Source organism: Hydrogenophaga flava NBRC 102514 (assembly GCF_001571145.1).
Lineage (GTDB): Bacteria > Pseudomonadota > Gammaproteobacteria > Burkholderiales > Burkholderiaceae_C > Hydrogenophaga > Hydrogenophaga flava.
Genome location: NZ_BCTF01000004.1, coordinates 1 through 55954, shown reverse-complemented (window position 1 = coordinate 55954; position 55954 = coordinate 1). Strand labels below are relative to the sequence as shown.

49 protein-coding genes (1 of these 49 cut by a window edge) are annotated in these 55954 nt (G+C 68.1%); 15 read left to right on the top strand and 34 right to left on the bottom strand.

Going from position 1 to position 55954, the window contains the following annotated elements:
• The 3 genes in view from HFL01S_RS05105 to ureC are tightly spaced (at most 20 nt apart) and all read right to left on the bottom strand, a layout consistent with a single transcriptional unit that may run on beyond the window.
• Positions 1-313 carry the start of an urease accessory protein UreF gene (locus HFL01S_RS05105; RefSeq protein WP_157538767.1) on the bottom strand. 455 nt of this gene lie to the left of the window's left edge, so 313 of the gene's 768 nt are visible here — the first part of the coding sequence; the start codon lies at positions 311-313; its stop codon lies off the left edge, out of view.
• Positions 243-830: an urease accessory protein UreE gene (gene ureE / locus HFL01S_RS05100; RefSeq protein WP_066255627.1), complete on the bottom strand. Its 588-nt coding sequence runs from the start codon at positions 828-830 to the stop codon at positions 243-245. The genes HFL01S_RS05105 and ureE overlap by 71 nt, the downstream gene beginning before the upstream one ends.
• A gap of 20 nt (positions 831-850) precedes the next feature.
• Positions 851-2569, bottom strand: coding sequence for an urease subunit alpha (gene ureC, locus HFL01S_RS05095; protein ID WP_066255624.1), 1719 nt, complete (start codon positions 2567-2569; stop codon positions 851-853).
• Between the two features lie 258 nt (positions 2570-2827).
• Here ureC and HFL01S_RS24575 point away from each other — a divergent pair, with 258 nt between their 5' ends.
• The gene (locus tag HFL01S_RS24575; RefSeq protein WP_084383099.1) at positions 2828-4525 is read left to right on the top strand and encodes a hypothetical protein; all 1698 of its coding nucleotides are present in this window, start codon (positions 2828-2830) and stop codon (positions 4523-4525) included.
• A gap of 3 nt (positions 4526-4528) precedes the next feature.
• On the opposite strand, the gene HFL01S_RS05085 is transcribed toward HFL01S_RS24575, so the two are convergent.
• The 3 genes from HFL01S_RS05085 to HFL01S_RS05075 all read right to left on the bottom strand — a co-directional run bounded on the left by HFL01S_RS05085 (position 4529) and on the right by HFL01S_RS05075 (position 5862).
• Complete coding sequence (locus HFL01S_RS05085; RefSeq protein ID WP_066255622.1) at positions 4529-4837, bottom strand: urease subunit beta; 309 nt, start codon at positions 4835-4837, stop codon at positions 4529-4531.
• The gene (locus tag HFL01S_RS05080) at positions 4834-5439 is read right to left on the bottom strand and encodes a HupE/UreJ family protein (protein WP_245644739.1); all 606 of its coding nucleotides are present in this window, start codon (positions 5437-5439) and stop codon (positions 4834-4836) included. The genes HFL01S_RS05085 and HFL01S_RS05080 overlap by 4 nt, the downstream gene beginning before the upstream one ends.
• Positions 5440-5559: 120 nt before the next feature.
• Positions 5560-5862 carry an urease subunit gamma gene (locus tag HFL01S_RS05075; protein ID WP_066255620.1) on the bottom strand — a complete coding sequence of 101 codons (303 nt, stop codon included), beginning with the start codon at positions 5860-5862 and terminating at the stop codon, positions 5560-5562.
• A 168-nt stretch (positions 5863-6030) separates the two neighbouring features.
• Here HFL01S_RS05075 and HFL01S_RS05070 point away from each other — a divergent pair, with 168 nt between their 5' ends.
• The 3 genes from HFL01S_RS05070 (at position 6031) to HFL01S_RS05060 (ending at position 12258) form a co-directional block, all read left to right on the top strand.
• On the top strand, positions 6031-9432 hold the full coding sequence (locus HFL01S_RS05070) for a hybrid sensor histidine kinase/response regulator (protein ID WP_084383113.1): 3402 nt from the start codon (positions 6031-6033) through the stop codon (positions 9430-9432).
• The gene (locus HFL01S_RS05065; protein ID WP_066255614.1) at positions 9429-10475 is read left to right on the top strand and encodes a response regulator; all 1047 of its coding nucleotides are present in this window, start codon (positions 9429-9431) and stop codon (positions 10473-10475) included. The genes HFL01S_RS05070 and HFL01S_RS05065 overlap by 4 nt, the downstream gene beginning before the upstream one ends.
• A 91-nt stretch (positions 10476-10566) precedes the next feature.
• On the top strand, positions 10567-12258 hold the full coding sequence (locus HFL01S_RS05060) for a hypothetical protein (protein WP_157538766.1): 1692 nt from the start codon (positions 10567-10569) through the stop codon (positions 12256-12258).
• A 12-nt stretch (positions 12259-12270) separates the two neighbouring features.
• Here HFL01S_RS05060 and HFL01S_RS05055 read toward each other — a convergent pair whose 3' ends face one another.
• From HFL01S_RS05055 to HFL01S_RS04980, 16 genes are all read right to left on the bottom strand, one after another.
• Complete coding sequence (locus tag HFL01S_RS05055) at positions 12271-13350, bottom strand: aldose epimerase family protein (protein ID WP_157538765.1); 1080 nt, start codon at positions 13348-13350, stop codon at positions 12271-12273.
• 13 nt (positions 13351-13363) lie between these two features.
• Positions 13364-14500, bottom strand: a complete 1137-nt coding sequence (locus tag HFL01S_RS05050; RefSeq protein ID WP_066255608.1) for an L-talarate/galactarate dehydratase — start codon at positions 14498-14500, stop codon at positions 13364-13366.
• Positions 14501-14519: 19 nt separating this feature from the next.
• The gene (locus tag HFL01S_RS05045; protein ID WP_066255605.1) at positions 14520-15488 is read right to left on the bottom strand and encodes a Bug family tripartite tricarboxylate transporter substrate binding protein; all 969 of its coding nucleotides are present in this window, start codon (positions 15486-15488) and stop codon (positions 14520-14522) included.
• A 59-nt stretch (positions 15489-15547) separates the two neighbouring features.
• Positions 15548-17095 carry a galactarate dehydratase gene (gene garD / locus HFL01S_RS05040; protein WP_066255603.1) on the bottom strand — a complete coding sequence of 516 codons (1548 nt, stop codon included), beginning with the start codon at positions 17093-17095 and terminating at the stop codon, positions 15548-15550.
• Positions 17096-17127: 32 nt separating this feature from the next.
• Positions 17128-18081: a 2-hydroxyacid dehydrogenase gene (locus HFL01S_RS05035; protein WP_066255601.1), complete on the bottom strand. Its 954-nt coding sequence runs from the start codon at positions 18079-18081 to the stop codon at positions 17128-17130.
• A 29-nt stretch (positions 18082-18110) separates the two neighbouring features.
• Entirely contained in the window at positions 18111-19223 is a 1113-nt protein-coding gene (locus HFL01S_RS05030) for an SMP-30/gluconolactonase/LRE family protein (protein WP_066255598.1), read from the bottom strand.
• Positions 19224-19261: 38 nt separating this feature from the next.
• Positions 19262-20587 carry a glucarate dehydratase gene (gene gudD, locus HFL01S_RS05025; protein WP_066255596.1) on the bottom strand — a complete coding sequence of 442 codons (1326 nt, stop codon included), beginning with the start codon at positions 20585-20587 and terminating at the stop codon, positions 19262-19264.
• Between the two features lie 7 nt (positions 20588-20594).
• Positions 20595-21554: a Bug family tripartite tricarboxylate transporter substrate binding protein gene (locus HFL01S_RS05020; protein WP_066255593.1), complete on the bottom strand. Its 960-nt coding sequence runs from the start codon at positions 21552-21554 to the stop codon at positions 20595-20597.
• Between the two features lie 18 nt (positions 21555-21572).
• Entirely contained in the window at positions 21573-22550 is a 978-nt protein-coding gene (locus HFL01S_RS05015; protein WP_066255590.1) for a Bug family tripartite tricarboxylate transporter substrate binding protein, read from the bottom strand.
• A 40-nt stretch (positions 22551-22590) separates the two neighbouring features.
• Positions 22591-23508 (bottom strand): 5-dehydro-4-deoxyglucarate dehydratase, encoded by a 918-nt coding sequence (gene kdgD, locus HFL01S_RS05010; RefSeq protein WP_066255587.1) that lies wholly within the window; start codon positions 23506-23508, stop codon positions 22591-22593.
• A 143-nt stretch (positions 23509-23651) separates the two neighbouring features.
• Positions 23652-24944: a glucarate dehydratase family protein gene (locus HFL01S_RS05005; protein WP_066255585.1), complete on the bottom strand. Its 1293-nt coding sequence runs from the start codon at positions 24942-24944 to the stop codon at positions 23652-23654.
• A gap of 10 nt (positions 24945-24954) precedes the next feature.
• Positions 24955-26235 (bottom strand): TRAP transporter large permease, encoded by a 1281-nt coding sequence (locus HFL01S_RS05000; protein WP_066255582.1) that lies wholly within the window; start codon positions 26233-26235, stop codon positions 24955-24957.
• The gene (locus tag HFL01S_RS04995) at positions 26235-26777 is read right to left on the bottom strand and encodes a TRAP transporter small permease (protein WP_066255579.1); all 543 of its coding nucleotides are present in this window, start codon (positions 26775-26777) and stop codon (positions 26235-26237) included. The genes HFL01S_RS05000 and HFL01S_RS04995 overlap by 1 nt, the downstream gene beginning before the upstream one ends.
• A 133-nt stretch (positions 26778-26910) precedes the next feature.
• On the bottom strand, positions 26911-27885 hold the full coding sequence (locus HFL01S_RS04990; protein ID WP_066255576.1) for a TRAP transporter substrate-binding protein: 975 nt from the start codon (positions 27883-27885) through the stop codon (positions 26911-26913).
• Between the two features lie 62 nt (positions 27886-27947).
• Positions 27948-28850, bottom strand: coding sequence for an SMP-30/gluconolactonase/LRE family protein (locus HFL01S_RS04985; RefSeq protein WP_066255573.1), 903 nt, complete (start codon positions 28848-28850; stop codon positions 27948-27950).
• 8 nt (positions 28851-28858) lie between these two features.
• A complete protein-coding gene (locus HFL01S_RS04980) occupies positions 28859-29677 on the bottom strand; it encodes an NAD-dependent epimerase/dehydratase family protein (RefSeq protein ID WP_066255569.1) in 819 nt (272 codons plus the stop codon).
• A gap of 144 nt (positions 29678-29821) precedes the next feature.
• On the opposite strand from HFL01S_RS04980, the gene HFL01S_RS04975 reads away from it, so the two are divergent.
• From HFL01S_RS04975 to HFL01S_RS04965, 3 genes are read left to right on the top strand one after another with little or no spacing between them, the layout of a single operon-like run.
• Positions 29822-30589 (top strand): FadR/GntR family transcriptional regulator, encoded by a 768-nt coding sequence (locus HFL01S_RS04975; protein ID WP_066255566.1) that lies wholly within the window; start codon positions 29822-29824, stop codon positions 30587-30589.
• Positions 30590-30591: 2 nt separating this feature from the next.
• The gene (locus HFL01S_RS04970; RefSeq protein ID WP_066255564.1) at positions 30592-32064 is read left to right on the top strand and encodes an aldehyde dehydrogenase (NADP(+)); all 1473 of its coding nucleotides are present in this window, start codon (positions 30592-30594) and stop codon (positions 32062-32064) included.
• Positions 32058-33023, top strand: coding sequence for a DMT family transporter (locus HFL01S_RS04965; RefSeq protein ID WP_245644738.1), 966 nt, complete (start codon positions 32058-32060; stop codon positions 33021-33023). Before HFL01S_RS04970 ends, HFL01S_RS04965 begins: the two co-directional genes overlap by 7 nt.
• On the opposite strand, the gene HFL01S_RS04960 is transcribed toward HFL01S_RS04965, so the two are convergent.
• A complete protein-coding gene (locus HFL01S_RS04960; RefSeq protein ID WP_066255561.1) occupies positions 32990-33931 on the bottom strand; it encodes a LysR family transcriptional regulator in 942 nt (313 codons plus the stop codon). The two genes, HFL01S_RS04965 and HFL01S_RS04960, sit on opposite strands and share 34 nt — an antisense overlap.
• 100 nt (positions 33932-34031) lie before the next feature.
• Here HFL01S_RS04960 and HFL01S_RS04955 point away from each other — a divergent pair, with 100 nt between their 5' ends.
• The 8 genes from HFL01S_RS04955 (at position 34032) to urtE (ending at position 42069) form a co-directional block, all read left to right on the top strand.
• Positions 34032-35027, top strand: coding sequence for a Bug family tripartite tricarboxylate transporter substrate binding protein (locus HFL01S_RS04955; RefSeq protein ID WP_066255558.1), 996 nt, complete (start codon positions 34032-34034; stop codon positions 35025-35027).
• 17 nt (positions 35028-35044) lie between these two features.
• Complete coding sequence (locus HFL01S_RS04950) at positions 35045-35941, top strand: alpha/beta fold hydrolase (RefSeq protein ID WP_066255556.1); 897 nt, start codon at positions 35045-35047, stop codon at positions 35939-35941.
• Positions 35898-36356, top strand: coding sequence for a DUF3237 domain-containing protein (locus HFL01S_RS04945; RefSeq protein WP_066255553.1), 459 nt, complete (start codon positions 35898-35900; stop codon positions 36354-36356). Before HFL01S_RS04950 ends, HFL01S_RS04945 begins: the two co-directional genes overlap by 44 nt.
• A gap of 143 nt (positions 36357-36499) precedes the next feature.
• Positions 36500-37777 (top strand): urea ABC transporter substrate-binding protein, encoded by a 1278-nt coding sequence (urtA, locus tag HFL01S_RS04940; RefSeq protein WP_066255550.1) that lies wholly within the window; start codon positions 36500-36502, stop codon positions 37775-37777.
• Positions 37778-37789: 12 nt separating this feature from the next.
• Positions 37790-39379: an urea ABC transporter permease subunit UrtB gene (urtB, locus tag HFL01S_RS04935; RefSeq protein WP_066255547.1), complete on the top strand. Its 1590-nt coding sequence runs from the start codon at positions 37790-37792 to the stop codon at positions 39377-39379.
• Positions 39376-40488, top strand: coding sequence for an urea ABC transporter permease subunit UrtC (gene urtC / locus HFL01S_RS04930; RefSeq protein WP_066255544.1), 1113 nt, complete (start codon positions 39376-39378; stop codon positions 40486-40488). Before urtB ends, urtC begins: the two co-directional genes overlap by 4 nt.
• A complete protein-coding gene (urtD, locus tag HFL01S_RS04925) occupies positions 40485-41360 on the top strand; it encodes an urea ABC transporter ATP-binding protein UrtD (protein ID WP_066255541.1) in 876 nt (291 codons plus the stop codon). The genes urtC and urtD overlap by 4 nt, the downstream gene beginning before the upstream one ends.
• Before the next feature lie 10 nt (positions 41361-41370).
• A complete protein-coding gene (gene urtE / locus HFL01S_RS04920; protein WP_066255538.1) occupies positions 41371-42069 on the top strand; it encodes an urea ABC transporter ATP-binding subunit UrtE in 699 nt (232 codons plus the stop codon).
• A gap of 24 nt (positions 42070-42093) precedes the next feature.
• On the opposite strand, the gene HFL01S_RS04915 is transcribed toward urtE, so the two are convergent.
• From HFL01S_RS04915 to HFL01S_RS04865, 11 genes are all read right to left on the bottom strand, one after another.
• Positions 42094-43785, bottom strand: a complete 1692-nt coding sequence (locus tag HFL01S_RS04915) for a response regulator (RefSeq protein ID WP_066255537.1) — start codon at positions 43783-43785, stop codon at positions 42094-42096.
• 113 nt (positions 43786-43898) lie between these two features.
• Positions 43899-44729 carry an urease accessory protein UreD gene (locus HFL01S_RS04910; RefSeq protein ID WP_066255534.1) on the bottom strand — a complete coding sequence of 277 codons (831 nt, stop codon included), beginning with the start codon at positions 44727-44729 and terminating at the stop codon, positions 43899-43901.
• A gap of 24 nt (positions 44730-44753) precedes the next feature.
• Positions 44754-45230, bottom strand: coding sequence for a nucleoside deaminase (locus HFL01S_RS04905; RefSeq protein WP_066255530.1), 477 nt, complete (start codon positions 45228-45230; stop codon positions 44754-44756).
• Positions 45230-45994, bottom strand: a complete 765-nt coding sequence (locus HFL01S_RS04900) for an ABC transporter permease (protein ID WP_066255526.1) — start codon at positions 45992-45994, stop codon at positions 45230-45232. The genes HFL01S_RS04905 and HFL01S_RS04900 overlap by 1 nt, the downstream gene beginning before the upstream one ends.
• A gap of 10 nt (positions 45995-46004) precedes the next feature.
• A complete protein-coding gene (locus tag HFL01S_RS04895) occupies positions 46005-46841 on the bottom strand; it encodes an ABC transporter ATP-binding protein (RefSeq protein ID WP_066255523.1) in 837 nt (278 codons plus the stop codon).
• Positions 46841-47872, bottom strand: coding sequence for an ABC transporter substrate-binding protein (locus HFL01S_RS04890; protein WP_066255520.1), 1032 nt, complete (start codon positions 47870-47872; stop codon positions 46841-46843). Before HFL01S_RS04890 ends, HFL01S_RS04895 begins: the two co-directional genes overlap by 1 nt.
• 254 nt (positions 47873-48126) lie before the next feature.
• Positions 48127-49614 carry a nucleobase:cation symporter-2 family protein gene (locus HFL01S_RS04885; RefSeq protein ID WP_066255518.1) on the bottom strand — a complete coding sequence of 496 codons (1488 nt, stop codon included), beginning with the start codon at positions 49612-49614 and terminating at the stop codon, positions 48127-48129.
• Between the two features lie 169 nt (positions 49615-49783).
• Positions 49784-52084 carry an NADP-dependent malic enzyme gene (locus HFL01S_RS04880; protein ID WP_066255516.1) on the bottom strand — a complete coding sequence of 767 codons (2301 nt, stop codon included), beginning with the start codon at positions 52082-52084 and terminating at the stop codon, positions 49784-49786.
• 67 nt (positions 52085-52151) lie between these two features.
• Positions 52152-53405: a M20 family metallopeptidase gene (locus tag HFL01S_RS04875; protein WP_066255513.1), complete on the bottom strand. Its 1254-nt coding sequence runs from the start codon at positions 53403-53405 to the stop codon at positions 52152-52154.
• An 8-nt stretch (positions 53406-53413) separates the two neighbouring features.
• Positions 53414-55189 carry a 2-oxo-4-hydroxy-4-carboxy-5-ureidoimidazoline decarboxylase gene (gene uraD, locus HFL01S_RS04870; protein ID WP_066255511.1) on the bottom strand — a complete coding sequence of 592 codons (1776 nt, stop codon included), beginning with the start codon at positions 55187-55189 and terminating at the stop codon, positions 53414-53416.
• 16 nt (positions 55190-55205) lie between these two features.
• Positions 55206-55954, bottom strand: a 749-nt coding sequence (locus HFL01S_RS04865) for a polysaccharide deacetylase family protein (RefSeq protein ID WP_066255507.1), incomplete at its 5' end; no start/stop codon positions are given.

Below are 55954 nucleotides of genomic sequence, written 5' to 3'. Positions count from 1 at the left end.
TTCGGGCCAGATCATCCGCGCGCCAGGCGGGAATGGCCTGTGCCACCACCGCCAGGTCGCTGCGAGCGAGCGAGAGCTGCAGCTGGTCGGTGAGCCAGCCGGCGGCGCTGGCCTCGTCGTGCACCAGCCCGGCGTCCACCGCCGCTTCCAGTCCTTCGGAATAAGAGAAGCCGCCAACCGGCAGGGCCGGCGAGGCGAGCCAGAGCGTGTGCAGCAGGCCCGCCGCCACGCTGGCCGGTGCGTCAGCCGTGGTCGTGGGCATGCGCGGGGTGGTGGCCGTGACCATGGTCGTGTCCATGGTGATCGTGGCCATGGCTGTGGCCGTGGTCACCGCCCTGGTGGTGGCCGTGTCCATGGCCCGCTGCGTAGGCGCCGCCCTCGGGCTCGAAAGACTCGCGCACCTCGGCCACGTTCAGGTGCATGGCGCGCAGCATGTCGGCCAGCACATGGTCGGGTTCGATCTTCAGGTGGTCGGGCCGCAGCTCGATGGGCACGTGGCGGTTGCCCAGGTGGTAGGCCGCGCGCATCAGGTCAAAGGCAGAGTCGTGGTCATGGCCGTGGTGGTGGTCGGTGCAGGCGGTGATGCGCAGCACCGGTTGCGGTGCGGCCACCACTCGCAGCAGCGAACCGTCCTGCGTGATCAGCACGTCACCCCCGCGCACCACGGTGCCGCGCGGCAGGAACACGCCGACACGGCGACCGTCCGACGACTCGGCGTCGAAGCGGCTTTTCTGGCGCACATCCCAGTCCAGCGTGACGGTGGCGGCGCGGCGCACCAGCACCGGTGCCAGCCCCTTGCCCTGGGGGACGAGTTTGGAGACTTGAAGCATGGAACTTCCCTGTTTTGCTATCAAAACAGGAAGTATCGCTGCGCCATCGGAAGTTTGCTGGCGGGCTCGCAGGTCAGCAGGACGCCGTCGGCGCGCACGGTGTAGCGCTGCGGGTCGATCTCCATCACCGGCAGGTAGCTGTTGTGCACCATGCTCGCCTTGGTCACGCCACGGCAGTGCTGCACCGCCACGGTGGTCTTGGCCAGACCGTAGCGCTGGGCGACGCCCGCTGCCTGCGCGGCCTGCGACACGAAGCTCAGGCTGCCTCTGGCGAGCGCGCTGCCCAGGGCGCCGAACTGCGGGCGGTAGTGCACCGGCTGCGGTGTGGGGATGGAGGCGTTCGGGTCGCCCATGGCGGCCAGGGCGATGCTGCCGCCCTTGAGCACCAGCGCCGGCTTGACGCCGAAGAAGGCCGGCTTCCAGATCACCAGATCGGCCCACTTGCCGACTTCGAGCGAGCCGACGATGTGCGAGATGCCGTGCGCGATGGCGGGGTTGATCGTGTACTTGGCGATGTAGCGCCTGACACGGAAGTTGTCGTTGCGGCTGCTGTCTTCCGGCAACGAGCCGCGCTGCGACTTCATCTTGTCAGCCGTCTGCCAGGTGCGGATCACCACCTCGCCCACGCGCCCCATGGCCTGGCTGTCGCTGCTCATGATGCTGATCGCGCCCAGGTCGTGCAGGATGTCCTCGGCCGCAATCGTCTCGCGGCGGATGCGGCTTTCGGCAAAGGCCAGGTCCTCGGGAATTGACGCGTCCAGGTGGTGGCAGACCATCAGCATGTCGACGTGTTCGTCGAGCGTGTTGACGGTGTAGGGCATGGTCGGGTTGGTGGACGAGGGCAGGAAGTTGGCCTCGCCGACCACGCGGATGATGTCGGGCGCGTGGCCGCCGCCCGCGCCTTCGGTGTGGAAGGCGCACAGCGTGCGGCCCTTGGTGGCCGCGATGGTGTCTTCCACAAAGCCCGACTCGTTGAGCGTGTCGGAGTGGATCGCGACCTGCGTATCGGTTTCTTCGGCCACGTCCAGGCAGTTGCTGATGGCGCTGGGCGTCGTGCCCCAGTCTTCGTGCAGCTTGAGGCCGATCACGCCGGCGTCGATCTGCTCGCGCAGCGGGGCCGGCCGGCTGGCGTTGCCCTTGCCCAGGAAGCCGATGTTCATCGGCAGGCCGTCGGCCGCCTGCAGCATGCGTTCGATGTGCCAGGGGCCGGGCGTGCAGGTGGTGGCGAAGGTGCCGGTGGCCGGGCCGGTGCCGCCGCCGAGCATGGTGGTCACGCCCGAGGCCAGGGCCTCGTCCACCTGCTGCGGGCAGATGAAGTGGATGTGGCTGTCGATGCCACCGGCGGTGACGATGTTCCCCTCGCAGCTGATGATCTCGGTGCCGGCACCGATGACGATGTCCACACCGGGTTGCGTGTCCGGGTTGCCGGCTTTGCCGATGGCGACGATGCGGCCGTCCTTGAGGCCGATGTCGGCCTTGACGATGCCCCAGTGGTCGACGATGAGGGCATTGGTCAGCACCGTGTCCACCGCGCCCTCGGCGCGCGTGCGTTGCGATTGCGCCATGCCGTCGCGGATGGTCTTGCCACCGCCGAATTTCACTTCTTCTCCGTAGCCGCCCGCGGCCAGGGTGAAGTCCTTCTCGACCTCGATGATCAGGCCGGTGTCGGCCAGGCGCACGCGGTCGCCGACGGTGGGGCCGAACATGTCGGCATAGGCGCGTTTGGGAATGCTGGCCATGGAATTACCTGGATGCTGTCCGGGCACGGGCTTGAACGGAGGACCGGCATGCGGTAACCGAAGTTCACAACCGTATCTTTTTCGTGCGAGCCGTGCCGGCGGTTGATGTTCCAATGTTTGGGTTTTGGGCCTGCAGTCTTGAGCATGAACCGTGCCAGTGCGGTGGAGGCGTGAGGGGGCAGACGGATGTGGTGGCAGTCAGCAAGCGAGCGTGAGATGGCATTGAGAAACGGTGAGCGGTCCGGGGTTGCGAGGTCGATGGCCTGTGGTTGGGCTGTGGCGGCGCTGTTGCTGGCGATGGGTGTGACCGGTTGCGGAGGCAGCCAGGCCACCGACGAGGGATCAGGGTTGTCCGAGGCCTCCAGGGGCGCCGATGCGGAGGACGCCCCTGGGACCGATCCCTGGCTCAAGTCCGCGGAGTTGAATGCGGCCGAGGTGCAGCAACCGGATGCGGTTGTCGCAGATGCCGCGGGCCCCTTGACGAACATCGTCGCCAAAGCCGTGACGCCGGTGAACGTGTACCGCTTCTACAACCGCAACAGCGGTGCCCACTTCTACACGGCCAGTGCCACCGAGCGGGACCGGGTGATCGCCACCGTGCCCAACCTCGTGTACGAGGGCCAGGCCTTCCAGGCCAGCGGCACCGCTGACGCCGCCCTGAGTCCGGTGTACCGGTTCTTCAATGGCCAGACCGGTGTTCACTTCTACACCATCAGCCAGTCTGAGCGCGACCACATCATCGCCACCCTGCCCCAGTTCACCTACGAGGGCGTGGCCTACCACGCCCGGACGGCGGCGGGCACAGGCTTCCGGCCGCTCTACCGCTTCTACGTCGCCAACCGTGGCTTTCACTTTTTCACGACCAGCTCGTCGGAGGCCGGCCAGGTGATCGCCTCCCTGCCGCAATACCGGTACGAAGGCGTTGCCTACTACGTGGTGGGGCAGGCCGATGCCCAGCCACCTGCGGGCGTGGGCTACCAAGGCAACCCGGTGCCCGTGCCGCCGGACGGCGCGGCGGTGGACACCAGCCAGCCCGATCGCGTGATCGGCAGCGGCACCCCTGCAAGCTGCACCGGGCAGGCGGTGGTGGACGCGGTGGCCCTGGGCGGCAAGATCCGGTTCAACTGCGGGCCGAACCTGGTCACCATCACGCTGCCGAGCACGGCCAAGGTGTTCAACAACCGGCCCGACGTCACGCTCGACGGCGGCGGTCTGGTGACGCTCAGCGGCGGCGACAGCGTGCGCATCCTCTACCAGAACACCTGCGACCCGGCCCAGGTCTGGACCACCTCGCACTGCAACAACCAGGAGACGCCGCGGCTGACGGTGCAGAACATCGGCTTCACGCAGGGCAACTCCACCGGCCAGCTCACCGACGGGGGCGGCGGTGGGGCCATCTTCGTGCGCGGGGGGCAGTTCAAGATCGTCAACAGCGTCTTCACCCGCAACCGCTGCGAGACGACCGGCCCCGACATGGGCGGCGGCGCCGTGCGGGTGCTCAGCATCTACCAGAACCGGCCGGTCTATGTGGTCGGCAGCACCTTCGGCGGGGGGCTGGGCCTGGGCAACAGCTGCTCGAACGGCGGGGCGCTCAGCAGCATCGGCGTGTCCTACAGCGTCTACAACAGCCTGCTCACGCACAACTCGGCGGTGGGCAACGGCGCCAATCCGGCCCGGGCCGGCACCCCCGGCGGCGGCAGTGGCGGCGCCATCTACAACGACGGCAACAGCTTCACGCTGTCGGTCTACGGCAGCATGGTCAGCGACAACTACGGTACCGAGGGCGGCAGCGCGGTGTTCTATGTGAGCAACGACCGCAGCGGCCTCATGACGCTGTCCAACTCGGTGTTCGTGCGCAACCCGGCCACACGTTTCGGCACCGCCGGGCTGCCGGGTTTCTTTGTGCTGGCCGCGCCCGGCCAGCCGGTGGTGACGAGCACCACCATTTCGCACTGAGGCTCAGACCAGCGGACCCTGGATCAGGCCGCGGAAGCCGTACACGACACGGTCGCCCGCGAAATCCACCAGCTCCACCGTGCGCTGCTGGCCCGGCTCGAAGCGCACCGCGGTGCCGCTGGCGATGTTCAGGCGCTTGCCCTGCGCGGCGGCGCGGTCGAAGGACAGGGCCGCATTGGTCTCGGCAAAGTGGTAGTGCGAACCGACCTGCACCGGGCGGTTGGCGGTGTTTTGCACCACCAGGGTCAGCGTGGCGCGGCCGGGGTTGAGGGCGTGTTCGCCCTCGTCGATCAGGTATTCGCCGGGGGTCATGGCGCGGTGCTCAGAGTTGGGCAAACAGGTACAGGCCGGCGCCGCCGAGCGCTGCGCCCAGGCCCCCCCAGGGCCACGCCCCGGCGTTCGCTGAACAGGCGCCGGACAGCCAGACCCACGCCCACGCCACCGATGTGCAGGGCGGCGGTGGTGAGCAGGAAGCCCGAGGCGTAGCCGGCGAAGCCGGTGGCGGGCGTCTCCGAGCCGTGGGCGATGCCGTGCAGCGCGGACGCCATGGCGATCAGCCCCAGGCCCACGGCCGGCGGCAGGGGCCGGGTGGCGATGGCCAGCATCAGCCCGAACAGCACCACCGACAGCGCGACACCCTGTTCCAGATAGGGCAGGGTCAGGCCCATGGTGCCGGCCAAGGCGCTGAGTACCAGCGCCAGCAGGAAGGTCGCGGGGCCTTGCCAGGCCTTGCCCGCCGGCAGGGCCGAGACCGACCACACGCCCACGGCCACCATGGCCAACAGGTGGTCCAGGCCGAAGGGGTGGGCCAGGCCTTCCATCAGGCTGCTGGTGCCGTGGCCGGTGTGGGCCTGGGCGGCGAGGGCGGTGGTGGCCAGTGCGGCGGATAAAAGGGTCTTGACGATTCGTTTCATGGGAACCTCTGCAAGTGCGTTGGAGCGAAATGTCTGATTCAAGGGCGCCGCGGAACCGGCTTTGCCGGGCCGCCAGCGCCGCCCCCTGGGGGGTGACGCGCGCAGCGCGGCGCGGGGGGGTCAACTGATCGGAGTGTGAACGGTGACCAGCTTCGTGCCGTCCGGGAAGGTGGCTTCGACCTGGATGTCGGGAATCATCTCGGGCACGCCCTCCATCACGTCGTCGCGCGTGAGCACGGTGCGGCCTTCGCTCATCAACTGGGCGACGGTCTTGCCGTCGCGGGCCCCTTCCATCACGGCGGCGCTGATCAGGGCCACGGCTTCCGGGTAGTTCAGCTTGAGGCCCCGCGCCTTGCGCCGCTCGGCCAGCAGGGCGGCGGTGAAGATCAGCAGCTTGTCTTTTTCTCTCGGGGTCAGTTCCATGGCGGGTCTCGGATGATCTGAAAGAGGGTTGAGCAAAACCCGTGCCCTGGTGGCTGGTGGCATGAAAGCTGCGAAATCCTGCAGGTGAACGTCCAGCCTGATCCAGCCCCACCCCAGCGCATCATCAAGGTGCGCCGCGACTACAACAGCTGGGTCGGCCGCGAGACCATGGAGGACTACGCGCTGCGCTTTACGCCGCAGCGCTTCCGCCAGTGGAGCGAATGGCGGGTGGCGAACACGGCGTTCGGCGCGGCCTCGTTCCTGATCCTCGAAGCGGTGGGCGCCACCCTGCTGGTGCAGTACGGCTTTGTCAACGCCTTCTGGGCCATCCTCGCCACCGGGCTGATCATCTTCCTGGCCGGCCTGCCGATCAGCGTCTATGCCGCGCGCTACGGCGTCGACATGGACCTGCTCACCCGCGGTGCCGGCTTCGGCTACATCGGCTCGACCATCACCTCGCTGATCTACGCCAGTTTCACCTTCATCTTCTTTGCGCTGGAGGCGGCGGTGATGGCCTACGCGCTGGACCTGGCGCTGGACATCCCGCCCGCCTGGGGCTACCTGATCTGCGCCCTGGTGGTGATTCCGCTGGTGACCTACGGCGTGTCCATCATCAGCCGCTTCCAGGTCTGGACCCAGCCGCTGTGGCTGGTGATGATGGTCGTGCCCTTCGTGGCGGTCTGGGCGCTCGATCCGGGTGCGTTTTCCAATGTGGTGCATTACGGGGGCGAAACTGGTGCAGGCCGGGTGTTTGACTGGCACCTGTTTGGTGCGGCGCTGACGGTGGGCATCGCGCTCATCACGCAGATGGGCGAGCAGGCCGACTACCTGCGTTTCATGCCCGCGCGGCAGCCGGGCAAGCCCCTGCGCTGGTGGGCCGGCGTGCTGGCCGGCGGGCCGGGCTGGGTGCTGCTGGGTGTGCTCAAGATGCTGGGCGGCGCGCTCCTGGCCTACCTGGCGATCAGTCATATGGTGCCCACCGACCGCGCGGTCGACCCGAACCAGATGTACCTCGCGGCCTACGAGTACGTGTTCCCGAACTACGGCTGGGCGGTGGCGGCGACGGCGCTGTTCGTCGTGGTCTCGCAACTCAAGATCAACGTCACCAACGCCTACGCCGGCTCGCTGGCCTGGAGCAACTTCTTCTCGCGCCTGACCCACAGCCACCCCGGCCGCGTGGTCTGGGTGGTGTTCAACACGCTGATCGCTTTCATGCTGATGGAGATGGAGGTGTTCCGCGCGCTGGGCGAGGTGCTTGGGCTCTACAGCAACATCGCCATCGCCTGGATCATGGCGGTGGTGGCCGACCTGGTGATCAACAAGCCGCTGGGCTGGAGCCCCAAAGGCATCGAGTTCAAGCGCGCGCACCTCTACGACATCAACCCGGTGGGCGTGGGCGCCATGGGACTGGCCTCGGTGCTGTCGATCGCGGCGCACATGGGCCTGATGGGCGCGGGCGCGCAGGCCTTCTCGGCCGTGATCGCGATGGTGACGGCGCTGGTGACGGCGCCGCTGATCGCGTGGGCGACCAAGGGACGCTACTACCTAGCGCGAAAAGAAGACACCGGCACCTACCAACGCCTGTCCGTTCAGCGGTGTTCGATTTGTGAACGCGACTACGAAGGCCCCGACATGGCCCACTGTCCCGCCTACCAGGGCCCCATCTGCTCGCTCTGCTGCACACTGGACGCGCGCTGCGGCGACCTGTGCAAGCCGCACGCGCGGCTGTCGGTGCAGTGGCAGTCGGCGCTGCGCACGGTGCTGCCGCAGCGCGTCTGGCCTTATCTGGAAGCTGGTCTCGCGCACTACCTGCTGCTGATGCTGGTGATCGCGCCGGTGCTGGCGGCCGTGCTCGGGCTGCTGTACCGCCAGCAGGTCGAGGGACTGGACCAGGGCATCGCCGCGGTGGGCGATGTGGGCTTGCTCGACGCCGCGCTGCGCTCGGGTTTCCTGCGGGTCTACGCGGTGCTGCTGCTGATCGCGGCCACGGTGGCCTGGTGGCTGGTGCTGGCGCACAAGAGCCGCGAGGTCGCGCAGGAGGAATCCAACCGCCAGACGCGGCTGCTGATGCAGGAGATCGAATCGCACCGCCGCACCGATGAGCAGCTACAGCGTGCGCGCGAGGTCGCCGATCAGGCCAACCAGGCCAAGAGCCGCTACATCAGCACCATCAGCCACGAGCTGCGCACGCCGCTCAACAGCATCCTCGGCTACGCCCAGCTGCTGCAGGAAGACCGCGAGCTGGCGCCGCACCGCGCGCAGGCGATCCGCGTGATCCACCGCGGCGGCGAGCACCTGCTCTCGCTGATCGAGGGCACGCTGGACATCGCGCGCATCGAGTCGGGCAAGCTGCAGCTGGACGTGAAGCCCATGGCCTTCGCCGACACGGTGCGCGAGGTGGCCAGCATGTTCGAGCTGCAGGCGGCGGCCAAGGGCCTGCGCTTCGTGTTCGAGCCGGGGCCCCGTCTGCCCGAGGCGGTGCGCGCCGACGAGAAGCGGCTGCGCCAGATCCTCATCAACCTGCTGGGCAACGCGGTGAAGTTCACGCGCGCGGGCGAGGTGCGGCTGAAGGTGTCCCATGCGCGCGAGATGGCGGTGTTCGAGGTCAGCGACACCGGGCCGGGCATGACCACCGCCGAGCTGGACCGCGTGTTCGAGCCCTTCGCGCGCGGGCAGCAGGCCGAGGGCGGCTCGGCGGCGGCGGGCGGCGGCACCGGTCTGGGCCTGACGATTGCCAAGATGCTGACCGACCTGATGGGCGGCGAGATGACGGTGCGCAGTGCGCCGGGCCAGGGCACGGTGTTCAGCGTGCGCCTGTTCCTGCCGGCGCTGCACGGCGCGGCCACGCGCCCGGCCGCGGTGGCGGCGCCTGTGACCGGTTACGAGGGCCCGCGCCGGCGCGTGCTGGTGGTGGACAACGAAGAGAGCGACCGCGAGCTGATCGCGCGCTGGCTGCAGCCGCTGGGCTTCGAGGTGCTGATGGCCACCAGCGGCCACGACGCGCTGGCCCTGCTCGACGGCGTGGCGCCGGGCAGCGAACGCGCGCCGCACGCGGTCTTCATGGACCTGGCCATGCCCGGCATCGACGGCTGGGAGACGCTGCGCCGGTTGCGCGCCGCGGGCTGGTCGTCGGTACCGATGGCCGTGGTCTCGGCCAACGCGTTCGACAAGGGGCTGCAGGCCGACGCCGCCGACGGCCGCCCCGCCGACCAGGCCTTCTTCGTCAAGCCGGTGCGGCGCGACGACCTCACCGGCTGGCTGCAGCAGCAGCTGGGCCTGCGCTGGGTGCACGCGCCGGTGGCGGCCGAGGCCCCGCCCACCGTGACCACGCCCGCCGCTGTGGCGCCGCCACCCGCCGCACACGACTTCTCGCCGCTGCTGGAGCTGGTGCGCCTGGGCTACGCCAAGGGCGTGATGCGCTGGCTCGACCACTGGGTGGCCGACCACCCCGAGCAGGCGGCGTTTGCCGATACGCTGCGCGCCCTGGCGCGCGAGTTCCGCTTTGAGGCCATCGAACAGCGCCTGCTGCCGCTGGGCGCGGGCCAGGCTTCTTCCGACCGCACCGCATGATCCGCTCGCCCGACCACCCCTCCCCCGACGCCCCGCTGGCCGCCGAACCCGGTGCGGTGGTGCTGATCGTCGACGACGTGCCCGACAACGTCGCGCCGCTGCACGACGCGCTGGACGACGCCGGCTACACCGTGCTGGTGGCGCTGGACGGCGAGGCCGCGATCCGCCGTGCGCGCCAGGCCCTGCCCGACGTGGTGCTGCTGGACGCGGTGATGCCCGGTCTCGACGGCTTCGAGGTGGCGCGCTGCCTCAAGGCCGACCCGGCGACGGCGCACATCCCCATCCTGTTCATGACGGGACTGACCGAGACCGAGCACCTGGTGGCCGCACTGGAGGCGGGCGGTGTGGACTATGTCACCAAGCCGATCAAGCCGCGCGAGGTGATGGCGCGCATGGGCGTGCACCTGCGCCAGTCGCGCCAGAGCCGCCAGGGCGCGCTCGAACGCAGCCAGGCGCGCAACGCGCTCGACGCCTTCGGCTACGCCACCATCACCGTGCGCGCGCGCGACGGCCGCCTGATGTGGCAGACGCCGCTGGCGCGCGACCTGCTGCAGCGCTACTTCGGCACCGAGTCGCCGGTCACACCCGCGCCGGTGCTGGAGTGGCTCGATCGCCTGTTGCGCCTGCTGCCCGAGTTCGCTGCGCCGCCCGCGCCGGGCCAGCCACTGCGCGAGCCGCCGCGCCTGACCATCGACCAGGGGCCGCGCCGCCTGAGCTTCCGCCTGCACCAGCAGATCGGCGACGAGGACGAAGCCCAGGGCGAACCGGGCGACTGGCTGATCGTGATGCAGGAAACCTCGGACGCCGCCGTGCTCGAAGCCCTGGCCCAGGCCTTCGGCCTCACCGCGCGCGAGGCCGAGGTGCTGTACTGGGTGGTCAAGGGCAAGATCAACCGCGACATCGGCGACATCCTCGGGTCGAGCCCGGCGACGGCGAAGAAGCACCTGGAGCGCATCCACGCCAAGCTGGGCGTGGAGACGCGCACCGCGGCGGCGGCGATGGCGATCAACCGGGTGCCGTTGCTCCAGCCGCGTGGAGGGTAAGCCTGAGGTCAAGAACACCGGCGAACTATCATCGCCCGCAGTTGAACAGGAGGCGTCTACACCTGGCGAGCTCCGACTTCGGGAGCCGCACTTGTCCTCACTGCCAGAAAACGCCTTTCTTCCTCCGAACTTGAAAGACTCGCCAGAGCGGTTCGGCTGGATGGCGCGCCGCAACAGCCTGTTTGCCCAAGCCACGGATGCAGAAAAAAGGGTGCTAGTAAATCTGGCTGAATGGCACGGCAGGCAGCGTTTTGAGCTGCTCAGGAAGCCCAACGTGTTTTCCCAAAGCGCCCTGCTGCTGTGGAACCGTAAGTACTTTGGCTGGATGTACGAGCAGAAGCACGGAGTCCCTGCACCTCAACCCGGTTTGAACATTCTCGCCATGGGGAGGGTGGCAAAGCTACTAGCGTGGGGCGATACGCGTCTGGCTGCGTGGCAACGAACCCGTTTTTTAAGGCGGCTCCACCGGCTTTTGGATGCTCAGCAGCAAGCCGATGTGATGCTGGGCGTTTTGTATTTCTTCCGGTCGTTGCGGATATCCATCGAGCCAGATAACAAAGGTGCGTTTGAAAAAGATCAATTCGACTTAATGGCGGTTTGCCTGAAAAGTCGCGGGACACCTGCGCAACACTTGCTCGAGAGGTTGTTGGCACTCATTCTTCTGGAAAAGGCGACAGGCCACTCACACCAATTGCACCCCTGCTTCAACGATCTCAAGGGGCATGTCTGGCCCCTTTTGTTGCGGTGCGCAGAGGACGATGTTGAGCAAGCAGCAAAGGTGATCGATGAATACTGGACGCGAGGTCCCAATCGTCATGAGAAGGCGTTGTCCAGCGTCTACAAGAGCGATCCGGAGTCAACGTTTCGGCTGGCATTGAAGTTGAAGGAGAAGCGCAAGCTGTTTGCAGAAGAGATGTTGCGCGAATCGATTGACGCAGCCGACCGGTCTATCCAGGATGCACCTCACGAAGCGCGCGGGGCGCTCCGGACCTTCTTGGACGGTGCATGCCAGCATTTGTCCGAATGGGTTCTTCGCGAGGGCGTGGACGAGGACATGCCGAGCGCTTTTTCGTCCTTGGAGATCCTGCTTCGTTGTGGCAATCCCAGCGATGCCTACTGGCAGGAGGTGTTGACCGCATATCGGAATCTGCTGCTTGGGCCCGGTGGTGCAGCCGTCCATGACCGGTGCTCAGCGCTGACACATCTTGCGTACTACGCCGAGCGCGGCAGTCCGCTTCGCACCGAAGCGATTGGGTTGTTCCGCGACTGTGTGAACGATCGGCTCAAAGACCATGTTCCACAGGCATGGTGGATGGGATCAACACTGGATTTTTCTTTTTCCCTGAGGATTCTGGTTCCAGGTCCTTATTGGGACGGTAATCGTCGTTTTGTCTGCGAGCCTGACCTTGAGTTGCTCGGGGTTCTGGAGGAATGTCTGGATCTACACCGGCAGCGCCTGTTGTCGGAGATACCGGCTGCAGATGTTCCCATGCTGGTCGGGTATGCGGCAAGTCTGAGCTTTGCTCCTATGGTGGAGAAGTACCACGCCGAACTTTTGAAGGTGTTCAACACTTATGCGCAGTCTTTTCCCGTTGAGGCGGGAAAGGCGCTCAAGGAACTGATTCAGTACTTGGGCTACACGCCGGATGAAAGCAACCGCGATAAGAGACAACTTTGCCAAACCACGTTTGATGCGCTGATCGTTCAGCTTGAGTGCATATCGCCTGCTGATGCGGTTGTTGCCCGGAGCGGGATTGGCTGGAGGCCGGGCTTGGGCATTTGAGCGCGGTTCTGCTCAGAGCGGCTTCGTTGTGGAGCTGTCGGCTTCTGTTCCGAAGCGGTACTCGGTGCGCGCCAGGTAAGGCTGGCCCACCGCCACGCGCATGAGCGGGAACGACGGGCAGTTCACCGCGTTGGGGTACTGCTGCGGCTCCAGGCACAGGCCCGCGCGCGGGCGGTGCACCACGCCGCTTTTGCCGATGTCCGGTGTGGCGCCGGTGCCCAGTGCGCCTGCGGTGTAGACCTGCATCACGGGTTCGGTGGTCCACACGTCGAGCGTGCGGCCCGAGGCCGGGCTGTGGGCCTGGGCCACGCATCGCAGACCGCCGTTCGGTGATCCGGCGAGTTCATAGGCGTGGTCGATGTCGGGCAGGTTGCCCAGCCTCCGCGGCTGGCGCAGGTCCAGCGGATGGCCGTTTAGTGGCGTGCGTTCGCCGGTGGCCACGTTGTCGGCGTCCGCGGCGAGCAGCCGGTCGGCGAACACCTGCAGGTGGTGGTCGTCGATGAGGCGCTCGCCTGGCCCGTCGAGGTTGAAGAAGATGTGCGGCGTGAAGCTGGCGGGCGAGTCCGGGCTGGCGTTGCAGACCGCCACTGCCTCGTGCTCCACCACCAGGGTGGGGCCGTCGATGAGGCGGTAGTTCAGCGTGAGGTCGAGGATGCCCGGGTGTCCGTCGACCGAGGGTTCGAAACGCAGGCGCAGCGTGAGCGCGTCGGGCGTGTCCTGGTGGGCCGAGAACACGCGGTGGCGCGATCCGCGCGGGCCGCCGTGGATGCTGTGCGGGCCGGCGTTCGGCTCCAGCGCATAGGCCGTGCCGTCCAGCGTGTAGCGCGCCTGTGCGATGCGGCCGGCGACGCGGCCGATGAAAGCGCCCATGGACGGGGCGCCGGCCTGCAGCGCGGCCAGGCTGTCGTAGCCCAGCGCCACATCGCCCAGTGCGCCGTCGCGGTCGGGGACCAGGATCTGCAGCACCTTGGCACCCAGGTTGCAGACGGCCACTTCCATGCCACTGGCATGGCGCAGGCGGAACAGGGCGACCGGCTCGCCGCCGACTTCGCCGAAAAAACGTTGCGGGTTCAGAGGGGTGTGCGCTGCCATCGTGGCAGTGTAGTCAGAGCCGCTGACCAACCTCGGCCGACGCACGTGTCCACGCCCGCGCCTGCTCGCTCAGCGACAGGCCCAGGCCCGGCCACGTGGGCACGAGCATGCGGCCGTTCGCGATCTCGATGCGCTCGTTGAACAGCGGCTCCAGCCACTCGAAGTGCTCGACCCAGGGCTCGGTCGGGTAGGCCGCGGCCAGGTGCACGTGCAGCTCCATCGCGAAGTGCGGCGCCAGCATCAGGCCGGCGTGCTGCGCCAGGCCGGCCACCTTCAGGAAGGGCGTGATGCCGCCCACGCGCGGGCCATCGGGCATCAGGTAGTCGGCCGCGCGGTGGCGGATCAGGTCCCAGTGCTCGCCGGCGCTGGTCAGCATCTCGCCGGTGGCAATCGGGGTGTCGAACTGCTGCGCCAGCGCCGCGTGGCCCTCGTGGTCGTAGGCGTCCAGCGGCTCCTCGATCCAGACCAGGTTGAAGCCTTCGAGCGCGCGGCACATGCGCTGCGCGGTGGGCCGGTCCCACTGCTGGTTGGCGTCCACCATCAGCGGCACGCCGTCGCCCAGGTGCTCGCGCACGGCCTGCACGCGCTGCATGTCGATGCGGCCGTCGGGCTGGCCGACCTTGAGCTTGATGCCGCCGATGCCGCGCGCCACCGAGGCCGCGGCGTTCACCTTCAGCTGGTCGATGGGCGTGTGCAGGAAGCCGCCCGAGGTGTTGTAGCAGCGCACCGACTCGCGGTGCGCGCCCAGCAGCTTGGCCAGCGACAGGTTCGCGCGCCGGGCTTTTGTGTCCCACAGCGCCACGTCGAAGGCGCCGATGGCCTGGGTGGACAGGCCGCTGCGCCCCACCGACGCGCCGGCCCAGCACAGCTTGTCCCACAGGCGCGCGATGTCGTTCGGGTCTTCGCCGATCAGGTTCGGCGCGATCTCCTGCGCGTGCGCGAACTGGCCCGGCCCACCGGCCCGCTTGCTGTAGCTCAGGCCCAGGCCCTCGTGGCCTTGCGCCGTCTGCAGCTCGACGAACAGCATCGCGATTTCGGTCATCGGCTTCTGCCGCCCGGTCAGCACCTTGGCGTCGCTGATCGGTGTGGCCAGGGGCAGATAACAGGAGGAGATGCGCATCCAGACGATGCGGTCGGCGGTGGTGCTCATGCGGCCTTCGGCTCCGTGCTCACTGCGGCTTGATGCCGGCGGTCTTGATCACCTTGACCCAGCGCTGCAGTTCGCTGGCGACAAAGTCCGAATAGGGCTTGGAGCCTTGCACCGGCACCACGAAGCCGTTGCCCTCCAGCTTCTGCTTGATCGCGGGCGAGGACATCACTTCCTTGAACGCGGCTTCGAGCCTGGCCACGATGGGCGCGGGCGTGCCCTTGGCCACCGACATGCCTGACCAGGACAGCGCCTCGAAGCCGGGGTAGCCGGATTCGGCGACGGTGGGCACGTCGGGGTAGAGGCTGTTGCGCTGCAGGCTGGAGACCGCCAGCGGGCGCAGCTTGCCGGCCTTGATGTGGGGCAGGGCCACGTCCTGGTTGATGAACATCATCGGGATCTCGTTGCCCAGCAGCGCCGTCATCATGGGGCCGCCGCCGCGGTAGGGGATGCCGGTCATGAAGATGCCCGCGGTCTGCTTGAACAGCTCCATCGCCATGTGGCCCGAGGCCGCGTGGGTGTAGCCGTAGTCCAGCTTGCCGGGGTTGGCCTTGGCGGCCTTCACCAGGTCGGCCAGGGTCTTGTAGGGCTGGCTGGCGTTGACCACCAGCACGTTGGGGCCGCTGTGCACGTGGCTGATGTGGATGAAGTCCTTGACCGAGTCGTACTTGAGGTTGGGGTCCAGGCCGTGCGCCACGGCGTTCTGGCCCACGCCGGTCTGGATGATGGTGTAGCCGTCGGCCGGCGCCTTGACGCCGCGCTCGGTGCCGATGACGCCGCCGGCGCCGCCCACGTTCTCGACCACCACCGGCTGGCCCAGCACCTTGGCCAGCGGGTCGGCCACCATGCGGCCCATCACGTCGGACGTGCCGCCGGGCGGAAAGGCCACGATGATCTTGATGGGCTTGTTCGGGTAGTCGCTCTGCGCGAAGGCGCCCAGGGGCAGGGCGGCCAGGGTGGACGCGGCAATCAGGTGTCGGCGCTGGATCATGGTTTGTCTCCGTGGTGGTTGGAAAAGGGACCGGTCGAACTGCCGGCTATGTGGGTGCTTCAGGTGATGGGTGCGGGGTTGAAGAGGACCAGGTCGTTGTGCAGGCCCCACTTCTCGGCCCAGGTCTTCTCGCCGCTGGCGACGGCCAGCATGCGGTGGAACAGTTCCCAGCCGAGCTCGTCGATGCTGGCCTCGCCGCTGGCGATGCGGCCTGCGTTCACGTCCATCAGGTCGTGCCAGCGGCGCGCCAGGTCGTTGCGTGTGGCCACCTTGATCACCGGGCATTCGGCCAGGCCGTAGGGCGTGCCGCGGCCGGTGGTGAAGACATGCAGGTTCATGCCCGCGGCCAGCTGCAGGGTGCCGCAGATGAAGTCGCTGGCGGGGGTGGCGGCGAAGATCAGGCCCTTCTGCTTCACCTTCTCGCCGGGTGCGATCACGCCGTGGATGGGGCCGTTGCCGCTCTTGACGATGGAGCCCATGGCCTTCTCGACGATGTTCGACAGCCCGCCCTTCTTGTTGCCGGGCGTGGTGTTGGCGCTGCGGTCGGCCTGGCCGCGCGCCAGGTAGGCGTCGTACCAGCCGAGTTCGCGCACGATGGCGTCGGCCACTTCGGGCGTCGCCGCGCGGCGCGTGAGCTGGTCCACCGCGTCGCGCACCTCGGTGTTCTCGCTGAACATCACGGTCGCCCCGGCGCGCACCAGCAGGTCGGTCGCAAAGCCCACGGCCGGGTTGGCGGTGACGCCGGAAAAAGCGTCGCTGCCGCCGCACTGCACGCCCACCACCAGCTCACTCACCGGGCAGGTGGTTCGCTGGCGCGCGTTCAGGCGTTCCAGATGGGTCTTGGCCTGCGTGAGGATGCTGTCGATCATCGACATGAAGCCGACGTGCTTTTCATCTTGAAGGCAGACCACGTCCGGTCCCTGGCGCTCATCGCTGATCGGAATGCTGCCCGGCGGCAGGAGCCGCTCGGGCTGCAGCTTCTCGCAGCCCAGGCTGAGCACCATCACCTCGCCGCCGAAGTTGGGGTTCATCGCCAGGTTGCGCACGGTGCGGATGGGGATGATGGCATCGGGCGCGTCGATGGCCACGCCGCAGCCGTAGCTGTGCGTCAGGCCCACCACGCCGTCCACGTTGGGGTACTTCGGCAGCAGGTCTTTCCTGATGCGCTCGACGGCGAATTCGAGCACGCCGGCCACGCACTGCACCGTGGTCGTCACGGCCAGCAGGTTGCGCGTGCCCACGCTGCCATCGGCGTTGCGGTAGCCCATGAAGGTGTGACCTTCGAGCGGCGGCAGATCGGCGGGCGGTTGCGGTGCGGGCAGGCCCTGCAGCGAACGCGCCTCGGGCATCACCAGCCGCTGCTCGTTGACCCAGCCGCCCGCGGGAATGTCCACCGCGGTGTGGCCGATGACCACGTTGTAGCGCCGCACGGCGGTGCCTGCGGGCAGGTCGGTCAGCGCGACCTTGTGGCCCTGCGGCACGGCCTGCACGAGCGTGGGTCCGCCGGGCAGGGCGGTGCCGGCGGGCAGGCCACCGTCGTTGACGACCACGGCCACGTTGTCGTCGGGGTGGATGCGGATGGTGCGCGGGGTCACGGGGGCGTTCATGGTCGGCGGGCTTGTCGAAAGCGGAAAAAGGGTCAGGCCGCGCGGGCGGGCAGGGGTTCACCGGCCAGGCCGGCGTGCAGGTTGGCCAGGGTGAGGTCGGCCATGGCCTGCCGGGTGTCGTGGGTGCCGCTGGCCATGTGCGGCGCCAGCACCACGTTGTCCAGCGCCAGCAGGGCGGCCGGCACGCGGGGTTCGTCCTCGAACACGTCCAGCGCCGCGCCGCCGAGTTCACCGCTTTGCAGGCAGGCGATCAGCGCGGCTTCGTCCACCACGCTGCCACGCGCCACGTTGACCAGCAGGCCCTTCGGCCCCAGCGCGCGCAGCACCTCGGCGTTCACCAGGTGGTGGGTGGCCGGGCTGGCGGCCACGGTGAGCACCAGGAAGTCCGCCCACTCGGCCAGCGCCAGCAGCGAGGGTTCGTGCCGCCAGGCCACGCCCTCGGCCGGGCTGCGCTTGGTGTAGGCGATGGCCATGTCGAAGCCGGCCGCGCGCCGCGCCACGGCCTGGCCGATGCGGCCCAGACCCACGACGCCCAGGCGCTTGCCGCTCACGCGCGTGCTCAGCGGGAAGCGGCCCTGCAGCCAGTCGCCGCGCCGCACGAAGCGGTCGGCCGCGGCGATGCGGCGCGCACCGTCGATCAGCAGGCCCATGGCCAGGTCGGCCACGCAGTCGTTCAGCACATCGGGCGTGTAGCCCACCGGCAGGCCCGCCGCACGCGCGGCGTCCAGCGGCAGCCGGTCCAGGCCCACGCCGAAGGACGACACCACCTTCAGCGCCGGCAGTTGCGCCAGCCAGGCCGCCGGCACGCCCACCGGGGCTGAGGTCACCATCGCCACCACGCGCGCGGCATCGGCGCTGTCGGCCAGCGGTGCGTCGGCGGTGGTGGCCTGTGCGGTCAGCACGGTGTGCTGTTCGCGCAAGGCGACCTCCAGCGCCGGCATCAGCGGGCCGATCTGCAGGACGGTGGAAGAGGCAGCGGCGCTCATGTGGTGGATGCGGGCGAGAGAGGGGTGTGTCAGACGGCGCCGTGCGCCTCGACGTACAGCGCGTACAGCGAATGGCTGCTGGCCATGTAGAGGCGGTTGCCCTTGGGGCCGCCGAAGCAGAGGTTGGCGCAGCGCTCGGGCAGGCGGATGTGGGCCAGCGGCTTGCCGGCGGGGCTGAACACCATCACGCCGTCCAGGTCCTCGGGCTTTCCCCTGAGCTGGTAGACCTTGCGGCCGCCCACGTCGCTGGGCTCGGCGTTCAGGGCGCCGTTGCTGCCCCAGCCGCACCAGAGGTTGCCGTCGCGGTCCACCTTGAAACCGTCCAGCGCGCCGAAGTCGGCTGCGTCGATCAGCTTGGTATTGTTGGCGACCGTGCCGTCGGCGTTGACGTCATAGGCCCAGATGCTGCGGTTGGGCGTGCCCTTCCACTCCACCACGTAGAGCTTCTTCTCGTCGGGGCTGAAGGCCAGGCCGTTGGGGTTGACCAGGTCGGTGATGACCGCGGTCAGCTTGCCGTCGGCGGCGATGCGGTAGACGTTGGTGGTGGCCTGCTCGGGCTTGGCTTTGAAGCCTTCCCACTCGCCGTTGATGCCGAACAGCGGGTCGGTGAACCAGATGCTGTCGTCGGACTTGACCACCACGTCGTTGGGCGCGTTCAGGCGCTTGCCCTCGTAGCTGTCGGCCAGCACGGTGATCTTGCCGTTGGTCTCGGTGCGGGTGACGCGGCGCGTGACCGAATGTTCGCAGGTGATCAGGCGGCCCTGGCGGTCGCGGGTGTTGCCGTTGGCCCAGTTGGCCTTGTCGCGGAAGACGGAGAAGGCACCGGTCTTCTCGTCGAACTTCATGATGCGGTTGTTCGGGATGTCGCTGAGCAGCAGGTAACCCGGCGCGCCGTCTGCGCCCGGGAAATAGGCCGGCCCTTCGGCCCAGCGCATGCCGGTCGCCACCTGTTCGACGGTGCTGCTGTAGATGCGGTACTTCGCAAACGACGGGTCCAGGATCTGCACCGACGGGTCGGGGTAGCGCTGGTTGGGCGCGAAGGTGAAGGCCTGCGCGAAGGCGGGCGCGCTGGTGGCGGCCAGGCCGGCCGCGCTGGCGGCCTTGAGGAACTGGCGGCGGGTGTCTTGGGCTTTGTTGATCATGTGTGTCTCCTCTTGTTCTTCGGGTGCCTGTCGCGCTTTCAGCGGACGAGACAAGGTTTTTTGTTGTCGAACTTCCAGCCCGGGATCAGGTACTGCATGGCCATGGCGTCGTCGCGCGCGCCCAGGCCGTGCTGCAGGTAGAGCTGGTGGGCCTTCTCGACCTCGGCCATGTCGATCTCGATCCCAAGACCCGGCTTCTTCGGCACCTGCACATAGCCGCCTTCGATCTTCATCGGCTCTTTCGTCAGGCGCTGGCCGTCCTGCCAGATCCAGTGCGTGTCGATGGCCGTGACCTTGCCCGGTGCGGCCGCGCCCACGTGCGTGAACATGGCCAGCGAGATGTCGAAGTGGTTGTTGGAGTGGCTGCCCCAGGTCAGGCCCCAGTCGCGGCAGGTCTGCGCCACGCGGACCGAGCCGGCCATGGTCCAGAAGTGCGGGTCGGCCAGAGGAATGTCCACGCTCTGCAGCGCCAACGAATGCGCCATCTGGCGCCAGTCGGTGGCGACCATGTTGGTCGCAGTGGGCAGACCGGTGGCGCGGCGGAACTCGGCCATCACCTCGCGGCCGCTGAAGCCTTCTTCGGCACCGCACGGGTCTTCGGCGTAGGCCACTACGCCGCGCATCTTCTCGCCCAGGCGGATCGCGTCCTTCAGCAGCCAGCCGCCGTTGGGGTCCAGCGTCACGCGCGCTTCGGGGAAGCGTTCGTGCAGGGCGGTCACGGCCTCGACCTCGGCGTCGCCGGCGAGCACGCCGCCCTTGAGCTTGAAGTCCTGGAAGCCGTAGCGCTTCTGCGCGGCCTCGGCCAGGCGCACCACGGCCTCGGGCGTCATCGCGGTCTCGTGGCGCAGGCGGCACCAGTCGTCGGCGTTGTCGGGTTCACTGGCGTAGGGCAGATCGGTCTTCAGGCGGTCGCCGACGAAGAACAGGTAGCCCAGCATCTGCACCGCGTCGCGCTGCTGGCCTTCGCCCAGCAGGGCCGCAACCGGCACGTTCAGGTGCTGGCCCTGCAGGTCGAGCAGGGCCGACTCCACGGCCGTCACGGCGTGGATGGTGGTGCGCAGGTCGAAGGTTTGAAGGCCGCGCCCGCCGCTGTCGCGGTCGGCGAACTTCAGGCGCATGGCGTTGAGGATGGCCTGCAGGTTGCCGATGGACTGGCCTTCGACCAGTGCGCGCGCGTCCTCCAGCGTCTGGCGGATCTTCTCGCCGCCCGGCACCTCGCCCAGGCCGGTGTGGCCCGCGTTGTCGGTGACGATGACGATGTTGCGGGTGAAGAAGGGCGCGTGCGCGCCCGAGAGGTTGAGCAGCATGCCGTCCCGGCCAGCGACCGGGACGACACGCATCGACTGGACGATCGGTGCGGTCATGGTGTGCTCAGTCCGCCTTGATGTTGCGGGACGTGATCAGCTTCTGCCAGCGGGCGTACTCGGACGCCTGGAAGGCCGCGAACTGCTCGGGCGTGTTCAGCACAATCTCGAACCCCAGCTCCAGCAGCTTGGGCTTGATGGACGGGTCGTTGATCGAGGCCAGCACGGCCTCGTGCACGCGCTTCTTCACATCGGCGGGCAGGCCCTTGGGCGCGGCCACGGCCTGCCAGGACTGCACGTTGGCGTCCTTCACGCCGCCTTCTTCCAGTGTCGGCACCTCGGGCAGCAGCGGCGAGCGCTTGGCGCTGGTGATGGCCAGGGCGCGCAGCTTGCCGGCCTTGATCTGCGGCATGGCGGTGTTGATGTTCATGAAGGACGAGTCCACCTGGTTGCCCAGCAGATCGCTCATCACCGGGCCGCCGCCCTTGTAGGGCACGTGCACGCCGCTGGTGCCGGTCTGCTGCCAGAACAGCTCGGCGGTCAGGTGGTCGGAACTGCCGTTGCCCGACGAGGCGAAGGTCATCTTGCCGGGGTTGGCCTTCTGGAAGGCGATCACGTCGGCCACCGACTTGTGGGCCGAGGCGGCGGGCACCACCAGCACGTTGGGCGCCTGCACGACCACGGTGACCGGGTCCAGGTCCTTGAGCGCGTCGTACTGCACCTTGATCAGGTGCGGCGCGATCACGAAGGGGCCGAGCGAGGACACCAGCAGCGTGTGGCCGTCGGCCGGGGCGCGGGCCACGAAGGTGGCGCCGATGGTGCCGGTGGCGCCGGCCTTGTTCTCGACGATCACGGTGGCGTTGCCGCCGAGCTTCTCACCCATCTTGCCGGAGAGCTGGCGGGCGATCAGGTCGGTGGATCCGCCGGGCGGGAAGGGCACGATCAGGGTGATGGGCTTGTCGGGCCAGGCGAAGGCGGGCAGGCTGGTGGCAGCCGCCACCAGCAGCGTGAGCAGGGACTTTTTCATGGCGGGTAGCTTCAGCGTTTACTGTTCGAGGGTGATCTTTTCTTCGCGCACGACCTGCGCCATTTCGGGCAGTTCGGACTTGATCCAAGCGGCGAACTCGGCGCTGGTCATCGCGGAAGGTTCCAGACCCAGGGACTGCAGCTTTTCCTTCACGTCGGGCAGGGCGGTGATGCGCTGCACCTCGGCGTGCACCAGGTCCACCACGGCCTTGGGCGTGCCGGCCGGGGCCAGCAGGCCCTGCCAGCTGCCGGTCAGGAAGTTGGGCGTGGTCTCGGCCACGGCCGGGGTGTCGGGCAGTTCGCTCCAGCGCTTGGCCGAGGAGACCGCCAGCAGCTTGAGCTTGCCGGCCTTGACGTGCGGGTAGGTGGCGACCATGCCGTTGAAGGTGACGTCCATGTGGCCGCCGACCAGGTCGGTCATGGCCTGTGCGCCGCCCTTGTAGGGCACGTAGTTCCACTGGATGCCGTTGCGGCGCGCGAACTGCACGCCGGCCAGGTGGGTGGCACTGCCGATGCCCGCAGCGGCCGCGAAGTTCAGCTTGCCGGGGTTGGCCTTGGCGTACTTCACCAGCTCGGCGATGTTGTTGGCCGGCACCTTGGTGCTGACCACCAGCAGGTGGGGCGAGTAGCCGACCATGGCCACCGGCACGAAGTCCTTCTGCACGTCGAACGGCAGCTTATAGAGGGACGGGCTGATGGTGAGGTTGCCCACGTCCATCAGTACGAAGGTGTAGCCGTCGGCCGGCGACTTGGCCACCAGGTCGGCGCCGATGTTGCCGGCGTTGCCGGCCTTGTTCTCGACCACCACCGGCTGGCCCAGTTTCTCGCTCATCTTCTGGCCGACCAGGCGGGCCAGCACGTCGGAGGTGCCGCTGGCCGGGAAGGGCACGACGATGCGGATGGGTTTGCTGGGGTAGGCCTGGGCCAGGGCGGATGTGCTGCCCAGAGCCAGGGTGGCGGCCGCCGCAGCGGTCAGCAGGAAATGGCGTTTGTTCATGATGTCTCTACTAATGGATGGTTGTGAAGGAGGGGGACCGTTACTGAGGTCCGAGAGCGTCGATCAGCGCCTTGAGTTCGTCCATCTCGCCGGGCTTGAGGTCCGACAGCGGTGCGCGCACCGGGCCGGCGCCGTGGCCCACCAGGCGGGCGCCCGCCTTGATGATGCTCACGCCGTAGCCTTCGACGCGGTTGCGGATCTTCAGATAGGGCATGAAGAACTGCTTGAGCAGCTTGTGCTGCGTGGCCATGTCGTCGCTGCGCACGGCCTCGTAGAACTGCATCGCGGTCTTGGGGATGAAGTTGAAGACGGCGGACGAATACACGGGGGTGCCCAGCGCCTTGTAGGCGGCGGCGTAGACCTCGGCGGTGGGCAGGCCGCCCAGGTAGGCGAAGCGGTCGCCCATCGCCATGTAGATGGAGGACATCAGTTCAATGTTGCCCATGCCGTCCTTGAAGCCGATCAGGTTGGGGCAGCGCTCGGCCAGGATGGCCAGCGACTCGGGCGTGAACTTGGTGCGGTCGCGGTTGTAGACGATGACGCCGAACTGCACGCTCTTGCAGATCTGCTCGACGTGGGCGATCAGGCCCTCCTGGCCGGCTTCGGTCAGGTAGTGCGGCAGCAGCAGGATGCCGTGGGCGCCCAGGCGCTCGGCTTCCTGTGCGTGGGCGATGGCGGTGCGGGTGGGGCCACCGGCGCCGGCAATGATCGGCACCTTGCCGCGGCAGGTGTCCACCGCGGTCTTGATGATCTGGCCGTATTCCTCACCGGACAGCGAGAAGTACTCGCCCGTGCCACCGGCCGCGAACAGGGCGCTGGCGCCATACGGCGCCAGCCATTCCAGGCGGGCGGCGTAGGAGGCGGCATTGAAGTTGCCCTGGGCGTCGAAGTCCGTCACGGGGAAGGACAGCAGGCCGCTGGACATGACTTGTTTGAGGTCTTGGGGTGTGTATTGCATGGTGGTTCAGCCTGGGTGGGTGGAGAAGGTGGGTGTCGGTGATTCAGTTATAGGATGTCAGACAACTGATGTGATTGTGCGAAAGTGAAGTGGAGGGCGTCAAGGGTTTCGGTGCACGTATGTGGAAACCCCTTATCCCCTTGTCAGAAGCGTGGCTGGTGCCCGGTGAAGCCGGGGTCGTACTTGCGCATCTGCCCCAGGTCGTCCCGGTTGCGGATGCCCGTGTTCAGGTAGTTGTCATACAGGCGGGCCAGGGCCTCGCGGTCGATCTGCACGCCCAGGCCGGGGGTGCTCGTCACGCGCAGGCTGCCGTCTTCAAACTTCAGGCGCCCGCCTTGCACCACCTCGTCGTCTTGCCAGGGGTAGTGCGTGTCGCAGGCGTAGGACAGCAGCGGCACCGACGTGGCCAGGTGCGTCATGGCCATCAGGCTGATGCCCAGGTGCGAGTTCGAGTGCATCGACAGGCCCAGGCCAAAGGTCTCGCACATCAGCGCCAGGCGCTGCGTGGCACGCAGGCCGCCCCAGTAGTGGTGGTCGCTCAGCACGATCTTCACCGGGCAACCCATCTCGGCGTTGCGGCGGAATTCCTTCAGGTCGGTGACCACCATGTTGGTGGCCAGCGGCACGTCGCAGGCCGCGGCCACGGCGGCCATGCCGTCCAGGCCGGGGGCTGGGTCTTCGTAGTACTCCAGCACGCCGCGCAGTTGTTCCACCACCTTCAGGCTGGTGGCCACGGTCCAGTTGGCGTTGGGGTCGATGCGCAGCGGCGCGCCCGGGAAGGCTTTGGACAGCGCAAGCATCGCGGCCACTTCCTGATCGGGCGGCAGCGCGCCGGCCTTGAGCTTGATGCTCTTGAAGCCGTACTGGTCGATCATGCGGCGCGCCTGCGCCACCATCTGCTCGGGCGCAATGCCCTCGCCGAACGGGTCGGGCGTGTAAGGCTTCTCGATGTGCTCGGCGTACTTGAAGAACAGGTAGGCGCTGAAAGGAACGGCCGGGCGCGCGGCGCCGCCCAGCAGGTCCACCACCGGCGCGTTGGCCAGCTGGCCCTGCAGGTCCATCATCGCCACCTCGAAGGCGCTGATCACCTTGGCCACCGTCTTGGACACGTGGGTGCCCGGCGCCAGCGAGACCTGCTGGCCCAGGAACTCCGAGGCGGACATCTGCTTCGGCGCCACCAGCGCGGCCACGCGGGTGTCCATCTCGTTGAGCGCCCAGGGCGATAGGCCGGTCAGCGCGGGCGCGGCCTTGGCCAGCGCCTCCAGCATGGGCAGGTCGCCATAGCTTTCGTTGATGCCGACCAGGCCCGAGTCGGTCTCGATCTCGATGATCGAGCGCAGGGCCCAGGGCTCGTGGATGCCCGCCGCGTTCAGCAGCGGCGGGTCGCGGAACGCGATGGGCGTCACGCGCACATGGCGGATGGCGTGTGAGGTCATGCCGCGGTCCTCACAGCAGCAGGCCAGGCAGCCACAGCGACAGCGCGGGGATGTAGGTCACCGCGATCAGCACCAGCAGCAGGGCACCGAAGAAGGGCAGCAGGGCCTTGACCACCTGTTCCATCGGCAGCTTGGCCACGGCCGCACCGACGAACAGCACACCACCGACCGGCGGGGTGATCAGGCCGATGCCCAGGTTCACCATCATGATCATCCCGAAGTGCACCGGGTCCACGCCGATGCTCTTGATGACGGGCAGCAGGATGGGCGTGAGGATCAGGATCAGCGGCGCCATGTCCATCAGCGTGCCCAGCACCAGCAGCAGCAGGTTGATCAGCGCCAGGATCACGTAGCGGTTGTCCGACAGCGTGGTCAGCGCGGTGGTGATCTGCAGCGGGATCTGCATCAGGGTCATGATGTAGCCGAAGCTCGCGGCGAAGGCGATCAGGATCATCACGATCGACAGCGTCTTCACCGTCCGGTGCACCAGCTTGGGCGTCTCGGCCCACTTGTAGTCGCGGTAGACAAACATCGTGACGAAGAACGCCCACAGCACCGCGATGGAGGCCGACTCGGTGGGCGTGAACACGCCGCTGAGGATGCCGCCGAGGATGATGACCATGGTCATCAGGCCCCACAGCGCGTCGGCGCAGATCTTCAGCGCCTGCTTCATCGGGATGACTTCGCCCTTGGGGTAGTTGCGCTTGCGCGCCATGAAAAGGCACAGGATGGCCAGCGTCAGCCCCAGCAGCAGGCCCGGCAGCACGCCGGCGATGAACAGCGCCGCAATCGACACCGTGCCGCCCGCGGCCAGCGAGTAGATGACCGCGTTGTGGCTGGGCGGGATCAGGATGGCCTGCACCGAGCCCGAGACCGTGACGGCGGTGGCGAAGTCGCGCGGGTAGCCCTTCTTCTCCATCTCGGGGATCAGCACGGTGCCGACCGAGGCGGTGTCGGCCATGGACGAGCCGGAGATGGCGCCGAAGAAGGTGGAGGCCAGGATGTTCACCAGCGACAGGCCGCCGCGGATGAAGCCGACCAGCACGTTGGCAAAGGCCACCAGACGCCGCGCCATGCCGCCCTCGGCCATGATGGCGCCGGCCAGCACGAAGAACGGAATGGCGAGCAGCGAGAACTTGTTGACGCCGTTGGCGATGGCGATCATCACCGCGTCCAGCGGGATGTCGATCCACCAGGCGCCGACCAGTGCGGCCATGCCCATGGCGTAGGCCACGGGGGTGCCGATGAGGATGAGCAGGAAAAAACTGCCGAGCAGGACCCAGGCTTCCATCACGCGGCTCCTTGGGCGGGTTCGTGGTCGTAGGTGACGACGGCGCGGTGGCGCTGGTCACCGAAGAAGATGTGTTCGAGCACGAACAGCGCGGTCACTGCGCCGCCGATGGGCACGGGCAGGTAGGTGAAGCCCACGGGCATCCAGGGCAGTTCGGGAATCGACTGGCCCCAGGTGCCGATGCACAGCTGGATGCCGTACCAGAACATGAACAGCGACACGGCCAGCATCAGCACGTGCACCACGCCGCGCAGCGGGCGCTGCACCGACGACGGCAGGCGCTGCGTCAGCATCTCAACGGCGATGTGGCCGCCCGCGCGGTAGCTGCAGGCCGCGCCCAGAAAGGTGAACACCACCATCAGCAGGATGGAGATGGGTTCGGGCCACTGCGAGCCGGTGCCCAGCACGTAGCGCGAGAAGATGCCCCAGGGAATGAAGAGCGACATGAAAAAGATGCACGCCCCCGCGACCCAGATGCAGGCCAGGTAGACCAGGTCCAGGAAGCGCGAGACGGGATGTCCGCCGGAAGGGTGATGACCCATGAGAGCCTCGGAGAGAGAAAGGGGGCAGAGAGAAAAGACAGGACGAGCGCCTCCAGCGCACACCGCGGAACCGGCTTCGCCGGGCCGCAGGTGTGGTCCCCCTGGGGGGAAGCCGCGAAGCGGCGCAGGGGGGTTACTTGACTTCCGAGATGCGCTTCATCAGGTCGGCGTGCTTGGCGCCGTACTTCTGGCGCACCGGCTCGGTGGCGTCGTAGAAGGGCTTGTTGTCGATGTTGATGAACTCGACGCCCGCGGCCTTGAGCTTGGCCGAATACTCCTCGACGCTCTTGTCCCACAGCTGGCGCTGTTCCAGCTGGGCTTCGCGCGCCATCTTCTTCACCAGGGCCTGGTCGGCCGGCGTCAGCTTGTCCCAGGCCACCTTGGACATCACCAGGATCTCGGGAATGATCAGGTGGTTGGTCTGGCTGTAGTACTTGGCCGGGGTGTTGTAGTGGTTGGCGGTGAAGTAGCTCGGCGGGTTGTTTTCAGCGCCGTCGATCACGCCGGTCTGCAGCGAGGTGAACACCTCGCCGTAGGCCATGGCGATGCCGTTGCCGCCCATGGCGTTCATGGTGTCCACGAACAGCGGGTTGCCCATCATGCGGACCTTCTGGCCCTTGAGGTCGGCGGGGGTGCGCACCGGCTTCTTGGTGTAGAGGCTGCGGGCGCCGCCGTCCATCCAGCCCAGACCGACCAGGCGCGCCGGGCTGGCGGTGACCTTGGCCAGCAGCTCGTCGCCCACCGGGCCGTCGATCACGGCGCGCATGTGCTTGATGTCGCGGAACACGAAGGGCATGTTGAACACGTCCACTTCGGGCACCACCGGGCCGATCACGCCCAGCGAGATGCGGGCCATCTGGATGGCGCCCAGCTGCACCTGCTCCACGGCTTCCTTTTCCTGGCCCAGCACGGCGCCAGGGAACATCTGCACCTTGATGCGGCCTTGCGTGGCGGCTTCGAGCTTCTTGCCCATGTTCTCGACGGCGACCACTGTGGGGTAGCCGGCGGGGTGGGTGTCGTGCGACTTCAGCACGGTCTGGGCCTGTGCAGTCAGTGGCAGCAGGGCGGCCAGCACCATGCTGGCGATCAGTCGGCGTTGCAGTTTCATCAAAGTCTCCGTTGTGGTGGTTGGGTTGAGGTGAAAAAAACCGTGCCCGCGCGTCGCTGGGTTCAGAGGACGCAGCGCGGCTCGTCCAGGCCCCTCACGCCCGGACGCAGTGCAAAGACGCCCCCGGCCAGCGGCTGATCGCTGAGATCTCCCCCGGGCCGGATGGACGTGACGAACAGGGTGTCGAGACCGGCGCCGCCGAAGGCGCACATGGCCGGCTTCTTCACCGGCACGGGCAGCGAACGGTCGAGCCGGCCGTCGGGTGTGAAGCGGTGCACCAGGCCGGCGTCGTTGCCGCAGATCCAGTAGCAGCCGTCCGCGTCCACCGCGGCGCCGTCAGGGCGGCCGGGCAGGGGCTTGAAGTCGATGAGCACGCGGCGGTCGTGCGGCGTGCCGGTGTCGGTGTCGTACTCGAAGGCCCAGACGGTCTGCACGTTCGGGTGCGAGTCCGAGAGGTACATCGTGCGGCTGTCGGGGCTGAAGGCCATGCCGTTGGGGGTGATGAAGCCGTCCAGCAGCGGGCGCAGCGCGCCACCGTCCAGCCCGTACAGCCGGCCCGCGGCGCGCGCGAGCGACATGTCCATCACCATGGTGCCGGCGCGCAGGCGGCCCTGGCGGTCGCAGTGGCCATCGTTGAAGCGCATGCCGGCCTCGGGCTGGTCGATGCGGGTGATCCATTCGCAGTCCACCGTGCCGTCGGTCTGCGGCGTCAGGCGCGCAACGCCGGTTTCCATGGCTGCAATCCACTGGCCATGGGCCAGGGCCTCGCTGCCGGCGGCCAGCGCGATACAGCCGGTCTGCTCGGGCGTGGGCCACTGCAGCGCGCGGCCACTGGAAACGCTCCAGCACCACAGCACCTTGCCCGGGATGTCCACCCACCACAGGCACTGGCGCGCAGCGTCCCAGACGGGGCTCTCGCCCACGCCGTTGCGGGCGTCCAGCAGCAGTTCGGCTTGGTCGCTCATGGCGGCACTCAGGCCTTCTTGTTCGGGTCGGCGACCACGAAGCCGCCGCCCTGGTAGATGGCCACCGGGTCGTTCAGGTCCGGGGCAGAGGTGCGCGCGAACACCGCGTCGCGGAACACGTCCGAGCTGTCCTGCGGCACGTAGCCGATGTGTTTCGCGCGGCTGTTGTCCCACCAGGTCACGGCGTTGTCCGACATGCCGAACACGATGCTGTGGCCCAGCACCGGGGTGGACAGGCAGGCGCTGATCAGGCGGTGCAGGTCGTCGAAGCTCAGCCAGGTGGCCAGCATGCGGCGGTCTTTCGGCTCGGGGAAGGACGAGCCGATGCGCACGCAGGCGGTCTCGATGCCGTAGCGGTCGAAATAGAAGCGCGAGAAGTCCTCGCCGAAGGCCTTGCTGACGCCGTAGTAGCTGTCGGGCCGGGCCGGGTGGTCGGCGGTGATGGTCTCGCTCTGCTTGTAGAAACCGGTGACGTGGTTGGAACTGGCGAACACCACGCGCTTGACGCCGTGCCGGCGCGCCGACTCGTAGAGGTGGTAGACGCCCAGGATGTTGGCCTGAAGGATGGCCTCGAACGGCGCCTCCACCGAGATGCCGCCCAGGTGCACGATGGCGTCGCAGCCGGCCACGGCCGCGTCCACCGCCGCCGCATCGGCCAGGTCGGCCAGGGCGATCTCTTCGCCGGCTTGGGCTTCGCCCAGGTTGGCCTTGTCAGACAACCGGAGCACGTCGCAGTTGGCGAGCAGCCGGTTGCGCAGGACGGTGCCCAGGCCGCCGGCGGCGCCGGTCAGCAGGATGCGGTGGTGGGTTTTCCTAGGGTTTACCATGATGTCGGTTGCTTTTTCCGATTCGGTTGCACAGAACTGCGGGCCTTTGCTACAGTTCAACCGTGTCTGGAATGTCAGTTGTGTGTTGTCAGACAAGTGGGCGCCATTTTGAAAATCCCCGCCCCTGCTGTCAAGGAAAAAACCATGGACCCCGTGAAAACCCTAGGTGAGGAGACCCCCGCTGGAGCCGCAGCCGCCGGGCGCATGCGCCGGCCCCGTGGCCTGGTGCCCGAGATCGTGGCCGCGCTGGAGTCCGACATCCGCGAGGGGCGGCTGGTCCCAGGCCAGAAGCTGCCGAGCGAGTCGGAGCTGGTGGGGCGCTTCGACGTGAGCCGCACCGTGGTGCGCGAGGCCATCTCGCGCCTGCAGGCTTCCGGCCTGGTCGAGACGCGCCACGGCATCGGCACCTTCGTGAACGAGCCACGCGCCGTGGAGCCGACCTTCCGCATCGCGCCCGAAGACGTGGCCACCGCGGCCGACGTGATCGAGCTGCTGGAGCTGCGGATCAGCCTGGAGAGCGAAGCGGCCGCGCTGGCGGCGCAGCGGCGGTCGCCCGAGAGCCTCTCGGCCATGGCGGCGGCGCTGGCCTCGTTCCATGCCGCCATCCATGCCGACTCCGATGCCGTGCCCTCCGACTTCCAGTTCCATGTGGAGGTGGCGCGCGCCACCGGCAACCGCCACTTCGCCGAGCTGATGACCTACCTCGGCACCATGATCATTCCGCGCACCCGTCTGAACACGGCGGCCCGGGCGCCCGAGGGGCGGCTGGCCTACCTGGAACGTGTGCACCGCGAACACGAAGACATCCTGGACGCCATCCGGCGCCAGGAACCCGAGGCTGCGCGCGCCGCCATGCGCACCCACCTCTCCAACAGCCGCGAGCGCCTGCGCCGCGCACAACCCGAAACCTGAACATGAGCACCCTGCAATCCTTCAATGCCCGCACCGGCGAAGCCCACGGCAAGCCCCTGACCGAATCCAGTTCCGAGGACATCCACCGCGCCGCCACCGAAGCGCACGCGGCCTTCGGCGACTGGGCCCGCAGCAGCGGCGAACAGCGCGCGGCCCTGCTGCGCGCGCTGGCCGACGGCCTGGAGGCCGAGCGCGAGAAGCTGGTCGCCTGGGCCGACCTGGAAACCGCGCTGGGCCCGGTGCGCCTGAACGGCGAGCTCGACCGCACCACCTTCCAGCTGCGCCGCTTCGCCGACATCGCGCAGCGCGGCGTGCCCTTCGAATCGCTGGACGATCCCGCCGTGGCCGGTGCCCCGCCCGCCGGCCATCCGGCCATGGTGCGCCAGCGCATGCCGCTGGGCCCGGTGGCCATGTTCGCGGCCAGCAACTTTCCCTTCGCCTTCTCGGTGCTGGGCGGTGACACCGCCGCGGCGCTGGCCGCCGGCTGCCCGGTGGTGGTCAAGGCCCACCCGGGCCACCCGGGCCTGTCGCAGCAGGTGTTCGCCATCATCCAGCGCGTGCTGAACGCACAGGGCCTGCCCGCCGGCCTGATCGGCCTGGTGCAGGGCGCAAGCATCGAGGTCGGTGTCGGCCTGATCCGCCACCCGCTGATCGCCGCCGGCGCCTTCACCGGCTCCACCCGCGGCGGCGCCGCGCTGCAGGCCGAGGCCAACGCCCGCCCGCGCCCCATCCCGTTCTACGGCGAGCTCGGCTCCATCAACCCGCTGATCGCGCTGCCCGCTGCCCTGGCGGCCAAGGGCGCCGAGCTGGCGACCACGCTGGCCGGCTCCATCACCCTGGGCTGCGGCCAGTTCTGCACCAACCCCGGCCTGCTGGTGCTGGTGGACGGTCCCGAGACCGACGCCTTCGTTCCGCTGCTGGTGCAGGCGCTGGCCAAGCAGCAACCGCACCCCATGCTGACCGCCGGCATGCGCAAGGCCTTCGACGCCGGAATCAAGGGCTTCATGGACGCGGGCGCGCTGTCGCTGCTGCAGGGCCAGGGCGTGGCGCCCGCGCCCGGCCCGCAGCTGCTGCAGGTCAGCGCGCAGCGCTTCATCGAGCGCCACGAACTGCGCGACGAGGTGTTCGGTCCCAGCAGCCTGATCGTGCGCTGCGCCAGCCTGGCCGAGGTGAACGATGTGCTCGCCGCCGTCGGCGGCAGCCTGACCGTGACGGTCTGGGGTGCCGATGAAGACACGGCCGAGAACCGCGCCATCGTGCGCAGCGCCACGCAGATCGCTGGCCGTGTGCTGTTCGCGGGCGTGCCCACGGGCGTGGCCGTGACCGCCGCGCAGCAGCACGGCGGCCCCTGGCCGTCGAGCACCGCGCCCATGACCACCTCGGTCGGCGACGCGGCGCTGGAGCGCTTCCTGCGCCCGGTCTGCCTGCAGGACGCCCCGGCCTGGCTGATGGCGCGCGGCGGCGTGCCGTGCTGAGCGGCCCCGCCCACCCCACCAGCGTCTTCAGCCACCCACGCAACCTGGTCCTGCTGGCCACGGTGTGCTGCCTGCTCTGGGGCAGCGCGTACCCGGCCATCAAGGGCGGGTACGCGCTGCTGGGCATCGCGCGCAGCGACACGGCGGCGCAGCTGGCCTTCGCGGGCTGGCGCTTCCTGCTCGCGGGCGCCCTGCTGCTGGCCATGGCGCAGCTGATGGGCCGGCGCGTCTGGGCGCTGGCGCCGGTGCAGTGGGCCCAGCTGGGCCTGCTTGGGCTGGCGCAGACCTCGCTGCAGTACGTGTTCTTCTATGTCGGGCTGGCGAATACCACCGGCGTGAAGGGCTCCATCCTCAACGCCACCGGCACCTTCTTTTCCGTGCTGCTGGCGCACTTCCTCTACGCCAACGACCGGCTGAGCCGGCGCAAGGCACTCGGCTGCGCGGTGGGCTTCGCGGGCGTGATGGTGGTCAACCTGCGCGGCGCGCAGGGGCTGGACGCGGAGTTCACCCTGCTGGGCGAAGGCTTCATCGTCATCGCCGCCTTCGTGCTCTCGGCCGCCAGCATCTACGGCAAGCGCCTGTCGCAGCGCATCGACCCGATGGTGATGACCGGCTGGCAGCTGGGCATCGGCGGGCTGGTGCTGCTGCTCGGTGGCCTGGCCGGTGGTGGCGCCATCAGAGGCTGGAGCGCCGGCTCGCTGGCGCTGCTGGGCTACATGGCCGTGCTGTCGGCGGTCGCGTTCGCGCTCTGGGCCGCGCTGCTCAAGCACAACCGCGTGGGCCAGGTGACGGTGTTCAACTTCCTGATCCCGGTGTTCGGCGCGCTGCTCTCGGCCCTGTTCCTGGGCGAGGCCGTGCTGGAGTGGCGCAACCTGGCCGCGCTGGTGATGGTGTGCGGTGGGATCTGGCTGGTGACGACAGAGGCTCAGGCGCCCCGGCCCGCTGCTTCCAGCACATAAGCCACCAGCCGCTCCCCCGCCGGCCCCAGGCCTTCAACGGGGCGCAGCACGCCCAGCGGCTCGAAGGGCAGGTCCAGTTGCAGCGGCAGCACCTTCAGCTGGCCGCGCTCCACCCAGGGCCGCAGCACGCTGAACGGCACCAGCGTGAGCAGGGGCTGCGTGTCCAGCAGCGTCCAGGTCAGGGGCGAGATGCGGGTGACGATCTGGCAGGTGCGTGGGGCCCAGCCCTGCTGCTGCAGCAGCTGTTCGTAGCGGTCGCGCGCGGCGCTGCCCATGGCGTTGGGCAGCCAGGTGGCGTGTTCCAGATCGGCCAGCGCCAGCCGCTTGCGCCGCGCCAGCGGGTGCTGCAGGCCGCAGGCCACCACGAAGCGGTCGTCCTGACAGGGCGCGAAGCGCCAGCCCTGCGGGACCACCGCCGGCTGGCGGCAGAACACCAGGTCGGCCGAGCCGGTGTCGATGGAGGCCGACACGGCCAGGATGTCCACCTCGTTCACCAGCACCTGCACCTGCGGGTGCGCCGCCAGGAAGCCCGGCAGCACCTGCGCCAGCAGGCCGTTGGCGCCGGCGGCGGTGGTGGCCACGCGCACCGTGCCCTGCTGGTGGTCGAGCCGGCTGGCCACCAGCTCGGCGCTTTCCTCCAGCCGGCCCAGCATCTGGCGCACCAGCGGCAGCAGTTCGCGCGCCAGCGGCGTGGGCGTGACGCCGCGCGCGTGGCGCACGAACAGCGGCGCCTCCATCAGCCGCTCCAGGTCGGCCAGCAGCAGCGTCACGGCCGGCTGCGTCATGCCCATGGCCTGGGCCGCGCGGTTCACATTGCCCAACTCCGCCAGCCGGGTCAGGGCCTGCAGGTGGCGCACCCGCACCTTGGCCAGCAGGCGGTTGAGCACCACAGATGAGCGCAGCGTCATGTGATTCGGATTACTGATTGAAGGGCCACAAATTTTATTGGTTGCTTATGGCGGGGCGACCTAGCATCCGCCCTCATCACAACCACAACGGAGACACCGCATGCCTTCCACCCCCAACCGCCGCCAGGCCCTGCAGTGGCTGGGCGCCAGCGCCGCCGGTATCGCGCTGCCCCTGCCCGCCGCGTTCGCACAGGCCTTCCCGAACAAGCCGGTGCGCGTGCTGGTAGGCGCCGCCCCGGGCGGCCCGGCCGACTTCATGGGCCGCACCTTCAGCGACGCCGCCTCGCCCGCGCTGGGCCAGCCCTTCGTGGTGGACAACAAGGCGGGCGCCAGCGGCACCATCGCCGCCGGCATGGCCGCCAAGGCACCGGCCGACGGCCACACCCTGCTGATCGGCGCGCCCGGCGCCATCGTGGTGGCGCCGCACTTGTTCGCCAAGCTCGACTACGACCCCGACAAGGACTTCACCCCCGTCGCCATGCTGGGCGCGGGCGCCTTCGTGCTGGTGGTGCACCCCTCGGTGCCTGCGAACAACCTGGCCGAGCTCATCGCCCACGCCAAGGCCAAGCCCGGCGCGCTCAACTACGGCTCGGGTGGCAACGGATCGTCCGGCCAGCTGTGCGCGGAGTCGTTCGCGGCGCGCGCCGACGTGGACCTCACCCACGTGCCCTACAAGGGCGACGGACCCGCGATCAACGACCTGCTGGCCGGCCAGATCCAGCTGATGTTCACCGCGCCCAACGTGGCCATGCCGCACATCAAGGCCGGCAGGCTCAGGGCCATCGCCGTCACCTCGCATGAGCGCATGGGCGCGTTGCCCGAACTGCCCTCGGTGCACGAGGCGCTGCCGGACTTCGAATACCTGGGCTGGATCGTGCTGTTCGCCCCCGCTGCCACACCTGCGCCGGTGATCGAGGCGCTGGCCGCCTTCTGGGCCCAGGCGCGCAACCAGCCCGCCATCAAGACCAGGCTCGAAGGCCTGGGCATGTACCCGCCCGCGCGCTACGCCAGCCGCGAGGCGGTGGCCGGCATGCTGCGCGCCGAGAAGACCCGCACCGCCCAGCTGGTGAAGAAGCTGGGCATCACCCCGACCTGAACCGGAACCCGATCCGCATGACCGACATCGCAAGCCCCGAGGCCCCCACCACCTTGCGCGTGGCGCGCCTGCCCAGCGGCGTGGAGCTCGCCCACGACGTGGCGGGGCAGGGCCACCCGCTGGTGTTCATCCACGGCGTGATGGGCGACTGGCGCTCCTGGGACCCGCAGTGGCCGGCCTTCAGCACGCGCTTCCGCTGCGCGCGCTACAGCCGCCGCTACAACCACCCCAACCGCAACACCATGGCCTCGCCGGACCACTCGGCGCTGCAGGAGGCCGAGGACCTGCTGGGTCTGCTGGACCACCTGGGCTGGGAGCGCGCCATCCTGGTCGGCAGCTCCTATGGTTCGTTCGTGGCGCTGGCGCTCGCGTTGCAGCACCCGCAGCGCTGCGCGGCGCTGGCGCTGTCCGAGCCGCCCATGATGAAGTACGCGCAGCACAGCGCGGCCGGCCGCGAGGCCGAGGCGCGGTTTCGCGCCGACGTCATCGAGCCGGCCAACGCGGCTTTCCGCCGCGGCGACGACGAGGCCGGCGCACGCATCATGACCGGTGGCATCAACGGCCAGGGCATGGCCACGCTCACGCCCGAGGCCATGCATCGGCGGCTGCAGAACATCGGCGCCATGAAAACGCTGGCGCTCTCCAGCGACGAGTTCCCATGGCTGCCGCCCGAGCGGCTGGCCACGCTGCCCATGCCGGTTCTGCTGATGGCAGGAGAGCGCACGCCGCCCATCCACGCCGAGATCTTCCGCAACGTCTGCGCCGCCATGCCGCAGGCCGAGCGGGTGCTGATCGACGGCGCGGGGCATGGCACCTCGCGCGACAATCCGGCCGCTTTCAACGCCGAAGTGCTTCACTTCCTGGACCGCCATGCCCACCAGTTCGCCCACCCCCACAGCACCGCCCGCGCCTGAGGCCCGCTTCGCCTGGGAGGCGCAGGTCGACATCGGCGAGCGCCAGAGCCTGGGCCACGGCCCGCTGGGCGAGAGCTTCATCGTGCCCATCCTGGGCGGCCGCTTCGAAGGCCCGCGCCTGCGCGGCAACGTGCTGCCCGGCGGCGCCGACCGCCAGCTGCTGCGCGCCGACGGCGTGAAGGAGCTGGATGCGCTGTACGAACTGCAGACTGACGACGGCGCCGTCATCACCGTGCGCAACCGTGTGCTCATCGACGAGAGCGCCACCCCCGGGCGCTACGCGCGCAGCGTGCTGCAGCTCAGCGCGCCCACCGGGCCGCACGACTGGCTCAACCGCCGTGTCTTCGTGGGCACCCTGCACAGCCTGCGCCCGGCGCGCGCGGCGGTGTGCATCCGCGTGTACGAACTGGCCTGAGCCCGCATACGCCACCCGGCGTACAGACGCTTCCCAGGGGTATCCCTAGCATCCGTCCGACACCACCGAAAAGCCCGTCGAGGTCTTGGAGGTGGCGCAAGTCAGACCCACCAACGGATGTTTTAGAACCCTGGAGAAGCGCCATGCAACAACGTCAGAACTCGCGTCGATTCACCCTCAAAGCCCTGACGGTCGCCACCGCCCTGGGCGCCTTCGGCCTCACCGCCCACGCCGCCGACACCATCAAGGTCGGTGTGCTGCACAGCCTGTCGGGCACGATGGCGATTTCCGAGACTGTGCTGAAGGACGTGGCCCTGATGGCCATCGACGAGATCAACGCCAAGGGCGGTGTGCTGGGCAAGAAGCTCGAACCCGTGGTGGTCGACCCGGCCTCCAACTGGCCGCTGTTCGCCGAGAAGGCCAAGCAGCTGATCGACCAGGACAAGGTGGCCGCCGTGTTCGGCTGCTGGACCTCGGTGAGCCGCAAGTCGGTGCTGCCGGTGTTTGAAGAAAAGAACAGCCTGCTGTTCTACCCGGTGCAGTACGAAGGCGAAGAGCTGAGCAAGAACGTGTTCTACACCGGCGCTGCGCCCAACCAGCAGGCCATCCCCGCCGTCGAATACCTGATGAGCAAGGACGGCGGCAGCGCCAAGCGCTGGGTGCTGCTGGGCACCGACTACGTGTACCCCCGCACCACCAACAAGATCCTGCGCGCCTTCCTGAAGTCCAAGGGCGTGAAGGACGAGGACATCATGGAGGAGTACACCCCCTTCGGTCACTCCGACTACCAGACCATCATTGCCAACATCAAGAAGTTCGCTTCCGCCGGCAAGAAGACGGCCGTGGTCTCCACCATCAACGGCGACTCCAACGTGCCGTTCTACAAGGAACTGGGCAACGCCGGCCTGTCCGCCAAGGACGTGCCCGTGGTGGCCTTCTCGGTGGGTGAAGAAGAGCTGCGTGGTGTCGACACCAAGCCGCTGGTGGGCCACCTCGCCGCCTGGAACTACTTCATGAGCATCAAGAACCCGGCCAACGCCGAGTTCGTCAAGAAGTGGAGCGCGTACGCCAAGGCCAAGAACATCGCCGGCCACAAGGACAAGCCGCTGACCAACGACCCGATGGAAGCCACCTACATCGGCATCAACATGTGGGCGCAGGCCGTCGAGAAGGCCAAGTCCACCGACACCGACAAGGTGATCGCCGCCATGGCCGGCCAGACCTTCAAGGCACCGGGTGGCTTCACCAGCACGATGGACAAGGAAAACCACCACCTGCACAAGCCGGTGTTCATCGGCGAAGTGAAGGCCGACGGCCAGTTCAACGTGGTGTGGAAGACCCCGGGTCCGGTCGTGGCCGATCCGTGGAGCGACTACATCGCCGAGAACAAGGGCAAGAAGAACGTTCCCGAGAAGAAGTAAGCGGGGGTCCTGATGCGCTGGCTGCGTTCCTTTCTTGCGTTGTTGTGCCTGATCGGCGCAGCCAGTGCCCATGCCCTCACCCCGGCCGACGCCCTGGCGCTGGCCGTGGGTGACAGCGACGACCGCATCGCCGCCATCAACCGGCTGGCGGCCGAACCCGACGAGCGCACGCTCGCGCTGCTGCAGGCGCTGGGCAACGGCGCGGTCAAGGTGCAGGGTGAGCAGGTGCTGCTGATTGCCGACGACGGCAGTGCGACCGACGCCGTGACCGGCGCCGCGGTCACCTTGGCCGACGAGGCCGAAGATTCCATGGTCAACAACCGGCTGCGCGGCGCACTCGAAGCCGCGCTGTCGGTGCGCGACCTGTTCGGCAGCGACGTGCAGGCCCAGCAGGCCGCTGCCGCCATGCTGCAGAAAGCCGCGTTCGACGAGCCCGATGCCGCGCAACTGCCCCTGGTGGACAAGGCGCTGGCCAACACCGCGCTCGATGCGAAGGCGCGCACCAGCCTGGAGCTGGCGCGCGCCGCCATGCAGCTGGCCAGCGACGACGAGGCGCAGCGCCTGGCCGCCGCGCAGGCACTGGGTGGTATGGGCGACCCGGCGCTCAAGCCCCTGCTGGCCGCCCGGCTGGAGGCCGAAGAGAGCGCCACGGTCAAGACCGCGCTGGGCACCGCAATGTCGGCACTGGACCGCTCGCTGGCGATCAGCAGCGGCCTCTCGCAGGCCTTCACCGGCATCAGCCTGGGCAGCATCCTGCTGCTGGCCGCGCTGGGCCTGGCCATCACCTACGGGCTGATGGGCGTGATCAACATGGCGCACGGCGAGCTGATCATGATCGGCGCCTACGCCACCTGGCTGGTGCAGGCTTTCTTCAAGAGCACGCTGCCCGACTTCTTTGACTGGTACCTGCTGGCCGCCATGCCGGTGGCCTTCATCGCTTCGGCCCTGGTTGGCGCTGCGATGGAGCGCAGCGTGATCCGCTGGCTCTACGGCCGGCCGCTGGAAACGCTGCTGGCCACCTGGGGCATTTCTCTGGTGCTGATGCAGGGTGTTCGCAGCCTGTTCGGCGCGCAGAACGTGGGCGTGGAGAACCCCAGCTGGATGAGCGGCAGCGTCACGCTGCTGGGCAACCTCACGCTGCCCTGGAACCGCATCCTCATCATCGCCTTCGCGGCCGCGGTGCTGATCGGCGTGACCCTGCTGATCTCGAAGACGCGCCTGGGCCTGTTCGTGCGCGGCGTGACGCAGAACCGGCCGATCGCCAGCTGCATGGGCGTGAACACCGCGCGCATCGACACCTACGCCTTCGCGCTGGGTTCGGGCATCGCCGGTCTCGCCGGTTGCGCGCTGAGCCAGATCGGCAACGTCGGCCCCGACCTCGGCCAGAGCTACATCGTCGACAGCTTCATGGTGGTGGTGCTGGGCGGCGTGGGGCAGTTGGCCGGCACGGTCTACGCCGCGCTGGGCCTGGGCCTGCTGAACAAGTTCCTCGAAGGCTGGGCCGGCGCCGTGCTGGCCAAGATCGCGGTGCTGGTCTTCATCATCGTCTTCATTCAGAAACGTCCGCAGGGCATCTTTGCATTCAAGGGTCGCGAGGCATGAACACCGCCGCCATTTCTCTTCCCTCGCCCGGTCCGCTGCTCACGCGCGGGGCCTTCAGCGGCGTGATGGTCGCGCTGCTGGTGGTCTGCGCCCTGGCGCCCGCGCTCAACCTGCTGGTGCCGGCGGACAGCGTGTTCCACCTGTCGGACTACATGGTCGGCCTGCTGGGCAAGATCATGTGCTACGCCATCTGCGCGCTGGCCATGGACCTGATCTGGGGCTACACCGGCATCCTGTCGCTGGGCCACGGCCTGTTCTTCGCGCTCGGCGGCTACGTGATGGGCATGTACCTGATGCGCCAGATCGGTCGCGACGGCAACTACGGCAGCGACCTGCCCGACTTCATGGTCTTCCTGGACTGGAAGGAACTGCCCTGGCACTGGGCACTGAGCGACAGCTTCATCGCCACGCTGCTGCTGATCGTGCTGGTGCCGGGCCTGGTGGCCTTCGTGTTCGGCTACTTCGCCTTCCGCTCGCGCATCAAGGGCGTGTACTTCTCCATCATCACGCAGGCACTGACCTTCGCCGCGCTGCTGCTGTTCTTCCGCAACGAGACCGGCATGGGCGGCAACAACGGCTTCACCGACTTCAAGCGCATCCTCGGCATGCCACTGGCGACGCAGGAGATGCGCATGACGCTGTTCGTCATCACCGGCCTGACGCTGCTGGGCTTCTACGTGTTCGCGCGCTGGCTGGTCGCCAGCAAGTTCGGCCGCGTGCTGCAGGCCATCCGCGACGCGGAGAGCCGCGTCATGTTCTGCGGCTACAACCCGCTGCCCTACAAGCTCACCATCTGGACGATTTCGGCCGTGATGTGCGGCATCGCCGGCGCGCTGTACGTGCCGCAGGTGGGCATCATCAACCCGGGCGAGATGAGCACCGCGGCCAGCATCGAGATTGCGGTGTGGACGGCGGTCGGTGGCCGCGCCACCCTGGTCGGCCCCATCGTCGGCGCTTTCCTGGTCAACGGCGCCAAGAGCTGGCTGACCGTGGCCTTCCCCGAGTTCTGGCTCTACTTCCTGGGCGTGCTGTTCATCGCGGTGACGCTGTGGATGCCGCAGGGCGTGGTGGGGCTGGTGAAGAAGCTCAAGAAGGGAGGCCGGGCATGACCCCCGACCTGATGGAAGCCGGCGCGCAGCGCTACGAGAAGCTCAAGAGCGTTGCTGCGCATGGGCAGACGGAGTCCGGTGGCCGTGCGGCCGGCTACGGCCGCATCGCCCGCGCGGGCGAGGTCGACACCACGCACGGCCGCATCCTCTACCTCGAAGACGTGCACGTGAGCTTCGACGGCTTCAAGGCCATCAACGGCCTGCACCTGGACATCGCGCCCGGCGAGCTGCGCTGCATCATCGGTCCCAACGGCGCCGGCAAGACCACGATGATGGACATCATCACCGGCAAGACGCGCCCCGACAGCGGCACGGTGTTCTTCGGCAGCACCATCGACCTGCTGCGCTACCGCGAGCCCGAGATCGCCGCGCTGGGCATCGGCCGCAAGTTCCAGAAGCCCACGGTGTTCGAGCAACTCTCTGTCTTTGAAAACCTGGAGCTGGCGCTGGCCACCGACAAGCGCGTGGGCCACAGCATGGTGTTCTCGCTCACCGGTGAAGAGAAGGACCGTCTGGCCGAGGTGCTGAGCACGATCCACCTGGCCGACAGCGCGCGCCGACAGGCCGGGCTGCTGAGCCACGGCCAGAAGCAGTGGCTGGAGATCGGGATGTTGCTGATGCAGGACCCCAAGCTGCTGCTGCTGGACGAACCGGTGGCCGGCATGACCGACGAAGAGACCGCGCGCACGGCCGAGCTGTTCCTCTCGCTCAAGGGCAAACACTCGCTGATGGTGGTGGAGCACGACATGAGCTTCATCCGCGCGATCTCGGAGAAAGTCACGGTGCTGTGCGACGGCTCGGTGCTGGCCGAAGGCACGCTCGACGAGGTGCAGGCCGACGAGCGCGTGATCGAGGTGTACCTGGGCCGATGAAGGAAACACGATGAGCCTCCTGGAAGTCAAGGACGTCAACCAGTTCTACGGCGGCAGCCACATCCTGCGCAACGTCAGCCTCACGGCCGAACTTGGCCAGGTGACGGTGGTGCTGGGCCGCAACGGCGTGGGCAAGACCACGCTGCTCAAGTCCCTCATGGGCCTGGTGCCCATCAAGAGCGGCAGCATCGGCTTCGACGGCAAGGCCATCGACAAGGCCACGCCCTACGAGCGGGCGCGTGCCGGCATCGGCTTCGTGCCGCAGGGGCGCGAGATCTTCGCCCGCCTGACGGTGCAGGAGAACCTGCAGATGGGCCTGGCCTACAAGCCCGGTGGCACACCCATTCCGGCCGAGTTGTTCGAGCTGTTCCCGGTGCTCAAGCAGATGCTGGGGCGGCGCGGCGGCGACCTCTCGGGTGGTCAGCAACAGCAGCTCGCGATTGCCCGGGCGCTGGCCGCGGGGCCCAAGCTGCTGATCCTGGACGAGCCCACCGAGGGCATCCAGCCCAACATCATCAAGGACATCGGCAAGGTCATCCGCATGCTGGCCGACCGCGGCAACATGGCCATCGTGCTGGTGGAGCAGTACTACGACTTCGCCGAAGAGCTGGCCGACCAGTACGTGGTGATGGAGCGTGGCGAGGTGATCGCCAGCGGGCCGGGGTCTGAGATGCAGGCGAAGAACATCCGCCAGCTGGTGGCGATCTGACGGGTGCGACGACGGCTTGGGCCGTCAGTCGTTGCGCATGTGGTCGAGCAGGCCTTCCCGCTTGGGGGGCTTGTAGCCCGTGGGCAGTGCCATGGCCCCGGGGGCGGTGCCCGCTGCCGTGTTGTCACCCATGCGTGTGATGCTGGTGCTGGTCCGGTAGAGGGTGCGCATGGCATCCACCCGCTGATTGAGTTCCTCAAAGTCCGGGATGCGGGCCGAGTGGCGCAGCAGCACCTGGTGGGCGGATTCGATCAGCTTGGCGTTGAGGGTCGACTCACCTTCCTGCAGCAGCCGCATCACGGTGCCGCGCGGATCGCCCTTGATGCTGAGCGTCATGGCCTGTTCGGTGATTTTCAGCACCCGGGTGTGGCACTCGTGTGCGATACGGGCGTAGTCTTCCTGCCCGGTTGCCGCGGCGGCCAGCAACTCCGACATGGCGCGGCTGGTGCAGAAACGCATGTCCAGTTGCTCGACCGCGGTCCTGGCCTCTGCCACGGACAGCGGCAACCCCCGGGTCGACGCCCGACCCATCAGGCCCAGCAGGTTGGTGGCCATCTCGAAGTCGAACTCGGGCGTGGCACCCTGCTTCACCAGGTGCCGGATGTCATCGATGACACGGTTGTTCTGCTGGTGCAGCAGCGCCTCGATGGTCTTGACGAACTCCAGCAGACGGTAGGGCCGCTCGGGCTCGAAGGACCGTTCCCGCAGGCGCTGCAGCTGGTCGACGACCTGGGCCATGCCCTTGCGGTCGCCCGCATCCAGGCGGGCAAAGGCCAGCAGGACCAGAGCCTGCGGGTCGTACATCTTGGAGTCGATGCCCAGCCGCGTCGCTCGGTCGAGCAGCGCGATGCCTTCCTCGCGGTCGCCGGCGTAGTAGGCCAGCATCCCGTGCTTGAGCAGCCGGCTGATGGAGCCGGGGGTGAGCTGCGTGGCCATGCGGAAGGTTGCCTGGGCGTTCTCAAAATTACCCAGCTCGAACTGGGTGCGGCCCATCACGTCGTACGCGTCGGCATAGCCCGGGTCTTCCTGCAGCAGGCTCTCCAGCGTGGTGGCCGCCTTGGACGCGTGTCCGCTGCTCAGCTGGGTCCTTGCCACGCCGAGCTTGGCCCAGGGCAGGGCCTTGGCCTGGATCACGGCCTCGTACAGCTGTTGCGCTTCGGCGATGCGCCCGGTGCGCAGGAGCAGCTCCGCACCGATCCGGGCCGCATACAGCCAATAGGAGGCACGGGACTCGAAGCGCTCCAGACACAACGAGGCCGCCCGGTTGAAGTCCTGTTCATCGATGGCCAAGAAGATGGCCTGCAGCTCCCGCTTTCTCTGGCGGGCCTGCAGGATGCGTTCCGCCAGCCTGGCCCCGGTGTGGGGTTTCAGCAGGTACGCATCCAGGGCCGACTCGGCGGCCTCGGCCACCTTAGCGTAGGACGCCTCGGCCGTGACCATGACGAACACGGTGTGGAACGGCAGCAGCTGGTTGCGGCGCAGGTCGTCCAGCAGATCCTGACCCGATCCGGGTTCCTTGTCGAAATTCTGCTCGCAGATGATGACGTCGTACTGCGTGGCTTCCAGCTTGCGGCGCGCGTCGGACAGGCGAGAGCATTGGGACACCTTGCCCAGACCGAGTTCCCGAAGCTGTGACACCAGGATCGAGCGCGACTGCGGGTTGCCCTCGATGACCAGGGCATGTGATTCATGCAGTGCGTTGGGTGCGAAGGCCATGAGAGCGGGCAGAGACGGTCAACCACGAGGTGGTTCCTTGATGTCAAGCCATTGTGGACCTGCCCGGACGCCGCAAAGCGAAAAACAAATCAGGGAAAGCCCGGCAGTTCCCTTCAGACCCGCCAGATTCGGGGTGCCACGCCGCTCAATCCCCAGGCCGCCGGGCGCAGCGCCGCCCAGACGCCCTGCAGGCAGGCCATCAGAGGTTCGACCAGCGGCGCCACGGCGCGCACCGCGAGCACCCGGTCGTTGGGGCAGGTGGCGCCGGCCACCACCTCGGCGGGGGCTGGCTGCAGGGCTTCGCGCACCACCTCCAGCAAGCGCTCGCGCCGTTCGCGCGCCAGCGGGCTGCCGGTGGCGAACACCAGCGTGCCCAGGCAGCGGCGGCCACCCAGACCGAGGGGCGAATCCAGCAGGCGCCGGTCGTGCGCAGCGATGCGCGCCTGCTCCAGCCAGCAGCCCGGAATCTCCAGCCGCTGGCGGAACTCGCCCTGCTCATAGGGCTGGGCTGCACCGGGCAGGCCCAGTGCGGTGACGTCCCAGGCCATCAGCTCGGCGCCCTCGGCCAGGCTCGCGCTCCAGCGGTTGTCGGCGCGGCAGCCGGGGTAGGCGATGGTTTCCAGCGGCAGCCACTCCAGCCGCGCGCCCGCGTCCAGCTGCAGCCGCACCTGCTGCGTGGCGAAGGCCTCGTCGCTGGCGTAGAAGCGGGTGGCGCCGGGGGTGCTGACCAGGGCGTGGGCGCCAGCGCCCACCTGCACGTCGATGTCCAGGACATCACCGCCGACCAGGCCGCCTGGCGGGTGCACGATGACGTTGTGGCAGACCGCGTCGCCCTCGGGGTAGAGGCTCTTGAATATGCGCAGCGGGCCGTCGTGCGAATGCTGCAGGACGGTGCGTTCACCGTGTCGCTGGTAGTCGAGGGAAAGACGGGCGTGCCAGGGCATCGGGCGAGTGTAGGTGGCAGCGCTTCAGCGCCGCGACCAGAAGTCGCGGTGCGGCGCCACCATCTCGGCTTCCAGCGCCGGGACGGGGCCGACGACCTCGATGGCTTTCTGCCCGCGTGCGATCAGCTCCCGACAGGGCAGGGCGAGCGTGGGGTTCTCGGCGTGGTTGCCGGTGAGCGCCAGCAGGGCCTCTTCGCTGGCGCCGTAGACGATGCGGCCGATGTTCGCCCAGTAGACGGTGCCGGCGCACATGGCGCAGGGCTCGAAGGTGGTGACCAGGGAGCAGTTCCAGAGAAAGCCCGCCGGGTAGTTGAGCGAGGCCGTGCGCGCCAGCGTGGCCTCGGCATGGTGCACGGTGTCGATGTTGCCCTGCTCGGCCAGCACCGTCTCGCCGTCGGGCGCCACCAGCAGCGCACCGAAGGGGTGACGGCCCATCTGCATCGCGCGCAGGGCCACGTCGTTGGCGCGGCGCAGGTGCCGCTCGATCTGGTCGTCGGTCATCAGCCTTGCGATCCGCGGTGGGCCCAGCCGGTGGTGTGCTTCTCGACGAAGCTGAACAGCTCGTACATCACCATGGCCATGATGCCGACCACCAGCAGGCCGGAGAACGCCAGACCCATCTGCATCGAGCTGCCGGCCGAGATCAGCAGGTAGCCGATGCCTTCGTTGGCGGCGGTCATCTCCGACACCGTGGTGCCCACGAAGGCCAGCGTGATAGCCACCTTGAGCGAGCCGTAGAAGTAGGGCATGGAACGCGGCAGGCCCACCTTCATCAGCACGTCCCAGCGGCGGGCACCCAGCACGCGCAGCACGTCCTCCAGCTCGGGCTCCAGTGTGGCCAGGCCGGTGGCGATGTTGACCATGATGGGAAAGAAGCTGATGAGGAAGGCGGTGAGGATGGCCGGGCCGGCCCCGATGCCGAACCACACCACCAAGATGGGCACGAAGGCCGCCTTGGGCAGGGCGTTGAAGGCCGTCATGAGCGGGTAGACCGCGGCGTAGGCCAGGCGCGAGCTGCCGATCAGAAAGCCCAGCAGAACGCCCACCACGATGGCAATGCCGAAGCCCGCCATCGTGACCCAGAAGGTGCGCCAGGCGTGGCCGAGGATGGTGGTCTTGTGCTCCAGCGTCTGTTCCCAGATGCGCGAGGGGCTGGGGAAGATGAATTCCGAGACCTGGAAGCCGCTGCAGATCACTTCCCAGATCACGATGATCGCGATCAGCAGCAGCAGCGGGGACCAGCGCTCCATCTGTTTCTTGTTCATGCGATGGCTTTCACTGGTTGATCGTGGCGCCTGCTTTTCGCATGGCTCCAATGTGGCCGCGCAGCTCGTGCACGATGTCGGTGAACTCGGGCGTGTAGGTCACTTCAAGGTCGCGCGTGCGCGGGATCGGGATCTCGCGCTGCACCACGAAGCGGCCCGGGCTCTTGCTCATGCAGTACACCGTGTCGGCCAGGAAGACGCTCTCGCGCAGGTCGTGCGTTACCAGGATGACGTTGAATTTCTGCGCTTCCCACAGGTCGCGCAGCGTGCACCAGAGCTCTTCGCGGGTGAAGGCGTCGAGCGCGCCGAAGGGCTCGTCCAGCAGCAGCATCTTGGGTTCGTGGATCAGCGCGCGGCAGATGCTGGCGCGCTGCTGCATGCCGCCCGAGAGTTCCCAGGGAAACTTCTTCTCCATGCCGCCCAGGCCCACGCTGGCCAGCAGCTTCTTGGCGCGTTCCTCGAACTCCTTGCGCCGGTCCTTGAACTGGCTGCGGTACGGCTCGACGATCTCCAGCGGCAGCAGCACGTTGTCCAGCGTGGTGCGCCACGGCAGCAGGCTGGGCGCCTGGAAGGCCATTCCCGAGATCTTCAGCGGCCCGGTCACCGGCTGGCCGTCGATGGTGATCTTGCCCATGCTGGGCATCTTCAGCCCGGTGGTGAGCTTCATGAAGGTGGACTTGCCGCAGCCCGAAGGCCCGACGATGGCGATGAACTCGCCCTGCCGCACCTTCAGGTTGATGTCCTCGACGGCGAAGACGTTCTTCGCCAGCAGGTCGTCGTTGTAGGCCAGCCAGACCCCGTCGAAGTCGACGAAGGCCGGGTCGGCCGCAGAGGGCGCGCCGGCCATCACTTCTTGGCCGGGGGCAGCACGTTGAGCTCGGCGGCGGACGGCAGCATGGAGCCGTTCCACACCTGCGCCACGTCGACGCGGTTCTTGGTGCCGTAAGCGTCGGACACCTGCGAGGCCATCAGCGCCATGCGGCCCGGCACGATCTGGCCGAAGCCTTCCTTGCGCGCATCGGGGCTGGCGATCACCGAGTCCACCGCCAGCTGCAGGCGGCGGGTTTCCAGGGCCACGTTGATGATGCCGTCGCGCGCCTTGACGGTCTCGATGGTGGCGGCCGGGTTGGCCATCACTTCCTTGGCGCCCTTGGCGAATGCGCCGAGGAAGGCCTTGACCGCGGCCGGGTTCTCCTTGATCAGCTTGGGGCTGGCGATCACCACGTTGCCGTACAGCTTCACGCCATGGTCGGCGTAGGGCAGGATGACCACGTCCTCGGCCTTGACGCCGCGCGCTTCCAGGTTGAGCAGCGAGGTGAACGAGAAGCCGGTGATGGCGTCGATGTCGCCGCGCACCAGCATGGTCTCGCGCAGCGGCGGGTCCATCGAGGTCCAGGCCACATTACCGATGCCGTTGGCCTTCTGGAAGATCGGGAAGGCCTTGCGGCCGGCGTCGAACACCGGGGCGCCGAGCTTCTTGCCGTTCAGGTCGGCCGGCTTGGTGATGCCGCTTTTCTTGAGCGCCAGCACGGCCGCGGGCGTGTTGTTGTAGACCATCATCACGGCCACCGGCTTGTTGGGCGCGTCCGGGTTGTTGGCGTGGAACTCCATCAGCGCGGCCATGTCGGCAAAGCCCATGTCGTAGGTGCCCGAGGCCACGCGGGTGACGGTACCGCCAGAACCGTTGCCGGCGTCGATGGTGACGTTCAGGCCGGCGGCCTTGTAGTAGCCCTTGGCTTCCGACTGCAGGAACAGTGCGGCGGGGCCTTCGAAGCGCCAGTCGAGCTGGAACTTGATGGCGGTCTGGGCGGAGGCGCTGCCGAAGGCGGCTGCGGCGGCCAGGGCGGCGGTGAGCTTGATGAGGTGGCGTTTGTTCATGGCGAAGGTCTCCGTCGGTGTGGGGCGCTCAGGGATGCGGAAGGGGCTGAAAGCAGGTCAGCAATTTCGATGCCAGGCGCGGGCACGGCCTGCGCATTGAACACAGAAGGTGTATACAGATTTTTGGGGCTGCCGCCAGAGGCGTCATCCTGACTAACCCTGTGTTGGTGCGCCGCGCACAAAAAAGGGGCCCCGTGTGGGGCCCCTGCGGAGCCTGAGGTCATGAATCCAGCGCCGGAGCGTGGGGGCCTGGTTCAGTGGGCTTCCGCCTGCTTCGCCGCGTGGATGGCGGCGGCTTCATCGGCCTTGCCGCCATTGAAGAACAGGTTCAGCAGCACGGCGCTGATCGACGCCAGCAGGATGCCCGACTCGATCAGCGGGTGGATCGCGTGCGGCATCCACTGCGAGTACTTGGGCGCGATCAGCGGGATCATGCCGACGCCGATGGAAATCGCCACGATCAGGGCGTTGTTGCGCTGGGTCTTGAAGTCCACGCCGCCCAGGATGCGGATGCCGGTGGCCGCCACCATGCCGAACATCACCAGGCCGGCGCCGCCCAGCACGACGGTGGGCAGCGACTCCACCAGCGCCGCCATCTTGGGCAGCAGGCCCAGCACCAGCAGGATGACGCCGGCGGCCACGCAGACGAAGCGGCTCTTGACGCCGGTGACCGCGACCAGGCCCACGTTCTGCGAGAAGCTGGTGTAGGGAAAGGTGTTGAAGATGCCGCCGATGAGGGTGCCCAGACCGTCGGTGCGCAGGCCGCGGGCCAGCGCCGGCTGGTCGATCTTGCGGTCCGTCATCTCGCCCAGCGCCAGGAACATACCGGTGGATTCGATCATCACCACGATCATCACCAGCGTCATGGTCAGCACCATCACCGGGTCGAAGATGGGGATGCCGAAGTGGAAGGGCAGCACCACGTCCACCCACTTGGCCTGGCCGACCTTGTCGAAATGCATCATGCCCATCATGGTCGCCATGACGCCGCCGACCACGATGCCGATCAGCACCGAGATGTTGGCGAGGAAGCCTTTGGCAAACCGGGCCACCAGCAGGATGGTGGCCAGCACCACGGCCGACACCGCGATGCCCGGCAGCGCGGCGTAGCGCGGGTTGGGCTCGGTGGGGGCCAGCGTCAGGCCCTGGGGCACGGCCGGGTAGCCGGGTGTGCCGGCGGCGGCGGCGCTGCGCAGCGTGCTCAGCCACTCGCTGTGCTCCATCGGCACCACCGACGGCGCGGTGGGGCCCACCGGGTTGCCGAAGATCCAGTTGATGCCCACGCGCATCAGGTTGATGCCAATGACGGCGATGATGGTGCCGGTGACCACCGGCGGAAAGAAGCGCAGCAGGCGGCTGACCATCGGCGCGATCAGGATGGAGATGACCCCCGCGCCGATGATGGCGCCGAACAGCATGCGCGCACCGTCGGTGCCGGGCGTGGTGTTGGCGATGGCCACCATGGGGCCGACGGCTGCGAAGGTCACGCCCATCATCACCGGCAGCTTGATGCCGAACCACTGCGTGACGCCCAGCGCCTGGATCAGCGTGGCGATGCCGCAGCAGAACAGGTCGGCCGAGATCAGCATGGCCACTTCCTGCGGGCTGAGCTTGAGGGCCCGGCCGACGATCAGCGGAACCGCGACCGCGCCCGCGTACATCACCAGCACATGTTGCAGGCCCAGCGCGGTCAGCTTGCTGCCGGGCAGTTGTTCGTCCACGGGGTGCACCGTTGTTGACATGGCATCTCCTTTTGCATGCAAAACTGTATACACATTATGTGTACCCGAATCTGGCGATGGCATCGGGGAAACCCTCGTGGGCGGCGCCTGCCGACCGGCGGCGTCCGGGCTGCGGGCGCAAAAAAAGGACGCCGCAGCGTCCCTTCTTGAGGTCGGGCGGGTGGCCGCCTCAGCCGCGCGGGCTGGCCGCTGCGGCCAGGGCCGTCATGTTGAGCACCCGGCGCACCGTGGCCGCGGGTGTCAGGATGTAGGCGGGGCGGGCCACGCCGGTCAGCACCGGGCCCACGGTCACGCCGCCGCTGGCGGTGGTCTTGAGCACGTTGTAGAGGATGTTGGCGGCGTCCACGTTGGGGCAGACCAGCAGGTTGGCCGAGCCGCTGAGCGTCGAATCGCCCAGATAGGCCTGGCGGATCTCGGGCTGCAGCGCGGCGTCGCCGTGCAGTTCGCCGTCGCATTCGATGCCGGGGTGCTGGGCCACGAACAGGTCGCGCGCCGCGCGCATCTTTTTCGCAGAGGCGCGCTTGCTGGAGCCGAAACTCGAATGCGACAGGAAGGCCACCTTGGGCGGCAGGCCGAAGCGCTGCACCTGCTGCGCCGCCATCCAGGCGATCTCGGCCAGCTGCTCGGCCGTCGGGTCCTCGTTCACGTAGGTGTCGGCGATGAACAGCGGGCCACTGGCGGTCATCAGCGCGTTGACCGCGGCGTAGTTGTTCACGCCCGGCGCCTTGCCCAGGATGGCGTCGATGCGCTCCAGGTGCGTGGCATAGGTGCCGACCAGGCCGCAGATCAGCGCATCGGCGTCGCCCAGCGAGAGCATCAGCGAACCGATGATGGTGTTGGAGCGGCGAACCGCCGCCTTGGCCACCTCGGGCGTCGCGCCGTTGCGCTTCATCAGGCCGTGGTAGTGCTCCCAGTACTGGCGGAAGCGCGGGTCGCCTTCGGGGTTGACGTTCTCCACGTCCACGCCCAGGCGGATGCGCAGGCCCGCCTTCTGGATGCGCGCCTCGATCACGGCCGGACGGCCGATCAGGATCGGCGTGGCCAGGCCATCGTCGATCGCCATCTGCGCGGCGCGCAGCGCGCGCTCGTCCTCGCCGTCGGCGTAGGCCACGCGCTTCTTGTTCGCGGGCAGGGCCTTGGCGGCGTTGAAGATCGGGCGCATCAGGATGCCAGTCTGCGTCACGAAGCGCGAGAGCGACTGGCGGTAGGCGTCCATGTCGGTGATCGGGCGGGTCGCGACGCCGGAGTCGGCAGCGGCCTGGGCCACGGCCGGCGCGATCTTGAGGATCAGGCGTGTGTCGAAGGCCTTGGGGATGAGGTAGTCGGGGCCGAACACCAGTTCCTGTCCGGCGTAGGCGGCAGCGACCTCGTCGCTGGTCTCGGCCTTGGTCAGGTCGGCGATCTGGTGCACGCAGGCCATCTTCATCTCTTCCGTGATCTTGGTGGCGCCGCAATCGAGCGCGCCGCGGAAGATGTACGGGAAGCACAGCACGTTGTTGACCTGGTTCGGGTAGTCCGACCGGCCGGTGGCGATGATGCAGTCCGGCCGCGCGGCCTTGGCGATTTCGGGGCGGATCTCGGGCTCGGGGTTGGCCAGCGCCAGGATGATGGGCTGGCGCGCCATGCTCTTGACCATGTCGGCGTCCACCACGCCGGCCGCCGAGCAGCCCAGGAACACGTCGGCGCCGTTCATGGCATCGGCCAGGGTGCGCGCCGACGAGGTGCGGCAGTAGCGCCGCTTGGACTCGTCGAGCTTGCCGGCCTTGGCGTCGTCGCGCTCGGTCTGGATCACGCCCTTGGAGTCGCACACCAGGATGTTCTCGATGTTCACGCCCAGGTTGACCATCAGGTCCAGGCAGGCGATGGCCGCCGCGCCCGCGCCGCTGACGGCGACCTTGACCGCGCCGATATCCTTCTTGACCAGTTCCAGGCCGTTGATCAGCGCCGCGCTGGAGATGATGGCCGTGCCGTGCTGGTCGTCGTGGAAGACCGGGATCTTCATGCGGTCGCGCAGCTTGCGCTCGATGTAGAAGCACTCGGGCGCCTTGATGTCTTCCAGGTTCACGCCGCCCAGCGTGGGTTCCAGCGCCGCGATGATGTCCACCAGCTTGTCCGGGTCGCGCTCGGCCAGTTCGATGTCGAACACGTCGATGCCAGCGAACTTCTTGAACAGGCAGCCCTTGCCCTCCATCACCGGCTTGGACGCCAGCGGGCCGATGTCGCCCAGGCCCAGCACCGCGGTGCCGTTGGTGATCACGCCGACGAGGTTGCCGCGCGAGGTGTATTCCGACGCCAGGGCCGGGTCGGCCTCGATGGCCAGACAGGGAAAGGCCACGCCCGGCGAATAGGCCAGCGACAGGTCGCGCTGGTTGGACAGGGGCTTGGTCGGATTGACCGAAATCTTGCCCTTGTTGGGCGAGCGGTGGTATTCGAGCGCGGCGTCGCGCAGGGCTTGTTCGGCGGGGGTCATGAGGTCTCCAATGTGCGAACCGCCCGGCGGGGCGGGCGGCCATTGTGTCACGGGGTGGGGTACGTGTTTATGCGGACTTCAACAGGTCCAGAAGGGTTCTGGCCACCACCTTGGTCGCGCGGCGCAGGTCTTCCAGCACCAGGTTTTCGTCGGCGCGCTTGGCGTTGGACTCGCGCACCGTGCGCGGGCCGGCGCCGTAGATCACGCCCGGAATGCCGTGTTCGCCGTAGATGCGCACGTCGGTGTAGAGCGGCGTGCCGACGGCGGGGATGGGCTCGCCGAACAGCTCGCTGCCGTGCTTCTGCAGCGCCTCGACCAGGGGCTTGTTGCCGGGCAGGGGCTTGAGCGCGCGCGCCAGCAGGATGCGCTTGACGTCCACGCTGATGGCGCGCCCGCCGCGCGGCGGCTGGTAGCGGGCCGCGGCTTCGGCGATGGTGCGGCGCAGGGCGGCCTCGACCTCGGCCGGGTCCTCCTCGGGGATCATGCGGCGGTCGAGCTTGATCACCACCTTGCCGGGGATCACGTTGGTGTTGGTGCCGCCCTGGATCAGGCCCACGTTGAGGTAGGGGTGGGTGATGCCTTCGACGCCCGAACGCACCTTCAGGTAGTCGGCATTCAGCGCATACAGCGCATTCAGGATGTGCACCGCGCCTTGCAGCGCGTCGGTGCCGCTGTCCGGGATGGCGGCGTGCGCCATGTCGCCGTGCACGGTGACCTCCAGCTGCAGGCAGCCGTTGTGCGCCACCACCACCTGGTAGCTGAAGCCGGCGGCGATCATCAGGTCGGGCTTGGTCAGGCCCTTGTCCAGCAGCCAGGCGGGACCGACTTCGCCGCCGTACTCCTCGTCGTAGGTCACGTGCAGCTCGACGCCGCCCTTGAGGGGTGCGCCGAGCGACTCCAGCGCACGGATGGCGAAGGTGAAGTTGGCGATGTCGCACTTGCTCACCGCGGCGGCGCGACCGTAGATCTTGCCGTCGGCAATCTCGCCGCCGTAGGGGTCGTGCGTCCAGCCCTCGCCGGGCGGCACCACGTCGCCGTGGGCGTTGAGCGCGATGGTCTGGCCACCGTCGCCGAAGCGGCGGCGCACGATCAGGTTGGTGATGGTCTCCAGTCCGGCGGCCTTGACCTCGGCGTCCGGCACGGCGTGTTTCTCGGCCGTCAGGCCCATGCCGGCCAGCAGCTCGGCGGTGCGCTCGGCGTGCGGCGCGTTGTTGCCGGGTGGCGTGTCGGTGGGTACGCGGATGAGTTCCTGCAGGAACTGCACTTCCTCATCGAAGTGGGCGTCGATCCAGGCGTCGAGTTGCTGTTGTGCGGTGGTCATGGCGGCTTTCAGTGGGATTCGGTGGTCAGTTGGTGCAGCACGTGGTCGAAGGCCTTGACGGCCAGGTCCATGTCGTCGGCAGTGCTGGATTCGAGCGGGTTGTGGCTGATGCCACTGTTCTCGCCGCGCACGAACAGCATGGCTTGCGGCATCACCTCGTGCAGCTTCATGGCGTCGTGACCCGCGCCGCTGGGCATGCGGTGCAGCGGCACGCCCAGTGCGGTGGCGGCGGCTTCCCAGCGCGCCTGCCATTCGGGGGCACTCGGCGCGGCGGCGGCGCGCATGGTTTCTTCCAGCGTGTGGCGCAGGCCGCGGCGCTCGCAAATCTCATTCAGCTTGGCCAGCACGTCTTGCGCCACCGCGTCGCGCTGGGCATTGGTGGGCGCGCGCATGTCCAGACTGAACTTGCACGAACCAGGCACCACGTTGATGGAGCCGTTGGGCACCTGCAGCATGCCCACGGTGGCCACCGAATCGCCGTCCCGCGCGGCGCGCTGTTCGGCGTAGAGGATCAGTTCGGCCACGGCGGCGGCGGCGTCGCGGCGCCGGTCCATGGGCGTGGTTCCGGCGTGGCTGGCCATGCCGATGACCTCGCCCACATAGCGCACGCTGCCGTTGATGCTGGTGACGATGCCCAGCGGCAGGTTCAGCTCGTTGAGCACCGGGCCCTGCTCGATGTGCACCTCGATGAAACCCAGGTACTGCGCCGGATCGCGCTGCAGCTTCGGGATGTCGTCGATGCACAGGCCGGCGTGCTGCATGGCCTCGCGCATGGTGATGCCGTCGGCGTCCTTCTGGTCTAGCCAGGCGTTGTCGAAATGGCCGGTGAGCGCACCCGAGCCGAGGAAGGTGGCCTTGTAGCGCTGGCCTTCCTCTTCGGCAAAGCCCACCACCTCGATACCGAAGGGCAGGCGCTTCCCGGCCGCGTGCAGCTTCTGCACGCAGGCCATGGGCACGAAGATGCCCAGGCGGCCGTCGTATTTGCCGCCGTTGCGCACGGTGTCGTAATGCGATCCCGTGATGAGGTATTTCGCGCCGGGCGTGGCCGGGTGGTAGCGGCCGACCACGTTGCCCACGGCGTCGATCTCGATCTCGTCGAAGCCGCAGTCCTTCATCCAGTGGCTGATGCGCTGGGCGCAGGCGCGGTGCGCGTCGGTGAGGTAGGTGACGGTGAGCTGGCCCTTCTCGGCATAGCCCGGGTCGCTGTGCTGCGCCAGTGTTTCCTGCCAGTCCCACACCCGCTGGCCATCGACCGGCTCGAAGCCGAACTTGTCGTTCAGCCGAATCTCGGCGATGCGGTGGATGTTGCGCAGGCATTCCGCGCGCTCGAAGTCCGGGTGGCCGTGCACGCGGCGCTCGAAGGCATCGATGATTTCCGCCTTGGTCAGGCCCGTGCCGCGCGGGCCGCGCACCGCCAGGATGAAGGGGAAACCGAAGCGTGCGTTGTAGGCGGCGTTGAGCTGCTGGATGTGCGCGAACTCTTCGGGCGTGCAGTTCGTCAGGCCTGCCTTTGTCTGCTCGTTGGTCGACTCCGCGGTCAGCGTCTTGCTCACCATGGCCTTGCCGGCGAGTTCCGGGTGGGCGCGGATCAGGGCCAGCTGCGGCTCCACGCCGGCCTCGTCCAGGACGCGCGTCATCGCGTGCTTGAGCTGCGCCAGCGAGGCGAAGGGCCGTTGTGCCAGCGCGCGCTCGGCGATCCAGGGCGAGTGCTCGTACAGGCCGTCGAGCATCTGCAGCGCCTCGGGCAGGGACGCGGCGTTGAGTTGGTCCAGGGTCAGGGGCATGGTGGGCTCTCGTGGATCAGCCCGCGGCGTGCAGCGGGTGGGTGGCCTTCCAGTGCCGCGCGATGTCCAGGCGGCGCGCCACCCAGACCTTGTCGTGCGACTGGATGTGGTCCAGGAAGCGCTGCAGCGCGGTGATGCGGCCGGGGCGGCCGAGCAGGCGGCAGTGCATGCCGATGCTCATCATCTTGGGGCGGTCCAGGCCGTCGGGGTCGCCTTCGGCATAGAGCGCGTCGAAGGTGTCCTTCATGTACTGGAAGAACGGGTCGGCGTGCGAGTAGCCCTGCGGCAGCGCGAAGCGCATGTCGTTGCAGTCCAGCGTGTAGGGCACGATGAGCTGGTGCGCATCGCTGCCGTCGGTCTTGCGCACCTTCATCCAGAACGGCAGGTCCTCGCCGTAGTAGTCGCTGTCGTATTCGAAGCCGCCAAAGTCGGCCACCAGGCGGCGCGTGTTCGGGCTGTCGCGGCCGGTGTACCAGCCCAGGGGACGTTCACCGGTCAGGTCCTGGAGGATCTGCATGGCCTCGGCCATGTGGGCGCGCTCGGTGGCTTCGTCGATGTGCTGGTAGTGGATCCACTTGAGGCCGTGACAGGCGATGTCGTAGCCCAGTTCCTTGAAGGCCGCGGTCAGCTCTGGGTGCTTCTGCAGGGCGGTGGACACGCCGAACACCGTCAGCGGCAGCTTGCGTTTCTCGAACTCGCGCAGGATGCGCCAGACGCCCGCGCGCGAGCCGTATTCGTAGATGCCTTCCATGCTGATGTGGCGGG

Excerpts from the sequence above, each read along its gene's own strand:
- ureE (WP_066255627.1), bottom strand. The coding sequence starts at position 830 with ATGCTTCAAGTCTCCAAACTCGTCCCCCAGGGCAAGGGGCTGGCACCG.
- ureC (WP_066255624.1), bottom strand. The coding sequence starts at position 2,569 with ATGGCCAGCATTCCCAAACGCGCCTATGCCGACATGTTCGGCCCCACC.
- HFL01S_RS24575 (WP_084383099.1), top strand. The coding sequence starts at position 2,828 with ATGGCCTGTGGTTGGGCTGTGGCGGCGCTGTTGCTGGCGATGGGTGTG.
- HFL01S_RS05085 (WP_066255622.1), bottom strand. The coding sequence starts at position 4,837 with ATGACCCCCGGCGAATACCTGATCGACGAGGGCGAACACGCCCTCAAC.
- HFL01S_RS05080 (WP_245644739.1), bottom strand. The coding sequence starts at position 5,439 with ATGAAACGAATCGTCAAGACCCTTTTATCCGCCGCACTGGCCACCACC.
- HFL01S_RS05075 (WP_066255620.1), bottom strand. The coding sequence starts at position 5,862 with ATGGAACTGACCCCGAGAGAAAAAGACAAGCTGCTGATCTTCACCGCC.
- HFL01S_RS05070 (WP_084383113.1), top strand. The coding sequence starts at position 6,031 with ATGGAGGACTACGCGCTGCGCTTTACGCCGCAGCGCTTCCGCCAGTGG.
- HFL01S_RS05065 (WP_066255614.1), top strand. The coding sequence starts at position 9,429 with ATGATCCGCTCGCCCGACCACCCCTCCCCCGACGCCCCGCTGGCCGCC.
- HFL01S_RS05055 (WP_157538765.1), bottom strand. The coding sequence starts at position 13,350 with ATGGCAGCGCACACCCCTCTGAACCCGCAACGTTTTTTCGGCGAAGTC.
- HFL01S_RS05050 (WP_066255608.1), bottom strand. The coding sequence starts at position 14,500 with ATGAGCACCACCGCCGACCGCATCGTCTGGATGCGCATCTCCTCCTGT.
- HFL01S_RS05045 (WP_066255605.1), bottom strand. The coding sequence starts at position 15,488 with ATGATCCAGCGCCGACACCTGATTGCCGCGTCCACCCTGGCCGCCCTG.
- garD (WP_066255603.1), bottom strand. The coding sequence starts at position 17,095 with ATGAACGCCCCCGTGACCCCGCGCACCATCCGCATCCACCCCGACGAC.
- HFL01S_RS05035 (WP_066255601.1), bottom strand. The coding sequence starts at position 18,081 with ATGAGCGCCGCTGCCTCTTCCACCGTCCTGCAGATCGGCCCGCTGATG.
- HFL01S_RS05030 (WP_066255598.1), bottom strand. The coding sequence starts at position 19,223 with ATGATCAACAAAGCCCAAGACACCCGCCGCCAGTTCCTCAAGGCCGCC.
- gudD (WP_066255596.1), bottom strand. The coding sequence starts at position 20,587 with ATGACCGCACCGATCGTCCAGTCGATGCGTGTCGTCCCGGTCGCTGGC.
- HFL01S_RS05020 (WP_066255593.1), bottom strand. The coding sequence starts at position 21,554 with ATGAAAAAGTCCCTGCTCACGCTGCTGGTGGCGGCTGCCACCAGCCTG.
- HFL01S_RS05015 (WP_066255590.1), bottom strand. The coding sequence starts at position 22,550 with ATGAACAAACGCCATTTCCTGCTGACCGCTGCGGCGGCCGCCACCCTG.
- kdgD (WP_066255587.1), bottom strand. The coding sequence starts at position 23,508 with ATGCAATACACACCCCAAGACCTCAAACAAGTCATGTCCAGCGGCCTG.
- HFL01S_RS05005 (WP_066255585.1), bottom strand. The coding sequence starts at position 24,944 with ATGACCTCACACGCCATCCGCCATGTGCGCGTGACGCCCATCGCGTTC.
- HFL01S_RS05000 (WP_066255582.1), bottom strand. The coding sequence starts at position 26,235 with ATGGAAGCCTGGGTCCTGCTCGGCAGTTTTTTCCTGCTCATCCTCATC.
- HFL01S_RS04995 (WP_066255579.1), bottom strand. The coding sequence starts at position 26,777 with ATGGGTCATCACCCTTCCGGCGGACATCCCGTCTCGCGCTTCCTGGAC.
- HFL01S_RS04990 (WP_066255576.1), bottom strand. The coding sequence starts at position 27,885 with ATGAAACTGCAACGCCGACTGATCGCCAGCATGGTGCTGGCCGCCCTG.
- HFL01S_RS04985 (WP_066255573.1), bottom strand. The coding sequence starts at position 28,850 with ATGAGCGACCAAGCCGAACTGCTGCTGGACGCCCGCAACGGCGTGGGC.
- HFL01S_RS04980 (WP_066255569.1), bottom strand. The coding sequence starts at position 29,677 with ATGGTAAACCCTAGGAAAACCCACCACCGCATCCTGCTGACCGGCGCC.
- HFL01S_RS04975 (WP_066255566.1), top strand. The coding sequence starts at position 29,822 with ATGGACCCCGTGAAAACCCTAGGTGAGGAGACCCCCGCTGGAGCCGCA.
- HFL01S_RS04970 (WP_066255564.1), top strand. The coding sequence starts at position 30,592 with ATGAGCACCCTGCAATCCTTCAATGCCCGCACCGGCGAAGCCCACGGC.
- HFL01S_RS04960 (WP_066255561.1), bottom strand. The coding sequence starts at position 33,931 with ATGACGCTGCGCTCATCTGTGGTGCTCAACCGCCTGCTGGCCAAGGTG.
- HFL01S_RS04955 (WP_066255558.1), top strand. The coding sequence starts at position 34,032 with ATGCCTTCCACCCCCAACCGCCGCCAGGCCCTGCAGTGGCTGGGCGCC.
- HFL01S_RS04950 (WP_066255556.1), top strand. The coding sequence starts at position 35,045 with ATGACCGACATCGCAAGCCCCGAGGCCCCCACCACCTTGCGCGTGGCG.
- HFL01S_RS04945 (WP_066255553.1), top strand. The coding sequence starts at position 35,898 with ATGCCCACCAGTTCGCCCACCCCCACAGCACCGCCCGCGCCTGAGGCC.
- urtA (WP_066255550.1), top strand. The coding sequence starts at position 36,500 with ATGCAACAACGTCAGAACTCGCGTCGATTCACCCTCAAAGCCCTGACG.
- urtB (WP_066255547.1), top strand. The coding sequence starts at position 37,790 with ATGCGCTGGCTGCGTTCCTTTCTTGCGTTGTTGTGCCTGATCGGCGCA.
- urtC (WP_066255544.1), top strand. The coding sequence starts at position 39,376 with ATGAACACCGCCGCCATTTCTCTTCCCTCGCCCGGTCCGCTGCTCACG.
- urtD (WP_066255541.1), top strand. The coding sequence starts at position 40,485 with ATGACCCCCGACCTGATGGAAGCCGGCGCGCAGCGCTACGAGAAGCTC.
- urtE (WP_066255538.1), top strand. The coding sequence starts at position 41,371 with ATGAGCCTCCTGGAAGTCAAGGACGTCAACCAGTTCTACGGCGGCAGC.
- HFL01S_RS04915 (WP_066255537.1), bottom strand. The coding sequence starts at position 43,785 with ATGGCCTTCGCACCCAACGCACTGCATGAATCACATGCCCTGGTCATC.
- HFL01S_RS04910 (WP_066255534.1), bottom strand. The coding sequence starts at position 44,729 with ATGCCCTGGCACGCCCGTCTTTCCCTCGACTACCAGCGACACGGTGAA.
- HFL01S_RS04905 (WP_066255530.1), bottom strand. The coding sequence starts at position 45,230 with ATGACCGACGACCAGATCGAGCGGCACCTGCGCCGCGCCAACGACGTG.
- HFL01S_RS04900 (WP_066255526.1), bottom strand. The coding sequence starts at position 45,994 with ATGAACAAGAAACAGATGGAGCGCTGGTCCCCGCTGCTGCTGCTGATC.
- HFL01S_RS04895 (WP_066255523.1), bottom strand. The coding sequence starts at position 46,841 with ATGGCCGGCGCGCCCTCTGCGGCCGACCCGGCCTTCGTCGACTTCGAC.
- HFL01S_RS04890 (WP_066255520.1), bottom strand. The coding sequence starts at position 47,872 with ATGAACAAACGCCACCTCATCAAGCTCACCGCCGCCCTGGCCGCCGCA.
- HFL01S_RS04885 (WP_066255518.1), bottom strand. The coding sequence starts at position 49,614 with ATGTCAACAACGGTGCACCCCGTGGACGAACAACTGCCCGGCAGCAAG.
- HFL01S_RS04880 (WP_066255516.1), bottom strand. The coding sequence starts at position 52,084 with ATGACCCCCGCCGAACAAGCCCTGCGCGACGCCGCGCTCGAATACCAC.
- HFL01S_RS04875 (WP_066255513.1), bottom strand. The coding sequence starts at position 53,405 with ATGACCACCGCACAACAGCAACTCGACGCCTGGATCGACGCCCACTTC.
- uraD (WP_066255511.1), bottom strand. The coding sequence starts at position 55,189 with ATGCCCCTGACCCTGGACCAACTCAACGCCGCGTCCCTGCCCGAGGCG.